The organism is Chryseobacterium sp. FR054, from assembly GCF_056844565.1.
On record NZ_JBXDSA010000007.1, the window covers coordinates 1 to 57,671 of the forward strand.

Sequence of the window (57,671 nt, forward strand, 5' to 3'; positions counted from 1 at the left end):
ACAGGTGTGGGAAAAAGGAAAAAATGGTAAAATCATCACTATAATAGCTAATGGTAGAGAACATTATATTGATTAAACCTATTACATAAAGTCTCCCGACTTTGAGCTGACAATAAAAACCATTGCACATCAAACGGCAATGGTTTTTTATATCTTTCCTTAGAAAACCGCTATATTTACAGAGATCACCCTTGCTCTCCGAAGTTTCAAACTTCGGAGTAAGATAAACAAGTAGCCAAAGTTGTAAATTATCCTGACTTTGCTCCAATAAACACAAAAACCACTGCATCAGTAGTGGTTTTTATGTATAGGTTTAGGAAAACCGCTATATTTACCAGTACAGAGATCACCTCGGAAATGCCAGGATAAGCTATGCCAGAAACAGCGAAGGCGCAATTGAAATAACGGATGTCAACAATTATTATCCTTTTGGATTGAACCATATTGAAGGAATCTCCAGAGGACAGTTGGGCAGTTATTTTAATTATAAGTACAACGGGAAAGAATTGCAGGAGACCGGGATGTATGATTACGGGGCAAGGTTCTATATGCCGGATATCGGGAGATGGGGGGTGGTAGATCCGTTGGCGGAGAAATCAAGAAGATTCTCACCTTATAATTATGCGTTTAATAATCCATTACGTTTTATTGATCCAGATGGCATGCAAGTACAAGATAAGATTAGGATATTGAATAATGGTAATATAGAAAGAACAAAAGATAATAATACTTATGACACTATTACCAATGAAGATGAATCCAAATCAATACAAATAGCCAGAATAAATGTGTCAGAATCAAATCCTACAGGAGACTCACAAATAGGAGAAGCAAGAGAAATAAGGTATCCATTATCTGGAGAGGGTAATACGTATAGTGATAGATTAACATATCTTAATATAAAAGATAAGACTGCTGCTAATCAATTTTTTGAATTTGCAGCCGAAAATACGACCGTGGAATTTGCTCAGGATGAAATTAATTTTTCTGATGGTTTTTCAGCTAATCTTATTACAACGAATCATTTACCTAATGCAAGTGTGGGGATTAATATGGCATTTCCTGATTTAAGTGTAGAAGGTCATATATTAAGTAGCGGAACATGGTCCGAAAATGTACACAGTCATAACGGTCCAGGTGAGTATGCTCCATCTGGTTATGCTGCTGTTTTTAATAAAGATAAAGTTAATTATGTAATAAATGCTAGTCAATATGGAGAAGGAGATAGTGCTGTTACACAACAACCAGGCCTCAAACGTTTTATGTATAGTCCTAGCTTAAAAAATAGAATTGGAGGAGGATATGTTCAGTATGATAATAAAAGTGCAACTTATAAAGGAAATTCGAAATGAAAAAAATACTAATTTATCTATGTTTGTTTTTATTGTTTAGTTGTAAATCTCAAAATATCGTTAAACAAAATAGAGCAGAATTTTATTTAAAAAGAACAATAGAAATATTTGAAGAAAAGAAAAGAAAGATTGATACTAAAAGTGATTTTATTCTTTTATCGTCAATGAATTTTAATGATACTATTTTAAAAGATGCTAAATATTGTCTTGGAATTTCGATTATGAGTAGTAATTTAACCAATAATCTAAAATATAAAAAAACATTTACATATAAGGATTTTACAGTTATTTCTAATGACGCTCTCAATGTTTTTAAAGCTTTATTGTTGCCTGCACCGTATAAAAACGTTAATAAAAATGATAATGAAGGAGTAATGTATAATCCCTTCAGTGTAACATTATTCTTGGATAAAAATGGAAAAATTGTGTATGTCTCTCCAGATGATTATGAAAACTATTATAAAAAATAGTTTAGCTTACTATATAAAATCTTTCAACTCTTAACTGATAAAAATAAAAACACTATATATTGGACTGCACCCAAAAGTTTAGACACTTTTTAGGGGTAGTCCAATATATAGTGTTTTTTTTACAAGTTTAGAAAAACCGTTATATTTACCAGTACAGAGATCACTTGGGAAATGCCAGGGTGAGCTATGCCAGAAACAGAGAAGGCGCAATTGAAATAACGGATGTCAACAATTATTATCCTTTTGGATTGAACCATATTGAAGGGATCTCCAGAGGATAGTTGGGCAGTTATTTTAATTATAAGTACAATGGCAAGGAGCTTCAGGAGACAGGAATGTATGATTACGGCGCCAGGTTTTATATGCCAGACTTAGGAAGATGGGGAGTACATGATCCCTTAGCAGAAAAGTACCAGCCAATGTCAACATATAATTACGGAGGAAATAATCCAATTCGCTTTATTGATCCTAATGGAATGAATTTGGACATATATGAGCTAGATAGAAATGGTAGTTTAAAATGGAAAGATACAGCAGATAGAGATGTTATTTATGCTTCTAAAAACTTTGATAGCAATGGAAAACTTAAAACTGAAAATGATGGTGGTGTAGATGTTGGAGAGGCTGGTTATATTAAAAAACATACAGAAACAGGAAATGTAGAATATTCTAATGATAGTAATCAGACATATAGCTTAATTGATTTTGGAAATGAAAATAAAGCTTTAGCAGTACATGAATATATATCTAATAATTCTGATGCAGAGTTTATAGTAGCAACAGGTTTAAAAGATGGTAGTGAAAAATCAATAATAGGAAAAAATGGGGTATTAGAGGATCCAGCTACTTCCGGATCCGTTATAATATACCCTTTCATAAATTATTTTGATAGTAATTCAATTACTCTGTTTGGACATAACCATCCTAATAATGTATATGAAATTGGTCCTAGTGGATATGATATAATTATGACAGGACGGAATGGAAACCACTTTGAAAAATCAAGATTACCTGGGAATAGTCCAAGTCAAGGAGATAAAATTAGTAGTTCTAGTTTTCCAAGAACAACAACATTATTTATTTATACTCCTAAATATCACGCTGGGCCTAAAACTGTTTATTACAATCAAGAAGAAGTTACTTCAATAAAGAATGGTTATCATAAAAAGTAATAAAAATGGAAAAATTAATAATTTTAATATCCTTTTTGATATTTTCTCAATATTCAGCACAAAATAAAGTTGAAAAATTAGGCGAAATAACTAAGGAAGCAATGAAGCTTTATATGAAAGACACTTTAAAAAGACCTTTTAAATATGGAGATTATATTGCCATAAGCATATTTTCAGATTCGACTTCTAATAAAATTGGTTTATATATAGAAACATTAGATAAAGACTTTAAACTTTATAAAAATACCATTAATTATAAGTGGTTTATATATCAAAACAAGAATATTATTGTTTTTTGTGGCTTTAATCCATCAATTAAATGCCAGGAATATTTTGAATCATTAAATTTTAAAACTGATGAAAAAAATAGTATGGAAATATCAGATCAGCAAACTTATTCTGGTAAATTGGACGAAAATACTAGACTTTGGACTATTGGGATAAATAAAGACTATAAAATTACCAACATTAGTGGTAAAATGATTGAAGCTGAAATTGCTAATCCCAAAGGATTTAAAATGTTTTTAAGTAAATTTTCTTCATTGAAATTGTATCAACTTTATGAAGGTGGGGAAATAATAAATATTAAAAAATGACAGGTATGTTAATATTACCCTGCTGTGCAAAGTCTTTGACTTTGAGCGGATAAAAAAGAAGAGAGGCTGTCCTAAAAGTTTGGACATCCTCTCTGAAATTGATTATGAAAAATATTTTCATTTATTTTTTGATGAACTTCATCGATTTAACAAAATCTTTGTTGTTGTAAGTTCTTACATAATATACTCCGTTGGCAAAATCTTTTACATCAATCTTATCGGTTTCATTTTTAATGACCGCTTTTTTTACCAGTCGTCCTTCAGCATTAAAAATTTCAACTTCATTGATAGGAACTAAAGGTGATGCAATAGAAATATACTGAGTAGTCGGGTTAGGGAAAAGATTGATAGAGTTGGCTTTTTCCACTTCATTGACTGATAAGAATGAGCAGGCATTGGAATTTAAAAGACTCGCTCTTGGGCCCATTAATGCATTTTGGGCTATGGTTTTCTGGTCATTGGTAAACATAGCCATTGAAGCATCATTCACATAATCCATATAATTCATAAACATAGCACCTACCGCTGTCGGTGTACAGATATAGTTGGAATTATTATTAGGGAAAGTAGGAGAACCTCCATAAGGTCGTTTTGTAGCAGGTGTATCAGCACAGCCGTCATCATTAATAGCTGTTCCACATGTAACCGGATAATTATTTGTTTTGCCCCAAATATGATTAAGCCCGAAATAATGGCCTATTTCATGAGTCGCTGTTCTTCCCTTGTTATAAGGAGCCGTAGCAGTTCCCGTTGTACCAAAAGCCAGATAAGTAATACATAGTCCATCATCAGCATACCCAGCAGCCTGTGGTGGATAAGCCCAACCTAATAAATCAGGGTCCGTAAAAGCGCCTACCCAGATATTCAGATACTTTGTAGTATCCCAGGCATCGTCTCCACCGGCACTTCCGTCAAAATAATCATCATCAAAATTAAAAGATGAAGCCACAGATTTTCTGATTATTCCAGATGTCGCATTACCCGATGTGTCTCTTGTGGCCAGACAGAATGCTATTTCCATATCTGAGGCTACCCCTTGAAATGCAGGCGGAACAACAGTGCTGAAGTCAGCATTGGTTTTCCTGAAATCATTATTTAAAACAGCCAGTTGTGACTGTATCTGGGCATCCGATACATTTTCTTCAGCATTCTTATATAATACGTGTACAACAACAGGAATAGTAACTACACTCTTTTTCGCAAGAGGAGCAGAATGTTTTTGAGTAAGATAACTTTCCAGATCCTTTTCTATTAATCTGGCTTCCGGATTTCTTTTATAAAAACCTTCAAGTTTTTCATAAGTTGCACACCCCCTCTGAGCATATACGTTAGCCATTAAAATACTGGCTGACAAGAGTAAAAATCGTTTCATGTAATTTTTATATATAATGAGCAAATATATACTTTTAACAGAAAAACAACAATAAAACATTAAAATAATCACATAAAAATATAAATAACCAGCGTAAGCTTTATTGATAGCGCCATAATTAATAGAATGTATTTGCTCCTGACTTTTATTCTGAAGCCGTTTCACCTTTATCACTGATCTTTTCGCTCCGCACGACAGTACCGTGTGGCAGATAAGAGTACTCCCCGCAATTTCGAAAATTGTTACCATACTTATTTATAGGCTCCGGAATTTTCTTTTATCATGGATTTTTACAGTTCCCGGAGGTATACCAGTAAAATAATGAAAGTAAAAAAACTGTCTAAAGTTTCACAACAGGCATATAAACAGAACACTGCGCTCCATCCTGAACCATTATCTTATCACCTTCAACTTTTACTTCCTGTTTATAGCTTCCATAGCCCCCTCCCATCTTAAAAGCCTGTACAACTTCAATAATAAGCTGTGATCTCCGCTGATAAAATACACCATAGAGACTTGGGCCGGTCTGTCTTTCCAGCAATTGTCCGGCTTTCGTTTCATTCTCAGCATAAAATTTGTCTACGGTGCCATTACTGTTAAATACAATATAATCTTCATAATGTTGATCATCTGAGCCTCTGCTTATTTCAAGCTTTGGGGGAATGATGTTGAATTTGCCTTTTGTCATATAAGTCCCTTCCATGATATACAGCCTGTCAAAATAGATCCCTGGAAAATTGGTAGTCCGGAAACCTTCCGCCTTTTTTAGAAGCCTATGGTTAATCCGTTCTGATGATTGACAGGAAAAAAGAGAAAAGAAGACAAGAAATACAATTACGGAATGTTTTATCATGATATTAATGATTTAAATTTCAATGCATGTTCTGCTATATCTTTTGTGTGAGAAGAAAGAAGAACCTCCTCCACGATTATATCGTTTTTATAATTTTTCCGGGAACCAAAACTTTCGGTCTGTACATACTTCAGCTTCAGAGGTCATTATTCCGTTTTTCATTATTGATACGGTAAATGCCCGCTAGCTACTATATTCAGTAAAACAGCTGTCTTTATAAAATTTCAGTCCTTTCCCATAGAGTTTATCCATACTAATATACAAATAACACTGATAATCAGCACAATCATTATAGACGGTAAGATTCATTCATCAGCCGGTAAAATTTAACCAAAGTTTAATCTAATACATAGGGACTGAAACTTGATGATTTACTATTTTTGATAAAATATACACATTCAGAATGTCAGTACACTTTAATCCACGGGATATTACATGGCTTGCCTTTAATGAAAGGGTTTTACAGGAAGCTATGGACGAAAAGGTTCCTTTACATCTAAGAATACGTTTTCTCGGAATTTTTTCCAACAATCTGGATGAGTTCTTCAGGGTACGGGTTGCCGGGCTGAAACGGGCTATGGATTTCAAGGAAAAAGTGATCGCCGAATCATTTTACCAGCCGCCATCCAAAATTCTCCAGAGAATCAATGATATTGTAATCCGTCAGCAACAGAATTTTGATAATACCTGGAAAAAAATCCAGGCTGAAATGGCTGACCATAAAGTGTATATTAAAAATGCCAGAAATCTTACAGCCAAACAAAAGGAATTTGTCAGAACTTACTTTGATGAGGTTGTAGAATCCAATGTAATCCCGATCCTTCTTCATGAAAATACCCCAATGCCTTATTTAAGAGATAAAAGTCTCTATCTTGGCGTTGCAATGAGGAAAAAAGACTGGCAGTATTCCAGTAATTATGCCATTATTGAAATTCCATCCCGTTTTGTAGGAAGGTTTGTGCTTCTGCCAACAGAAGATCCTGAAGAAAAAAACGTCATGCTTCTTGAAGATGTTATTACCTTCAATCTTCCGCATATTTTCTCCTATTTCGGTTACGATGAATTTTCGGCCAACGCATTTAAGGTAACCAAAGATGCCGAACTGGATCTGGATAATGATATCCGTACCAATTTTGCAGAAAAAATAGAAAAAGGACTGAAAAACAGAAGAAAAGGAAAACCTACCCGTTTTGTCTTTGATAAGGATATGGATAAAGCCCTGCTGGAACTCCTGATCCGTAAACTGAATCTCACAAAAAAGGACAGCATCATTCCGGGAGGAAAAATTCACAACTTCAAACATTTCATGGATTTTCCCGATGTTTTTGAAAAATATGAAAAACCGGAAGAAAGAACCTCATTTACCCATCAGGCTTTTGAACACGGTGAAAGGGTTACCGATGTTATTTTAAAACAGGATATTCTCCTTACCTTTCCGTATCATAAATACAATCCGGTCATTGATCTGCTGAGAGAAGCAGCTATGGATCCCGATGTAAAATCTATACAGATTACCGCATACCGTCTGGCCAGCAGCTCAAAAATTATCAATGCACTGATCTATGCGGCAAGAAACGGTAAAGAAGTTACTGTAATGCTGGAACTTCAGGCAAGATTTGATGAAGAATCCAACCTGGAATGGAAAGATATGCTGGAACCGGAAGGAATTACCGTCCTGGTAGGCCTTCCCAATAAAAAGGTACATGCCAAACTCTGTGTAATCAAGAAAAGAGCACACAACAAAACAATACAGTACGGATTTGTAAGCACCGGAAATTTCAACGAAAAAACAGCCAGGATCTATGGAGATCACCTGCTGCTGACCTCCGACCGTGGTATCATGGCTGATATTAACAAAGTCTTCAATGTTCTGAAAAAACCGAAAGAAGATTATCTTCCCGTTTTAAAAACCTGTAAAAATCTGCTGGTCTGCCCACAGTTTATGCGGGAAAAAATTGTACACCATATCGACCGGGAAATTGAAGAGGCCAAAGCCGGAAGACACGCCGTGATCGTCGTGAAAGCCAACTCGGTAAGCGACCGCTTTTTAATTGAAAAACTCTACGATGCCGCAAAAGCAGGCGTTGTGATCAGAATGATCGTAAGAGGAATCTACTGTGCCGTTAACCAAAAAGATTTTAAAGAAAAAATAAAGGCAATAAGCATCGTAGACGAATATCTGGAACATGCCAGAGTGATGTACTTCTATAACAAAGGAATGGAAGATATCTATATTTCCTCCGCCGACTGGATGACCCGGAACCTCGACTACCGTATAGAAGCCGCTGCAAAGATCACAGACAAAGCCTTAAAGAAAGAAGTGAAAGATATTCTGGACATTCAGTTGAGAGATAACGTAAAAGCTCGTATTTTAGACAAAAAATTGAGCAACGAGTATGTAAGGAATGATAAAAAAGAATGCCGTTCTCAAATAGAAACCTATAAATATTTAAAAGCTAAAACAAGCAAAAAATGAAGATCGCCGCGATAGACATAGGAAGTAACGCCGCAAGACTTTTGATCAATGAAGTAAAGATCAACAACAGAAAACCTGAATTTATTAAATTAAACCTCCTCAGAATTCCTCTAAGACTGGGAATGGATGTTTTCACCCTGGGAAAAATCGGAACCGAAAGAGAAAAAATGGTCATCGATTCCATGAAAATTTTCAGCGATCTGATGAAAATTTATAAAGTTGACCATTACAGGGCATGTGCCACCAGTGCAATGCGCGATGCCGCAAACGGCAACGAAATCATCAGGCAGGTTAAGGAAACTTCAGGAATCAATATAGAAATTATTTCCGGAGACGAAGAAGCTACTCTTGTCTATGAAAATCATGTGGCTGAAGGTCTCGACAAAGAATTTGCCTATCTGTATATCGACGTAGGAGGAGGTTCCACAGAACTTACCTTTTACGAAAACGGCAAAATGATTTATGAAAGATCTTTCAATATCGGTACCATCCGCCTTCTCAACAATCTGGTTACTGCTGATAACTGGAAAGAAATGAAAGAAGCGATCAAAGAAAATATTACCAGTAAAAAGCCCATTGTAGCTATCGGTTCCGGTGGAAATATCAATAAAGTTTTCTCAATGAGTAAAACCAAAGACGGAAAACCGATGTCTCTTGCCCACCTGAAAAAAACCTACAAAGAATTCAACGAGCTTTCAGTAGATGAGAGAATGACGAAATACAACCTCAGGGAAGACCGTGCCGATGTGCTTGTTCATGCATTAAGAATCTTCAACAATGTGATGTCATGGGCTGACATTAACCGGATATTTGTTCCTAAAATATCTGTCGCAGATGGTCTTATTCACAACATTTACAGCAAGCTGCACGATAAAAAATAATCTTTATTCAAAACAAGAACTATTGAAAACCAGTCTATTTGGGCTGGTTTTTACTTTTATACCAATAAAAAAACTACATAATCATCTGTTCAATCAGTATATTCTGTGGGAAATTTAGTTTGTAGTGAACCCTGTCATTTTTCACACACAAAATGTTTTTGCAGGCTCTCAGATTTTGAAGATGCCGCAGATCTTTTTAATCCATTCAATAAAAACCGCAGATTTTTAAGAACTTAGGTAAACTTCTATGTGCAGAATATTTAAGCTTAAGCATAACTTTAATGTAAAAAATTTTGAGCTGTTGTGGTTAAAAATGTTCCCACAGGTCCCTCAGAGAACACAGATTCTTTTAGGGGAATAAACCTGCTGAAAATCTTTGATTTTCTTGCGCCTTAAAAACAGCATAATTGTTTAAAACCCTTATGTCCTTTAGCATAAAACCAACAAAAAATCTGCTCAATCCGTAAAATCTGCGGGAGAAAAACATCAACAAACATCTCATATGCAGAATTTATTCAATAAAATTGTTTAAACTTAAAAATCAAAGTGTTTAAAATAAAACTTTTGTGACTTTTGACTACGTCGAACCTTCGGTTTATGGTTTAATAAAAAAGTTTAAACAGCTTTAATAATAAAAACAGCCATATTCCATGAAAAACATTTAAAACAGTATAATTTTTGATATTCTTTAAAGTAAAAACAGACTTTAAAACGTCAACATAATATCAACAGTTAAAAATGGAACCGATCAAAATAATTCTCACAGGTGCAACAGGAATGGTAGGCGAAGGGGTTTTAATGGAATGTCTTGAAAACCCGAATGTTTCTGAAATTTTAAGTGTAAGCAGAAAACCTTCCGGTAAAAAACATGCAAAACTTAAAGAATACATCATCCCGGACTTTCTGGCAATCAGTCTTCACGACGAAACCCTGAAAGGTTATGATGCCTGTTTTTTCTGTGCCGGAATAAGCAGCGTAGGAATGAATGAAGAAGATTATACCGGAATTACCTATGACACTACCCTTCACTTTGCTCAGGTTCTGCTGAACCAGAATCCTGAAATGGTTTTCAATTATGTCTCAGGAGCCGGTACCGACCGGACGGAAAGCGGAAAGATGATGTGGGCACGCGTAAAAGGCAGAACCGAAAATGCATTAAAAAAACTTGGATTCAGAAACGAATTCAACTTCCGTCCCGGATTTATGAAGCCCGTTCAGGGACAAATTAACGTAAAATGGTTTTTTAAGCCTTTTATTTGGTTTTTTCCTATTTTTTTACCGTCAAAATCATTAACTTTACACGAAGTAGGTAGAGCAATGATCAATGCCGTATACAGAGGCTATCCTACGTCAACTTTGGAAATTAGGGACATTAAAAATTTAGCAATATGAGAGAAATGTTAAAAAGAATAGTTCTGGTTATTTTTGTACTCTTGGTTCTGACAGCAGTTTCAGGATTCTTCTATATGCAGAAACATCCATTAGAGGGCAAAACACCAGCACAGAAAACTTTTAATTTCTCCGGAAAGCAAACGAAATAACCCTGCCATTGGGAAAGCAAAATAATGGTTTCATTTTTTGCAATTCAGGAAACCATTTATTAAACATTTCTTAAAATTCCCTTAAAACAACTGCAGCCGATAAAGTTCATTTTTGCATACATCTAATGTAAGTAAAAAATGATCAACAACTACCTATTAAAAGGGTCTGTTATTGCCGCATTCTTCATACAGAGCGGACTTTCCGGACAGACACTTGTCCATTACTGGAATTTTAACAGCAGTACCTCCGAAACATCCATCACAGCTCCGTCTTCCACTTTAACGGGCGGTTCGCTCACAGCCATTGCCGGAGGAACCAGCCTGATAGACTTTGCCAACGGAACCGGGCAGAACTTCAATACAGAAAACCTCAATGCCAGAAACGGAGACCCGGCCGGAAGCCATCTCAGATTCAACAATCCGATCGGAGGGGCATTACAGTTTAATCTTCCTACCACAGGATACAATAATGTTCTTGTAAAATTTACAACCAGAAGATCCGGACAGGGAGCAGGTACACAGATATGGTCTTACTCAACAGACGGAACTACTTTCATCCCGTATCAGAATATCAGCCCCCAGGATGCTAATCCGCAGCTCATTACTTTTGATTTTTCTGCGGTTTCAGGCGTATCCAACAACCCCTATTTTAAATTAAAAGTGGAATTCTCTGCCACCGGAGGCGGAACCGGAGGAAATAACCGCTTTGACAACTTTACCGTAGATGCATCTCTGGCCGGAGGTATTGACACCACGCCGCCAACGGTAACCTTTCTGCCCGTAAATAATACCAACAATGCTTCAACAGCAGTGAACCCTACCCTGTCTTTCAACGAAAATGTAAGACTGAAAGATAATTCCGCAATCAACGATTCTAATGCACAAAACCTGATTGAATTCCGCATAGGAAATGCAGCAGGTATTCCCGTTCCCTTCACAACAGCTTTCAGTAATAACATCATTACGGTCATCCCTTCATCCGGGCTTGTACCGGGGCAGACCTATTATCTGGCCCTTAAACCTGATACTGTGGAAGATTTCAGCGATAATGCCATAACAGCAGCTGCTTCCAGCACTTTTACAACTGCCGGAACCTCTGTTTCATTGGATAAAAACTTTATAAAAGTTAATGAAAATGCAGGAAATCTTGCTTTCAAAATCAATATTGCCAATCCTTCGGTATCAACTGTAAATCTTGTTGTGAAGCCGGCTCCTTTCAGTACCGCAGACAGCAATGATTTCACACTGGCCAGCCAGATCATCCATATTACACCGGGAATGACAAGCTATACCGTTAATATTCCTGTCATTGACGACACGATGGAAGAACAGCAGGCAGAATATTTTGTTGTAAGCCTTGAAAACCCTTCCGGCACTGTGATTTCAGGAGATCCCTCTGCAACGGTTTATATTGTGGATAATGATAAACCCGCTCCGGTTCCTTCCGGACAGATTCAGCTGAACTATATCGGAAGCTTTGATCCTTCCGGGAACAATAACAGCTCTACGGAAATTGTTGTTCACGATCCAGCCACACAGAGACTGTTTACCATCAGTTCCATCACAGATGTTTTTGATATTCTCGATTTCAGTACCCCGACTGCCCCTTCAGTAGTCAGAACAGTGAATATGGCTCCTTACGGCGGTATTACCAGTATCGCTGTAAAAAACGGGATCATTGCCGCTGCTTCTCCCAATACCAACCCTCAGCAGAACGGTTCTGTTGTTTTCTTCGATATCAACGGAAATTTCCTGAAACAGGTTACAGTAGGTGCACTTCCTGATATGGTAACTTTCACTCCCGATGGCACAAAAGTAATCACAGCCAATGAAGGTGAACCTAACGATGCTTACACAACAGATCCTGAAGGAACCATCAGCATCATTGACATTTCCGCCGGTATAGCCAATCTTACACAAAGCAATGTAACCACACTCAATTTTAACAGCTTTGATTCCCAGGTAGCCGCTTTAACAGCAACCGGACTGAGAAAAGTAAGAACCAACAACACACTTTCCCAGGATCTGGAACCGGAATATGTAACGGTGAGCAGCGACAGCCAGAAAGCCTGGGTGTCCCTCCAGGAAAACAATGCAATGGCTGAGGTTGATCTTATCACAAAAACCATCACCGGAATCTGGGGACTGGGCAAAAAAGATATGAGCCTGCCGGGTAACGGCTTTGATGCTTCCGATAATAACGGAGAGATCCTGATCGCCAACTGGCCTGTGAAAGCTTATTACACCCCTGATGCCATTCAGAATTACAAAGTAGGAAACACCCATTATATTGTCACCGCCAATGAAGGCGATGAAAAAGACCTTTCAGGGTATAGTGAGAGAACAACAGTAGGGGCTAATAATTATACATTGGACCCGGTACTTTACCCACAGGCATCCATATTAAAAGCTTCCCATAACTTAGGAAGATTCAGGGTATCCAGTGCTACGGGAAATACAGACGGCGATCCTGATTTTGAAGAAATGGCAGCATTGGGCGCACGTTCTTTCTCTATTTTCAATGCAGACAGCAAGCAATTGGTATATGACAGTGGCGACCAGTTCGAAAGGTATATTGCCGCCAATCATCCGTTAATCTTTAATGCAGACAACGAATCCAACAGCACCAAGAACAGAAGCCGGGCCAAAGGTCCTGAACCGGAAGGTGTAGCATTGGGAACGATCAACGGACAGACTTATGCTTTCATTACCCTGGAAAGAACCGGAGGAGTAATGGTGTATAATATCACAAATCCTGCCGGCCCGGTATTTACAGATTATAAACATTCACGAACGACCTCTGCCTACGGTGGAGACAACGGTCCTGAAGGCATCATTTATATTGCCCCGGAAAATACCACAACAGGAAAAGGGTATGTTATTATTGCCAATGAAATCAGCGGAACCCTGTCTATGTACGAAGTGGCTTCCTCTCCTACTCTGGGAACGGGAGAAATTAAAACCGAAAAAGCAACCTTCAATATATTCCCGAACCCAGTGAATAAAGGGAATACCTTATATTTCAACAGAAAACAGGATTACGAGCTGTTTGATATGTCCGGAAAAATGATCAGCAGTGAAAAAAATGCACTGAGTATAGAGACAGCTACGCTTTCTTCAGGAGTTTATCTGATAAAAACCGGGGAAGGCTATGTGAAAAGAGTTATTGTAAAGTAAGCTGAAAAACGAAAGAAGGAAGATTAAGGCAAAACCAGTTACTCCTGATTCTTCAATCAGACTGAGACAGACTTGCTTATCAGATCCCCTAAAGTCCCGGAATATCCGGGATTTTTTTATGACTACTAAATTCATTAGTTTTAGACTTTTATTATTTCCATGAAAGAACAGTTAGAAAGTATCATTCATCAGTCTTATCATAAAGAAAAGCGCAACCTTTTCACCTTTCTTACCGGGGCTGGAATTTCTTCCGGAAGCGGCATTCCCACCTACCGCGGAACCGACGGAATCTGGGTAAAGGGAACACAGTTTCATAAGCCGGAAGAATTCGGGACCCTGAGGTATTTCAGGCAAAATCCGGAAGAGGTACTTCAGTATTGCCTGTTCAGAAAAAAGATGTTTGAAAATGTAGAACCCAATGAAAGTCATTTTGAGCTTGCCGCCATAGAAAATATGCTTCAGGACAGGTTTCATCTGATTACCCAGAATATTGACAATCTTCACCGCCGTGCCGGAAGCCGGAGAATTTACGAGATTCATGGAAATAACAGGGAGATCAAATGTTCCGACGGATGTAAAAAGATTGTGAATCTTCCTGAAGAAATCAAAGGTAAAAATATTGATGAAGATCTTACAGAAAGGGATAAAGAATTGTTGACCTGCCCGGAATGCGGCCACTGGATGCGCCCCAATATCCTGTGGTTTGACGAATATTATGATGAAAAAACCAATAAAAGATTCAGTGCCCTGAAAAAAGCAAAGAACAGTGCCATCCTTTTTATCGTGGGAACTTCAGGGGCAACCAATCTCCCGATAGCCATTGCCGGAACAGCTTTGAAGTACGGAGCCTTTATTGTAGATATCAATACCGAGGACAACAATTTCACTGAACTGATCCGAAATAAGAAAAATGCAGTGATCATCAGGGAAAAATCCACTGATGCTTTAAAAGCCATCAGAGAGATCATTGAACACATCAACCCGGCAACTGTATAAAATTTAACTTTTCTTTGACATTGGTAAGATAATTTAATTCTTATATTTACCCGTACCAAATTCAAAATGAAAATGAAAAATATGAAAACATTAAGTGTTCTGGCCTTCTTGCTGATAGGCACAGGAACCGCTTTTTCTCAGTCCAGAAAAACAGAATCCTCAAAAGGAGTGGAACAGTCGGACAATAATAAAAAAATCCAGGTAGAGGGTGTAGGCCATAAACTCAACTATACGCTTAACGGCGGAACGGTAGAGGTAGCGGGAGGTGACAATACCGTAACAGTAAAAGGAAGTGCCAAAAAGATCTCCGTTTCCGGAACAGGAAATACCATATACATCGACAGGGTAGATAAAGTGGTCATGGAAGGAGGCGGTAATACCGTTTATTATAAGACCTCAGGAACAAAATCAGGAAAACCCGATGCCTCGCTTACAGGTGTAGGCAACAGAGTTTCCAGGAAATAGTTACTGAGAAAACCGAAGTACACCTTTACCCGTCACAGAAATGATGATTAAACTAACGGGGTTCCAAAGAAAAAGACAGGCTTTTTACAGGCCTGTCTTAAAAATATATCAGATATAATTTTTACTCTACATTGATTACTTTTTCAATTTCCGGAGCATGTTGTTTGATGGTATTTTCCACTCCCAGTTTCAGGGTTGAAAAATTCAGTGAACATCCGGAACAGTTACCTAAAAGTTTTACAAAAACCTGATTATCCTTCACGTCAATAAGCTCAATATCACCTCCGTCTTTATTCAAAAACGGCCTGATGCTTTCCAGAGCTTCCATTACTCTTGTTACTGTATCTTCGTGTGTTATGTTTGTTTCCATATTTTTTGATTCAATTCGGTTCTTCAGATGTCCTGAAAATAATTAATTTTTTGCTTTCGGTGAGCAACCTGCCATTGTCGTGATTTTCACGGCTTCCGTAGGAGGAAGGTTTTTATTTCTTTCTACCAGGCTTTCTACCATTTTTCTTGCTGTTTCCGTATAGATATCAGCAATTCTGGAACCTTCCTGAAGCGCGGCCGGTCTTCCTACATCTCCGGCTTCTCTGATGCTCTGGATCAGTGGAATTTCTCCCAATACGGGAATTCCAAGATCTTCTGCCAGATATTGTGCTCCCTGGTTTCCAAAGATATAATATTTATTGTCAGGAAGTTCTTCCGGTGTAAAATACGCCATATTTTCGATTAATCCAAGCACAGGAATGTTAATACTTTCCATCTGGAACATTGCAATTCCTTTTCTTACATCTGCAAGAGCCACGTGCTGAGGTGTACTTACAATTACGGCTCCGGTTACAGGTACTTCCTGAATGATGGACAGGTGAATATCTCCGGTTCCCGGCGGAAGGTCGATCAGCAAAAAGTCAAGTTCTCCCCAGGCCGCATCTCTGATCATCTGATTCAGAGCTTTGGAAGCCATCGGGCCTCTCCATACCACTGCCTGGTTGGCTCCTGAAAAATATCCGATAGAAAGCATTTTTACGCCATAGTTTTCTACGGGTTTCATCAGATTCTTTCCATTTACTTCTACAGATATAGGCTTTTCTCCCTCTGTATCAAACATGGTAGGAACAGACGGACCATAGATATCGGCATCCAATAATCCTACTTTGAAGCCCATTTTAGCTAAAGTGACTGCCATATTAGCAGAAACCGTAGATTTACCCACACCACCTTTTCCGGAAGCAATTGCAATAATATTCTGAATTCCGGGAATCTGTTTCCCTTTGATCTGGCTTTGCTGAATTTCACTCGGCTCGGGAGAAACAATTTTAAGTTTTAAATGAATTTCTTCTCCAAATTCGCTGGCAAAAGCCTGCTTCATGGCTGCTTCCAGCTTCTTCTTTTCATGCATTGCCGGTGAATGAGCCGTCATGTCGATATATACATCGTTACCCATGATCTGAAGGTTATTCACCAAATCGTCTACTTCTATCTCTTTAAGGAAATCTTGAACCTTTTCTTTCGTCAACATACTAAATATAAATTGTTCACAAATTTACGCATTTTTTTGATAATTTAGAATCAATAAAATCTATAACCCAATGTGATAAATAAGATAAGGATCCCGTGATTCCGTTATATTTTGCTATCTTCATTCTGAAAATAAAAACCTCATCACATAAAATCACAACGTATGTCTTCATCCTCCTATCCTTCCAAATATGCGGTTCATAAAGGACTTTTTACAGTCGGGAATACCCGCTTCAAATGGTATGATCTTGCCACCGATCCCACAGAAATTTCCCAACAGGACATCCGGAATGCCCAAAGATGCATTGAAAATGCCGGTGAGAATTTTCAGGATATAGAGGACCTCGGATTTGTCATCATGCATCGCTGTGGACAAAACTACCTGCTGCTCGTCTGTACCTGGAGAAATGAAAACGAGCTCTGGGAAAGCGTTTATTATGACGGATCGGGAAAATTTGAGATCTGGGACCGTAACAGAACCCATCTTCCGACTTACTGTGTCTGGGAAATGGGCATCGTCTACCATGAATCCCGGGCCTGGAAAAGATTCCTGGGAACAGAACGGAATGAAAAGAGCAGACAGGACTATTTACATGTTTTTTTTGAAGGAGAGGTATAAATTCCCTCGTATTCACAGATGATCATTAAAACACAATTTTTTAAGACAAGAAACTAGGGTCTGTTTAATGACAGATAAAAAGATCCTTTATGTTGGACAACGCGAAGCTCATAAAGGGATTTTCAGCAGTTAAATTCCATATTTACAATAAAAAAGTCTGTGCTATCTGAAGGATCTGGGGAAGCTTTTTAAACCACAAATCGAAGGTTCTACATAGTCAAAAGCGCATAGAAGTTCACATAAGTTTACTTGGGCAGACATAGGAGATTTAAAAAAATACGGTTTTTATTTAGTCATCAATAAAAAATCTGCAAAATCTGCAAAATCCGCGATAAAAAAACAAAAAAGAGTTCTTAGTAAAACCCTTTAATGCAGCCCGCAGAATTTATTCAATAGGACTTTAGTCCATCTGAATAAGCAGAAACAATCCACCGGCTTTAGCCAAAATCCAAATTTAATCTATTTTAATTTGCCCTGTATTTCTCATCAAATTTCACATTCCGGTCCGCCCCCTTCACTTTTTTATTTCCGAAAGTATAAGTGGCTGATAAAGTAAGCCTTCTTGCGTCATAATAGTTGTTATAATAATGCGTTCCCGTCGTATAATAGATTTCCCCTCTGCTCCACGACTGTCTGAAAATATCCGAAACAAACAGATTCATCTGAAGACTTTTTTCCATGAGACTTAACTTGATTCCTGAAGTGAAGTTCCCGGCAAAATCCATATACACGTTTCCTGAGTTGGAAGGCAGACGGAACCAGTAATTGAAAATGAGCTGTATCGTTTTGCTCTTATTAAGCGAGAGGTTGTTCTGAGCATTAAAATTATAGCTGGTTCCTTTCCGGGATGCAGCATCCGTAGCAAAAACCTCCGTATTCATATAAGAAAGATCTGCCGAATAGTTGGCTTCCCAGAATTTAAAGAAGGTATCAGAATAATTTAATGACACTCCCATACTGTTCTGGTTATAAAAATTGGCAAAAGTACTGATCCTGTTTTCTCCCTGAAGATTTGCAAGCTGGTCAAACTCCCCAACTGATCTCTGATAGTACGCAGATGCAGACAGTTTTCCTTTATAGATATAGGAAAGTTCAAAATTGTGATTGATCGACGGTTTCAGAAGAGGGTTCCCTGTAAAATAGGAATTCACATTAATATACCACCGATATGGGTTGATAGCACGGAATCCCGGTCTGTTGATCCTTTTTGAATAATTCAGGCTGAAGGTATTATTTTCGTTACTCTTATACGTTACATAAGCAGTAGGAAAGAATTTGCCATAGGAATTTTCAGTCTGCTGTCCGGAAGTCAGAGAATTTCCGTTGACCGTGGAATACTCATAACGGATTCCTGCTTTAGCCGACCATTTTTCGCTGAACTCTTTTTCAAAGCTGAGGTACGCGGCATAGTTTTTCTCGTTATACTGAAATATATTACTTTTCACAGGATCTGCGACGTAGTTTCCGTTGATCAGGTCCATGTAGGCAATGTCAGAATTGTTATCAAAATTGGTGAATTTTACTCCTGCTTCCGTTTTTGCAAACTTATAAGGCAATGTAAGATCAGCCTGTCCTGAGTAAATCTTATAATCTACCGTGGAAGGTGTTCTCACCACAAAACTGTTCCCGGAATTTCCCGCTGTGGTAAAATCAATCATATTTTCAGGATTGTTGGAAAAATAATTCCCGGTAATACTCAGCTTATGATCCTGCTTCCCGAATTTAAGATCATAATAGGCGCTTATGGTTTGCTGTTTCCCCGTAGAACGGTGTTCTGCGTATGTTTTCAATGTATTGGTATAGGTTCCATTCTGAAAATAATCCGAATTGTTACTGATATCCATATTGGAATGTCCAAACCCGTAATCATAGATAAGACCGATATTGGATCTGGTATTAAGCTGGTAGTCCAGGCTCAGGTTCGCTCCCAGCCCATCTCCGAAATCTCTCCGGTCATCAGAACTTTTAACACCGTCTGCCCCTTCAATCGTATAATTTTCGAAGGAATGCTTTTCATATCTGAACTGCCTTAATTTCAGCGAAGAACGGAGTTTTTCATTCTGGTAATTGATGGTGCCGCTATTGGAAGTTCCGGTATACGTCTGCTGCTGAAGGGCGGTAGTGAAGTTTCCGCTCCATCCCAGATTCTGGTTTTTCTTCAGTACAATATTGATGAGCCCGCTGTTTCCCTGTGCTTCATATTTGGCCGGAGGACTTGTAATAACTTCTATCTTCTCAATATTTTCAGACCGCAGGCTTTTAAGATAAGTAACCAGTTCGCTTCCTGATAGATTCAGCATTCTTTCATTAATCATTACTGCTACTCCGCTTTTCCCTACAATGGAGATCCCCGAATTGTCGTCTACTTTCAACAAAGGTGTTGTGGCGAGAGCTTCTGCCCCATCCATTCCCTGTGAAGCCACAGAATTCGATACATTGAAGATCAGGCGGTCCGGCTTTCTTTCTATCATTTTCTTTCTGGCTGTGAGGGTAACCCCTTCAATCTGTTTTTCCTCTTTTTTATCAATAGAAAAATTCTGCTTCATGTCACCGTTTACGGTAATATCAGATGATGACATTTGCGATCCGTCCTGTATAAGCCTGATGGTATAATTTCCATTTTCCGGCAGTTTCAGTTTATAATTTCCTTTTTCATCTGAAATAGCGGTGTGCTTCTGCTCTCCTTTTGAAGCAATGATTTCAATATATGAAACGGTATTTCCTGCCTGGGTAATTTTTCCTGTAATCTGCTGCGAAAAAGCAAAGGCCGGCAAAAGCATAACAGCCGAAAGTAGTGTTTTCTTCATGTATTCTATGAGTGATCGTTTTCAGTAAGACAATTCTTATCTGTCTTTTATTACATTCCGTTCTGCAGTTTTTTCAATATATTCGCTGACATAAAATTATGATATGAAAAAAAGTCTTGCTGCATTCTCTTTATTTATTGCACAGATCATTTATTCCCAGAATTACGCACAGTATGTTAACCCTTTCATCGGTACGGGCGGGCATGGCCACACCTTTCCCGGGGCTACGGTTCCTTTCGGCATGGTACAGCTCTCCCCGGATACCCGGATAGACGGAAGCTGGGACGGATGCAGCGGTTATCATTACTCCGATTCGGTGATTTACGGCTTTTCCCATACTCATCTCAACGGGACCGGAGTTTCTGATTATGGTGATATTATGCTGATGCCGACGATGGGAAACCCAGGTCTGAATAATAAAGACTATTCATCAAAATTTTCTCATAAAAATGAAAAAGCCACAGCAGGATTCTATTCCGTTAAACTGGATAAAAACAATATCGATGTGCGCCTTACCGCCACACAGAGAGTCGGCTATCATGAATATACCTTCAATAATGCAGGAAAAGCCAATATTATTCTGGACCTCAACCATCGTGACAAGCTTCTGGAAGGAGAGGTAAAAATCATAGACGACAGAACCATTGAAGTCTTCAGAAGAAGTGAAGCCTGGGCGGTTAATCAGTATGTTTATGCAAGAATTGAGTTTTCAAAACCCTTGAAAGTTTCAAAAAAAGAGGTGAACGGGAAGCAGGAAGACCGGCTTTTCACAGGAACAAAACTGGCGCTCGCCTTTTCTGCTGATGTGAAAAAAGGGGAAAAAATTAGTGTAAAAGTTGCTCTTTCCCCGACCGGGTATGAAGGAGCAGGAAAAAATATGCTGGCGGAGGGTCAGTCTTCAGATTTTGAAGCTGTAAAGAAACAGGCGGAAACGGGCTGGAACAGGGAACTTTCAAAAATTGAAGTTAAATCTGAAGATAAAGATAAACTGTCGGTATTCTACACCGCGATGTATCATGTTTTCACCCAGCCTAATATCAATATGGATGTGGATGGGAAATACAGGGGCAGAGACCATAAACTGTATACTGCAAAAGGGTTTGACTATTACACGGTATTTTCACTTTGGGATACCTTCAGAAGTGCACATCCGCTGATGACTTTAATCGACAGAAAAAGAACAGCAGATTTCATCAATACATTTATTAAGCAGTATGAGCAGGGCGGAAAACTTCCGGTATGGGAACTGGCTTCCAATGAAACGGAATGCATGATCGGCTATCATGCGGTTTCTGTAATTGCCGATGCTATGGCTAAGGGAATTAAAGGATTCGATTATGAAAAAGCATTCGAAGCTTCTAAAAATTCCGCCATGCAGGATATTTTCGGGCTTAATGCCTATAAACAGAACAATTATATCAGTATAGACGATGAGCATGAAAGTGTTTCCAAAACGGTAGAATATGCTTATGACGACTGGTGTATTGCCCAGATGGCTAAAATTTTAGGAAAAAAAGAAGATTACCAGTATTTCATGAAACGTTCCCAGAACTGGAAAAACCTTTACAACCCCAAAAACGGCTTTATGCAGCCCAGAAAGAACGGAAACTGGCTGGAACCGTTTGACCCTAGAGAAGTCAATAACAATTATACAGAAGGAAATTCCTGGCATTATTCCTATTCGGTACAGCAGGATATTCCGGGACTGATTGCTGCCCACGGCGGAAAAGAAAAATTTGAACGCTTCATTGATGCTATTTTTGAAGCACCGGACAAAACAACAGGCAGAGAGCAGGTTGATATTACGGGACTGATGGGGCAATATGCCCAGGGAAATGAGCCGAGCCATCATATCGCTTATTTATACAATTACGTAGATAAACCGGAAAAAACCGATGCCAAAATCCGCTATATCCTCGATCATTTTTACAAAAACACTCCCGACGGCCTGATCGGAAACGAAGACTGCGGCCAGATGAGTGCCTGGTATATTTTAAGTTCGCTGGGTATTTATTCTGTAACTCCCGGGCTTCCGGAATGGCAGACCACAACTCCCTATTTTGATGAGGTTACCATTCATCTGGAAGACGGTACGAAAAGACTTATTACAAAAAATACGGGCAAAGCGGAGCTTAAAAAGCTGGGATTTGAAAATATTCAGCCCTCGAAAGATTTTAAATATGTTCAGCAGACAGCTTCTCCTGTAATATCTTCAGACAGGATCTTTGATTTTTCAGCAAAAGTAGAGATCACTCCGCTAAGTCCGGAAGATAAAGTATATTATATGACCCTTGACGAAAGTGATGCCAACAAAAGAAAAACATTCACCGCCTACAAAGGACCTTTTACCATCAGCAAAACCACCCGGGTTCAGGCTTATGCTGAAAGAAAAGGAGAGAAAAGCTCGGTAACAACTGCTGTTTTTAACAGAAGACCTAATTACTGGGATATTTCCATCAATTCCACCCCTACTCCTCAATATGCTGCCGGCGGAAAACTGGCACTGATCGACGGTATCCGGGGAGACATCAACTGGAGAAAAGGCGAATGGCACGGGTATCAGGGACAGAACCTTGAAGCTATTATCGATATGAAATCACCCCAGCAGATCACCAGCCTGTCCTCTACCTATCTTCAGGACAGCAGATCGTGGATCCTGATGCCTGAAAAAGTAGAATATTACGCTTCTATGAACAATAAAGACTTTATTCTCCTGAAAACCATAGATAATACCATTGATCCAAAGGACGAAAAGGTACAGACCAAAGATTTTGAAACGGAGATTCTTCCAACTGAAGCGAGATACATCAAGGTAAAGGCTTATTATTTCGGGAAACTTCCGGAGTGGCACCAGGGAGCAGGCGGCGAAGCTTATATTTTTATTGATGAGATTTCGGTAAAATAATACCATTACATATAAACACATGAAAAAATCATCATTATTTCTTTTTTTATTTGTAAGCATTGTAAGAATATCCGCCTGCAGCTGCATAAGCCCGACGCTATCACAAAAATATCAGTATGCAGATGTCATAGGGGTAATGAAGATCGTAAAAGTATATGGTCAGGATAAAGAGCACAGAATGTATAAAGCTGATATTGAATTCGAAACAGTTTATAAGGGTACGGCCGTCAAAACCATCATAGTGAGCGGGAGGATCGGAAAGTCCGAATCTGCAGCATGTGAAATAGAGGTAAAACCTGAGGAAAGATATCTGATCTATTTGGACGACAAATCCGGTAATGATTATTTCGTGTCATATTGTACACCCAAAGCCAGGCTATCCAATAATGCGGCAGATGACAATACATCATATTTTGAATATCTGGATAAGGCTTTTTCTTTTTTGGAAACCCATAAATCTAAATTTAACGGTCTGCTGTTTGCGGACTCTTATGTGGAAACTCCAACCGAAAAAAAATCTGATCTATCTACAATCAGTGATTTCAACCCAAAACAGCAATTTGCGATCTATAAAATAAAAGTGAATGATTTGTCTGAAATTCAGGAAGTCACAACTGTTGTAGGTTTTGACAGTAAGGACGAAATTATCGGAACTATTCTGAAAACGAAATTTAAGGTTAATATACCACAAGTTCCATCAGGACCCGGACCGAAAGAATTTCTATTGTTTTTCTGCTACGATAAGGAAAGTATAGAAGATCCTGAAACTGAGGTACTATATTCTAATTAGAGCTAAAATAAACCCTTCTTCAGATTTTGAGAAGAAGGGTAAATTTTTTTATGTCAATTCATTCTTTCCGACCATTTCAGACCTTCGGGAAGTTCCATATCAGAAAATTCTATATGAATCACTCTTCTTCTCCTTCCATCGGTTGTCCGGTTGGAACCGTGAAGTATCAGAGGTTTCATAATCATAATCCCGCCCTTTTCCACATTACAGATTTCCTCAGTTTCAGTGCTCCAGTCGATGGTTTCCGGCCGGTAGATTCCTTTGGCGTGTGATCGGGGAATCACTTTCAGTGCTCCGTTATTTTCATCGGTATCATCCAGATGGATTCTGATGGTATATATATTTTCCAGGATCGCCGGCGGAGGCTGTACCGCAAACTGGTTCTTTTTCGTGGTCCAGGGTCCGAAGCCATGAAGTTCCAGCTTTTTATCCACCGAAATAGTCAGATCCTGATGATAGGCTACATACCAGTTTGATGTTTCAGGTTTATCAAAATAGATACTTTTTACCGTTACATAACGGTCTCCGAAAATTTCACTGATAACGGTTTTAATAGCGTCGTTAAAGACCAGATTCTTTACCTCAGGAATTTCTTTTAAAAACTGGCGTACTGCAAAAAGGTCGTCCGATTTCCTGAAATTGGAGTTGGAAGTATCTGTATTTTCAATTACTTCACTGATCTTTTTTACCTCTTCTTCAGAAAATATATTATTGATTGTGGTAAAACCTTTTTCAAGAACACATTCTTTATGCTGCTGAAGATCTGTCTTATTCATTATACTTCCTGCGGTGTATTTTCAAGCTGCCCTTCCCATTTGGAAACGGCGGAAGTAGCCAGTGCATTTCCCAATACGTTGGTCATACTTCTTCCCATATCGCAGAAGTGGTCAATTGGCAGGATAAGAGCAATTCCTTCAGGCGGAATTCCAAACATGGAGCATGTTGCCACAATAATAACCAGGGAAGCTCTCGGAACTCCGGCAATTCCTTTTGAGGTAAGCATTAATACTAAAAGCATGGTGATCTGCTGTCCCAGTTCCATTTCAATTCCATAGATCTGAGCAATGAAAATGGAGGCAAAGGTCATATACATCATACTTCCGTCCAGGTTAAACGAATATCCTAACGGCAGGATGAAAGATACCACCCGGTTATTACATCCGAATTTTTCAAGCTCTTCCACCAGTTTCGGGAAAACAGCTTCTGAACTCGTTGTAGAGAAAGCGATCAGCAGCGGGGCTTTAATTCTTTTAAGCAAATCGAAAAGACGGTTTCCGAGAATCAAATACCCTACCAGCAACAGTACGAGCCAAAGAACGGCTAATGCGAAGAAAAAGTCTCTGAGGTAGATGGCATACACCTTGAATATCTCGAAACCGTTCACCGCGACTACGGCAGCAATGGCTCCCAGTACTCCAAGTGGAGCAAACCACATGATATATCCCACCATTTTAAGAATGGCATGGGCAATGATATCAAAAAGTTTCACCACCGGCTTTGAATATTCTTCTCCCAGATTGGCAAGTGCCACTCCGAACATAATAGAGAACACTACAATCTGAAGAACTTCATTGGTAGCAAAGGCTTCAAACAAACTTTTAGGGATCATATGCTTTACAAAGTCTTCCATAGAAAAACTTTTACTGCTTTTCAGAAGATCTTCTGCAGCTGCGGCATCCTGAATCGGCAATTTGGTTACGTGTCCCGGCTCCAGCCAGTTCACCAGCACCAGCCCTATGAAAAGAGAAACCAGTGAAGCTGAGATAAACCACAGCATAGCTTTCGTTCCTACTCTTCCGATCATTTTTATATCGCTCATCTTGGCAATCCCTACCACAAGCGTAGTGAATACCAGCGGAGCAATGATCATCTGTACCAGCCTGATGAATACCGTTCCCAGCAGTTTTATATTTTTGGAAAAAGGTTCGGCACTTTCAGGATACTGTAAGTGTACCAGACCTCCGATTCCCACTCCCAGGATAAGCGCAATGATAATGCCTATAAAAAGTTTATTCTGTCCTTTCATATATATTGTTCAATTGCCACAAATATAATAGTTTTTGAATTGACATAAGATTTTGTTCTGTACGGGTTAAGTTTACATTAATTATACGATCCGTTAAAATTAAATTCCTGGTTTAGAAAATATTGCAAAAAATTAATAAAACATTTATTGAGTTTTTATTCTTTTGGTACAAATTTTATTATTACATTTGATTGTATTAACAACATTAATAAATATACAATATGAAAAAAACTATCGCAATGGCTGCATTGGCTGTAGCTGTATCTTTTGGATCAGTTTCATGTAAAAAGAAAGTCTCTGATGCTGATCTTCAGACTCAGGCTACAACAGTGGTAACTTCTAATCCCAATGCTTCTGTGGAAGTAAAAGAAGGTGTAGCCCACTTAAGCGGAACTTTCGCAGACCCACAGTCTAAAGATGCCATGATTGCCAAGTTAAAAGCCATCAACGGAATCAAGGAAGTAATGGATATGGCGACAGTAGCAGCACCTCCTGCACCGGTTGAAACAACAACTGCCGTAGATCCTGCTGTTCAGAAAAAAGTTCAGGATGCTGTTAAAGATTTCCCTTCTGTAAAAGTAGAGGTTGTAAACGGAGAACTTACCCTTACAGGAAATGTTTCCGGTCTGCAGGCCAGAAAGATCAAAGAATCTATCGATGCTTTGAAAATCGGAAAGTATAACAATAATCTAGTCGTAAAATAATTTAAGATGAGTACATTACAAGATAAATATTCAAGTGTTGTTTCAGCAGCTCAGTCTGCAGGAATTTCAAACCTTCAGGTTCAGGAGCAGGACGGTATCCTTTATGTTTCAGGAAGTGCATCCAGTACTTCTGCAAAAGATGCCGTATGGAATGCTTTAGGAGCTATTGATTCTACTTATTCCGCTTCAGATATCAATATCGACGTACAGGTTGCCGGGCTGGCTTCCGGTGCTTCTTTAACGGTAGCTACGGAAGAATCTAATCTGAATATCAGACAGGAGCCTTCAACGGAAGCTGCTGTTGTAGGTAAAGCGGCAAAAGGTTCTGCGGTAACATTAATTGAGCAGACCTCTGACGACTGGTGGAAAGTAAAGACTGCTGACGGCCAGGAAGGCTATGCTTATTCAAGATATTTAAGAGCTTAATTTAAAAAAAAGTTAAACTTTAACAAATATTTGCCAAACATCTCCGAAAGGGGATGTTTTTTTATATTTTTACGCCTTTAAAAAAAACGATTATCCATGAAGAAACTATTATCGGTGCTGATGCTGGCATGTACGGTTCTGATTTTGCATGCCCAAAGCCTGCATATTGACGGAAAAGTATCAGATCCCGAGAAAAAAGCCGTAGAAAACGCAACGGTTTATCTCCTGAAAGAAAAAGACTCATCCATCATTAATTATACGGCAACCAATAAAGAAGGTAAGTTTTCCCTGAAAACCGATGCTGTAAATGAACCTTCTTTCCTGAAAGTTGATGCAGACAAGCTTCAGTCTTACTCCAAAAAGATAGAAAAGATCAGCCAGTCTATGACTTTGGGAGATATAGAGCTGGAAAAGGGTAAGGTGACCAGCATTGACGAGGTGAAAATTACCGTTTCTCCGGTAAAGATCAAGAAAGACACGATAGAATTCAATGCCTCCGCCATCAAGGTGCGCCCTGACAGCAAAATTGAGGAACTTCTGAAACAGATTCCCGGTGTAGAGATCAGTAACGAAGGAAAGATCACCGTAAACGGGAAGGAAGTAGACCAGATCATGATCAACGGAAAGCCTTTCTTTGATAAAGACGGTAAAATTGCCCTTCAGAATCTTCCGGCAGATATTATTAAAAATATCCAGTTTACCACCACCAAATCCAAAGAAGAGGAACTGAGCGGCAAGCCGGCGAAATCGAACAATACCACCATCAACTTCAATATCGACGAGAAAAAGAATAAAGGACTGATCTCCAGACTTACGGTGGGATACGGCTCTGATAAACGGTACGAAGGCAGCGCTCTTTTAAGCTATTTCAAAAAAGATACTAAAATAAGCTTACTTGCCGCCTCCAATAACATCAATTCCCAGGGGTTTTCGAATGATGAGGTTTTCGACAGTATGGGACACGGCCGTAATTCATGGCTGATGCAGGGAGGATCTGTTTCCACCGTGGGAAATACCACCTATTATACTTCCGGTGGGAATAATAAAGGAATACAAAGATCTACAACGGTAGGATTCAATTACAGTGACAAACTTGGAAAGGATGCTGATCTGGATACATTCAGCTTAATGTATGGAGACTCTGATCTGGAAACACGCTCTAAGGTTTCAAGAACCACCCTGCTTCCCCAGTTTACGCTGAAAACCAATTCTGAAAACAGTGGTGAAAGTGAAAATAAGCAGTACAGTTTCGATACTTCGGCAAAGATTAAACTGGATTCTCTGACCAGTATTTACATTTCACCGAGATTTAACACCTCCAGAAGCTTCAGTTCCAACAATTCAAGATCATCCACTTTCCAGGACAACAGCCTTCTGAACGAAAGTAACGCCTACTCCAGTACGGAATCTCTAAATAACTCCTTCAATCCTTATATCTATTTTTCTAAAAGCTTCAGGAAAAAAGGACGTTCAGTAAATGCCAAAATGAGCAGTTCCATCTCTGAATCCAGAAGGGACAACCTTAACCGCTCCGAAACTGTATTTTACGAGAACAGCAACGCGACCACTCCTGTGAGTGACAACAGAAACCAGCTGGCCAAAAACAAAAACCAAAACAACGAATATAATTTCGGGCTGGGATATGCTGAACCGATTTCAGATTCTGCATCCGTTAATTTTGAACTGAATTACAGCTCAAAAATAACCCGTGACCTGAGAGATGTGAACGATTTTGATACTGCTACCGGACTGTATAATGACTATAACACCCTGCTTTCCAACAGCATGAGACAGAAGATCAACAAGATCACTCCTGAACTTACTTTCAGCCTCAATAAAAAGAAAGTAAATATCTGGGCTTCTCTGGACCTTGATATTTCGGATATGAATGTTAATTCTGTTTTCAACGGACAGCAGTACAGCCTTCAGAAAAGTTTTGTGCTTCCGGGGTATAATGTGAATCTTAATTACGAGATCGCTCAAAACAAGAGGTTAAGCTTCTATCATTATGCAGACTTTACCATTCCCGGCGCAGAGCAGCTGACTCCTTATGAAGATACTTCCAATCCGCTTGTAACCTATACGGGTAATCCGGACCTGAAAAATACCTGGACCAATAACAGCTACCTGTATTTCAATAATTACAATATGGTAAAAAATATGAGTTATTATCTGAATATCGGGTTTACGTACAGGGATAATGATATCATTAATTATTCCAGGTATGACAGTGCAGGGAAACAGCTTGTTACGTATGATAATATAAGCGGTAACAAGAGTCTCAATGCGGGAGCCGGCTTCAGCAAAACTTTTAAATGGAAAGAAAACAAGATAACGATTGGCCCGAGATTCAATATGCTGTACAATTTCAATAAAGGGTTTATCAACGGGCAGTTCTTTACCAGTGATTCATACAGCATCAATCCGGGACTGAACCTTACTTATGAAATTAAAGACAAGGTGACGATAAAACCGTCTTACAGACTTGGATACAATTTTTCAAAATACACCAATTACAGTATTAACCAGGTGAATACCACCACCCAGGCCCTGAAGCTGGAACTCACGAATTACCTTTTCAAAAGCAGGCTGGTTTTCGGGAATGATTTCGAATACAATACCAACTCCAATATCGCTCCCGGCTTTAAAAGGGATTTCTATTTCTGGAATACGAGTTTAGGATATTCTTTCTTCAACAAACAGTTTACGGCAAAGGTGAAAATTTACGATGTCCTGAACCAGAACCAAAGTGTGAGAAGAACGATTTCCAATGCTTATTTTGAGGACCGTGAAGACCTTATCCTGAAGCGTTATGTAATGTTCTCGATCAGTATGAAACTTAATAAATTTGCAGGAAAGAAAGCACAGGGAAAATAACCCTCTTACCATATTCATTCAACAGCCGGAAATTCTCCGGCTGTTTTTTTTTGAATGGAAATGCTGTATTATTTTAATCACAAACATCTGGAAAATTTGTGGGAAAGTATTTTAAAAACCATAACAGACACAAAAAATTTTGACATCTGAGTGATCTTTAAATTTAAATACTTTGCATATAGAAGTTCTCTTAAAATTAAAACATACGATTTTTATCGGGGTGAGAATAGATCTGCTGAATCCGCAAAATCTGCGGGAGAAAAAATACTCACAAAAATCAGTGGAATCTGTAAGAAACTTTTGTAACCATAACAGACACAAAAAATTTTGACACCTGAGTGATCTTTAAATTTAAATACTTTGCATATAGAAGTTCAATTAAGATTAAAATCTACGATTTTTATCGGGGTGAGAACAGATCTGCTGAATCCGCAAAATCTGCGGGAGAAAAAATACTCACAAAAATCAGTGGAATCTGTAAGAAACTTTTGTAACCATAACAGACACAAAAAATTTTGACACCTGAGTAATCTTTAAATTTAAATACTTTGCATATAGAAGTTCAATTAAGATTAAAATCTACGATTTTAATCGAGCATCAAATAAAAAATCCGGTTAGATTATCTTTTTTCAGGGAAGAATTATAAGAGAAGATATCAGAAACGTATTTTTATTTCTAAATTAGCCGCAAATTTTATGTATGAAGATCCATGTTTCAATTTTATTCATTTTTCTTTTCATTTTTGGGAATGCCCAGAACGGAAATCAGAAAGATACTTTTGTAAAAGATAATTTCACCAAAAAGGAATTTTATATCCCGATGCGCGACGGAACGAAGCTTTTCACCGCAATCTATGTACCGAAAGATATTTCCGGCAAAAACAGATATCCGTTTCTTATTCAGAGAACCTGTTATAGTATTGCTCCTTACGGGGAAAATGAATATAAAACCAAATTGGGTCCTAACTCCTACCTGATGAAGGACAAATACATTTTTGTGTATCAGGATGTCCGCGGAAGATATATGAGTGAGGGAACATTCACAAATATGACCCCACAGACAGATCATAAGACCAAAAAGGATGTAGATGAAAGCACAGATACCTATGACACCATCGAATGGCTCCTGAAAAATGTAAAAGACAATAACGGAAAAGCAGGACAATACGGAACGTCCTACCCCGGTTTTTATACTGCCGTAGGTACACTGGCCCGGCACCCTGCTTTGGTAGCTTCTTCTCCCCAGGCTCCGATTTCCGATTTCTGGAATGATGATTTTCTTCATAACGGAAGGTTTATGCTGGGATATTTCAAAACATTCCCTGTTTTCGGGGTACAGAAAACCAAAGCTGAAAATAAAGCCTGGTATACCGGTTCCATGATTAAAGCCACCTCTGAAGACGGCCTGAAATTTTACAGGGATATGGGAACTCTGAAGGACGGGTATGAAAAATATTATAAAGACAACTTCTTCATGACCGAGATTATGAATCACCCCAATTACGATGAATTCTGGCAGAAGAGAGGACTTCTCCAGCATTTAAAAGACATAAAACATGCGGTAATGACTGTTGGGGGCTGGTTTGATGCTGAAGATCTTGCGGGACCTTTAAATATCTATAAAACGATTGAAAAGACGAGCCCGAAAGCCAGAAATACAATTGTAATGGGACCTTTCTCTCATGGAGGCTGGTCGCAGGAACAGGGAAAACATTTCCATAACCAGACCTATTTCGGAGACAGTATTGCTACCTATTACCAGAAAAATGTGGAAACGAAATTCTTCAGCCATTACCTGAAAGGAAACACGAAAGAAGATGCAGGACTTCCGGAAGCTCTGATGTATGATACCGGCTCCAAAGAATGGAGGGAGTTTGCATCTTATCCGCCTAAAAATGCTCAGAAAGTTAATTTCTATTTAGCGGATAAAACATTAAAGACAGCAGCCGGACAGGGCTATTCAGAATATTACAGCGATCCTGATAATCCCGTTTTGAGCTCTGACAATCTGAAAGACTTCAATGGCTTTACGCCGAGAAATTATATGTCGGAAGACCAGAGATTTGCAGTGGGAAGACCTGATGTACTGACTTTCACCACAGATGTTTTAACGGAAGACATTACTTTCGGAGGAGAGATCATGGCTAAACTGAATATCGCCTCTACCTCTACCGATGCAGATTTTGCGGTAAAACTGATCGATGTTTATCCTGAAGATTTCAAACCGAAAGAAAAGAAAGACGGGGTGATCTACGGAAATTATCACCAGATGGTAAGAAGTGAAATTATGCCTGCCCGATTCAGAAATTCAAAAGAAAAAGGGGAAGCACTGGTTCCGAATCAGAAAACAGCGGTGAATTTCAGACTGCAGGATGTAATGCATACCTTTAAAAAAGGCCATAAAATCCAGATCCAGATCAGCAGCACGTGGTTCCCTCTGTTTGCACTGAATCCACAGAAGTTTCTTGAAAATCCAAATTTTGCAACAAAGGAGGATTATACAAAAGCATTCATTAAAATTTATGATGACAGTTCTATTGAAGCTGACATCCTGAAATAAAGAATCAAAAAGGTGGCTGAGGTTTTCAAAGCCACCTTTTTTATTCACGGATTCCGTTGATTATGTGGAAATGTTATTAAATTTCTGCATTAAAGGGTTTTACTAGGAACTCTTTTTTGTTTTTTTCTCGCGGATTTTGCAGATTGAGCAGATTTTTTTTATTGATGGCTAAATAAATCTTAAGTGACCTTCTATATGCAAAGTTTTTAACTTAAAAAAATCACTAAAGTGTAAATCTTTTGTGCCTTTTGACTACGTTGAACCTTCGGTTTGTGGTTAAGAAAGCTTCCCTCAGATACCACAGCTGCCTGCAGGCATTCCTTCCTGAGTTCCCTTATATCAGGCAGGAGTATTATTCTTCAATAGTTCTGAAGGTAAGATTTACTCTTGGTGTTTTTATTTTTGTGGTGGGAGGAAGTCGGTGAAGCCAGTTTTCCTGGGTTGTTCCTTTCATCACCAGCAGGCTTCCGTTTTCAAGGAATATTTCTACTTTTTCTTTTGAGGTCTTATGTTTAAAGAGAAACTTTCTCTCGGCTCCGAATGTCAGGGAAGCAATGGCACCGTGTTTTCTGAGGTCTTTCTCTCCATCGCTGTGATAGGCCATTCCTTCACTTCCGTCATGGTACAGATTCAGAAGGCAGGAATTGTAGGTTTCTCCTGATATTTCCTCACACATGCGTTTTAATTCTAACAATTCAGGAGTCCAGGGTTTTGCATATTTTGTCCGTTTGGAATAGGTATATTCGAATGCTTTTTCGCCGAACCAGGCTACTTTCCTTTTGGTTAAAATCAATTTTCCCATAATAACAGCTTCATCATGTTCCCACGGAATCCGGTGAAACAGATAATCATAAAATACATCTGACTGTTCTCCGGAAAATACCTTTCCATAATAATGAACCGTTCCGTCATGCGGAAGGATACTGAGCGGGTAATCTGATATTTCTTCGAACAGGCTCATCATAATTCAGAAAATTTAATAATGGGTAATGTATACATAATTTTTATACAGTCATTCATAATTAGCTACAAAAAATAAATAATAACGAGTACAACAACAATAGCCAGCAGCAATAGTTTTAGCAGGTCATATAATTTTAAAATTCATTGATCTTTGCTGCAATATGGAATTTTTATTCATTCCCGGAAATCCAAAGGTAAGATAAAACACAGATAAACGGCTCCTCTTTCATAAATGAATCATCGTCAGTAAGATTTAGCCAGGTCTGTTAAGAAAAAGAATGGCCTTTACGAATACACAAGTGCGCTTTCCCAGCCTACGATCAGCTGTTTCCTCTCACTTCCCCATTTGTAACCGCCGATATTTCCGGTAGACTGAATCACCCGGTGACAAGGGATAAGAAAAGCTACCGGATTGCTGCCGATGGCTGTTCCCACTGCTCTTGAAGCCTTAGGATTTCCTATTTTCCCGGCCAGACTGCCATAGGTAGACAGCTTTCCCATAGGAATAGTCAGTAAACTTTCCCAGACTTTCAGCTGAAAATCGGTGCCCTTTAAGTGTAGTTTAATGGTATTGAGCTTCGTCCAGTCTTTGTGAAAGATAGACAGTGCATTCTGCTGGAGCGCGTCCTGCTTTTCAAAAAAGGAAGCATTGGGAAATGTCTGTTTCAAATTTCCCAATGCTGTTTCTTTATCGTCTTCAAAAGCCATATAGCAAATTCCTTTTGCCGTAGAGGCGGTTATTACATTTCCAAAAGGACTTTCGGAGAAACTGTAATTGATGCTGAGGCTTTTTCCGCCGTTTTTATATTCTGCCGGAGACATTCCTTCCACTTTCACAAAAAGGTCATGAAGCCTGCTTGTGCTGGAAAATCCTGTCTCGTATGCTGTATCAAATAAACTTGCTTTTTCTTCCTTCAATAAATTTTTAGCGTGTTCAAGACTGATGAACTGCAAAAATTTTTTCGGACTTGTTCCTGCCCATTCTGTAAATATCTTCTGAAAATGAGCCGGGCTCAGATGAACTTTCTCTGCCACTTCATCCAAATTAGGCTGAAGCCTGAAATTACCCCGGATATATTCTATCGCTTTGGCAATCCTGTTATAATCGATCTGATTTTGTGTGGACATAATATTCTGTTTTTATTACCTCACAAATTTCCAAAGAATATACGGCTGAAAAAATCCGATTCCTGCGGAATTTTAGTTGTTATTATAGATATCGTTGTAAGCAAGCATTTTGTAATATAGCTTTGCTGCCAGGAAAGCCGTTGGTTTAGCCATCGGAGAATCCATTAATTCTACAATATCAAAAGCCACGACGTTACACTTTTCAAATACTTTTCTCAGCAGCTCCAATGTTGGATACCACGCCAGGCCTCCGGGTTCAGGGGTTCCCGTAGAAGGGGCAATAGAAGGATCGAAAGCATCAAGGTCTATGGTGATGTATACATTTCCCGATACTTTTTCCAGAACATCATTGATCCAGTTTTCATTGTTGGCAATCTCATGGGCAAAGAATACTCTTCCTTCCGGCAGGTACTGTGCCTCTTCCGCATCCATAGAACGGATTCCCACCTGCACCAGATTATGCTTCTGGTTGGCTTCAAAAACAGCACAGGCGTGATTGGAAGTGGAACCATGAAACTCGGGACGTAAGTCTGTATGAGCATCCAGCTGAAGAACCGTTAAATTTTCAAATTTTTCACCTACTGCACGGATAGAACCGATAGAAACAGAATGTTCTCCGCCAAAAAGGGTAAATATCTTTCCTTCATTCTTCAAAAGCTCTTTTGTCTTCTGATAAACGGCTTCTGTCATCGCTTCAGGAGTAGAATTTTCAGAAACTTCTCCGGCCAGATATACTCCCTGAAGATAAGGCTCTGTCTGTGTTTCTATATCATAAAGCTCCATATTTTCAGAAGCGTTCAGGAATAGCTCAGGCCCTTTATCGGCTCCTTTTCCCCATGTGGAGGTTCCGTCATAAGGAACGGTAACCAGCATAATCTTCGAGTTTTCTAACGTTGCGTTTTCTTCAGGAATTCCTGCGTATGTTCTCATGTTTTATTTAAAAATTTAAATGATGATAAGATTGAAATATTTACCGCAAAGATACAAAGAAAAGTGATGAGTTGAAGTTCAGAGTTCAAGGTTGGTATTCAATGTGAGGTGTTCAATGCTTAAAGTTCAATACTTTTAAGGCTGCCCCCATTATTATTACCTGTCTGTCATCTATCCGTCTATTATCTATCCGTCTATCATCTATCATCTATCATCTATTATCTATCATCTATCATCTATCATCTCTATCCGTCTCTCCCTTTCCTCCCATCAAATAAATACCTATTTTTGTAAAAAACTTCAGAATATGTCCTTAAAAGCTGTTCTTTTTGATATGGATGGGGTGATCGTAGATACAGAACCCCTGCATAGAAAAGCTTATTTCAAAACATTTGACGAACTGGAAATCGCTGTTTCCGAAGATCTTTACACTTCTTTTACAGGAGCTTCTACCAAGAGAGTCTGCGAAACGCTGATCCGGCAGTATAACTTATCTCATACCCACGAAGCCATTGCCGGCATCAAACGGGCTCATTTCAAAGATTACTTTGATAACGATGAAGAATTCGACCTGATTTCCGGGGTAAGAGAACTGATTATGCATTATCATGAGAACGGAATTAAACTTATTCTTGCTTCTTCTGCAACAATGACTACAATCAATATGGTTTTTGAGAAATTCGGGCTTGAAAAATACTTCAGCGGAAAAATAAGCGGTGCCGATCTTAAAGAATCAAAACCTCATCCCGAAGTTTTCTTATTAGCTGCTGAAATGGCTGGGGAACCTACTGAAAACTGTATGGTTATAGAAGATTCCACGAACGGAATTCTTGCGGCGCACAGGGCAAAAATCTTCTGTTCGGCATACAGAAGCCCGCATTCTAAAAATCAGGATTACACGTTGGCTGATGTTGTCGTTTCTGATTATGAAGACCTCCGGATCGATAAAATTTCAAAATATTTTTAAACAGCAAAAGCTCTCAGAGATTGAGAGCTTTTTGTTTTTATATACGTTTTGGCTGAAGCCAATGCATTATTTATATCCAAGAAGTCTTAAAACATCTTCAGGTTCCTGTTTTTCACGGAAAATTTCATACTGAAGTTCTCCGTTTTCATCTTTCTGGATCAGGACGTGTCTTGGCTGAGGCATCAGGCAGTGGTGTACCCCTCCGTACCCTCCGATGGTTTCCTGGTACGCTCCTGTATGGAAAAATCCGATATAAAGAGGTTTGGTATCACTGAAAACAGGAAGATAGATGGCATTGGTATGCTGTTCAGAGTTGTAATAATCATCAGAATCACACGTAAGCCCGCCTAAAAACACTCTTTCATAAGTATCTTCCCATCTGTTGAGCGGAAGCATGATAAAGTGTCTTGAAATGGCCCACGTATCAGGAAGTGTGGTCATGAATGAAGAATCGATCATATTCCACTTCTCTCTGTCGTTCTGGCGTTTCTGGGAGATGATTTTATAAAGGTTGGCACCACTTTCTCCAACGGTAAAGCTTCCGAATTCCGTATAAATATTCGGTTCTTCCACCCCTTCTTCTTCACAGAATTTCTTGATCTGGGAAACGATCTCTTCTACCATGTACTGATAGTCGTAATCGAAGTTCAGGGAAGTTTTGATCGGGAAACCGCCGCCGATATTCAGGGAATCCACTTCCGGAGCGATTTTCTTCAGACGTGCATACACACGGAGACATTTATACAGTTCGTTCCAGTAGTATGAAGTATCTTTGATTCCCGTATTGATGAAGAAGTGAAGCATCTTCAGTCTTGCGTTCGGATGTTCCGCAATCTTCTGGCTGTAATACGGAATAATATCTTTATATCCTATTCCCAGTCTTGAAGTATAAAATTCAAATTTCGGTTCTTCTTCCGAGGCTATTCTGATCCCGATATTGAATGTGGAATCGATGCTTTCCGTAAGTTTATCCAGCTCGCGGTAATTATCCAGGATCGGGGTAATGTTTTCAAAACCGCTGTTGATCATATCCGAAATTTTGGTCAGATAATCATCTGTTTTAAAGCCGTTACAGATCACTTCAATATCTTTATCTACTTTCCCTTTATCGTAAAGAGATTTTACGATATCCATATCGTAGGCGGAAGAGGTCTCAATAGAGATTTCATTTTTCAGGGCTTCCTCAAGAACAAAATTGAAATGACTGGACTTGGTACAGTAACAGTAGGTATAATTCTTTTTATATTCGGTTTTCTCAAAAGCTTCCTTAAACCAGCCTTTCGCTTTCTGGATATTTTGAGAAATTCTCGGCAGGTAGCTTATCTTAAGCGGAGTGCCAAATTTTTCAACGACTTCCATCAAAGGAATATCGTGAAATAACAAATTGTTCTCAGAAACATTAAATTCCTCCGTAGGAAAATATAATGTCTGATCAATAAGTTCCGAGTACTTTATTTTCATTTCTAAACAAGTGAATTAAGAAATGCAAAATTGCTAAAAAAGTTTGATTTCTGAGCGTTAAATTTATTATAATTTTCTTCAGAAATTCAGATACATCCTTTTACCTGCATTTGCCGGAATATCTTATGCTGCCATCTTCAGTATCCATATAAAATGGAATAATACGGAGATTGAAAAGCAAATAATTTCAAGACACTGTTTTTCATCAGCGAAACAAAAAACACACAAAACCCTTTATATCAGACAGTTTTAATGATTTTGAATGAAAATTATAAACCTTTTTCAACTCAAAAACGAAATATATTTATATTTCACATTATTATCAGTTAAATTATAAAAATAACACAACAAATTAATTAAATAAATGAATTTAATTCAATTTTTAGTGATTTTATTTTGCATATTCATTTTTTTTATTCGTTATTTACAATTCAAAAAAAACAAAATTTTATGAAAAAAAACCTACTTTTAGCCGCCATGTTATTTTCGGTGGGTGCTGTTGCACAAAACCGTCTTGAAGTGGTAAGTAATTTTCTGAAAACAACAGCAGTGAATCAGAAAATAATCAGCTCTCCGGTTGAATACAATGTCATCAATGATCATGAAACAATTAACGGGGCCGAGTATGTAAAAGTGCAGCAAAAAATCAATGGAATTCCTGTTTACCAGACTTTTGGAACATTTTCATTAAAAAACGGAAAGGTACAGAATTTCAACAATAATTTTGTTGCTTTCCCGAAAGGCAAAATGTTAGCATCATCTCCTGGACTACAAGCTGCCGAAGCTGTTGAAAGATTTGCACGGAAATCAGGGAAAAATTTCATTCTTATTAAAAACACCGATGATCTCGAAAAAAACACAGAACAATTAAAACAGAAAATTACAGGTAATGATGTTGCTTTCATAGAAAATTCACCCTCCTACCTTGTATATTATAACCACAACAATCAGCTGAAACTCGCCTGGCTTTTACTTACAGATATTAAGACACCAGGGGCAGCCGATGAACACGGCCATCAGATTTCTGCTTTTGAAACGGTAATCGATGCCCAAACCGGAGATTTATTATCAAAAAATTCCATCATCAATTCCTGTACATTTGAACCTGGTTTTCAGAATAAGAATGTTTACCAAAACGATCCGAAGGATTTTGAATGGATCACTAAAGAATATCAGACCGCACCTTATTCGGGGGATGGCTCTTACCGGGTAGTTCCCGCGAACTTTAACAGTCCGCTTGATCATGCCTATACCCTGCTGAGCAATGTTACAGATCCAACGGCTTCCGTTGAAGGCTGGCATAAAAAACTGAGCTATGCCACCAATCCCGCAGTGACTGATGAATATACTATTGGCAACAACTCACATGTCGGATATGATCTAAACGGAGCGTATAGTGATTTGATAGGTTCGCTGGGAGCATTCGCTCTTTTCATGAATAAATCATCTATTAAAAACGAAACAAAAGGAAATAATTACGTCTTCGATTTCCAGAATCCCGGAAATTCAACGAACTATAATCCTCTTGCATACACTGATCTTGCCAGTACCCAGATGTTTTATTCAACTAATTTTATTCATGATATACTTTATTATCATGGCTTTACACCTGCGGCAGGAAGTTTCCAGGCTAATACGGGAGAAGGCAATAATTTAATAGGATTTACGACATCAGGCTTAGGACAGACCAGATCTGTAAATAATGCAGTGATGGGATATTCTGCCTCACTGTTAAAAAATCCTACTTCACTATTCTTTACTTTCGAGACGCCCAATAATGCCGGAGTAATGAGTATTTCCCAGGGACCTATGGCCGGGCATTATCAGGGGATAATGGGAAATAACAACTTTCCATATACCACATCCAATGTTACAGGAGATCTTGTTTTATACAACGACGGAGCCGGTGGGGACCCGAATGACGGATGCGAGGCAGCTGTCAATTCTTCTGAATTTGCCAATAAGATCGTTGCAGTGAACAGAGGTACCTGTAATTTTTCTGATAAGGTAAATAAAATCAAGGATTTTAATCCTAAAGGAATTATAATTCTCAATAACCTAGCAACTGATATGTCCGGTGCTATTGATACAGGTACTCCCTCTTTAATGATACCGGTAGTCGGAGTGAACAAAGGGATCGGTGATCAGATCCGGACTGCCCTGGGAAGTAATCAGACCGTTACCTCTACTCTTCCGGGTGCAGGTTTTGCTATTACCAAAAGAAACGGCGGTTTAGACAGCCAGGTCATCCTGCATGAATACACCCATGCCGTAAGCAAGCGCCTGATGAATGATGCCCAGACCGGAGAAGAACAGATGGGAGAAGGCTGGAGCGATTATTTCGCCATTAATCTCACCCAACAGCCAAGCCAGACAGCCACTGATCAGATCAATATGGGTTCCTATGCATTCGGTGGCGGGGGTATGCGTATACTTCCCTATACTACGAATATGTCTGTAAATCCTCACACTTATGATTATCTGAAAATAATAGGTCCCGGTAGCAGTCTGATGCATCCAACAGGTTATTTGTGGGCATTGATGTTGTGGGAAATGCATTGGGCACTGGTTAACAAATACGGTTTCAATCCGGATATTAAAGGATCAACCGGAGGAAATAATATTGCACTCAATCTGGTTATCCAGGGTATGAAAACCGGAGTACCGAATCCAGGATTCGTAGATGGAAGAAACGCCATTCTGCAGGCCGATGACGCTTTATACGGAGGACAGAACAAATGTGACATCTGGAGAGCCTTCGCCAAAAGAGGATTAGGATACAGTGCCATACAGGGAACTTCAGCTTCACGTACAGACGGCACCGAAGCATTTGATATGCCTCCTGCCAATGTTCTGAACTGCCCTACACTGGCTGTGAACGAAGTTATCAAAAATGAACTGTCTATATTCCCTAATCCGGCCAAAGACGTTGTATACATCAATACCAAAGATAAATTAAGCAAAGCAGAATTTATTGATATGGCCGGACGTGTGATCTCAAGACAAAATCTTCAGCAGGAAGGAAATAAAGCACAGGTTAACACTTCTGATTTACTTAAAGGAACCTATATCCTGAAGATTTATACTGAAAAAGGTGAGATCACTAAAAAAGTGATTAAAAATTAGATCACTCAAATACTTATAAGGCGCTTATTCATCCGATTATACTGAAGCCGGGGCAGAAAATATTCTGTTCCGGCTTTTTACAGCCTGTCAATCCGTAAACTTTCTGATATATTCTTCCCTCTGAGGGTCGGAAATTCCCAGAACCACCCTTATATACTCATCTGCTGAACCGTACTTTTTATGGATCTCATCAAATGCAGCATCTAAATATCTCTTTTCTACCCAGCTCAATTTTTCCAGCACCTGAATATCCATTTTCGGATAGAGAAAGTGGAGCGTGTTCGCAAGACCCAACCTCTTCTTTACAAGCACTTCCCTGTAATTATTAGATAAAAGATATTCATTGTAAACAGTTGCCCTGTCGAATTTCAGGATGGTAAGAATCAGTGCTGTAATCAGCCCTGTTCTGTCTTTACCTGCTGTACAGTGATAGAGAACAGGATGATCCGATTCAAGAATTTCAGTAATGATCTTCTTGATTATTTCAGGATTTTCTGTGACATATTCACGGTAAAAATCTATCATTTTCTGATCTGCATCAGAACCATTTACTTTCCCTTTCAATACAAGCTTTTTAGCCTGATCCAGCTGATCTCCCTCATCTTCAAAAGCAGAATAATTCCTGTATACAATGCCTTCCGGAAGATGATCCGGTTTCTGAGCAATTTCTTTTGAGTTTCTGAGATCAATAATCTCTTTGATTCCCAGATTCCGGAGCTTATCAAATGATTTCTTTTGAAGCTGATGAAGATGACCGCTTCTGTAAAACAAACCCGGTTTTAAAGTTCTTCCGTCGGTATTTCTGATATTTCCAGTCGTTCTGAAATTAACAACTTTCTTTATTACAGATTCTTTTTCTACTCCATTAACTCCATATTCAGGTTTCTCAAAATGCTGTGATGTACAGGAGAGAGCACTGTATAATGAAATACACACGGCTGATATTCTGACAAGTTTTTTCATTATTCAATTCGGACCTGAAAATAACAGGTTTTTGATGCTTTTATTGGTTACGCTTCATACAAATTTACGGAAACAGAATTTGCCAGGCTTTGGGATGATATTATATAGGCGGATTAAAGTCTGCCTCTATTGAATAGATTTTATATACCAGACCTTTGTGTATATCTTTAATATACCTGATTTCCTGCTGTTATTGAGACTTCAGATAAGTATTGCCTACAAAAATGAGCAGATCTCCTTTTTCGTATTCAATAGAAACCTCATCCTCTATGGCAAAATTGCGGGTCAGCAGATTGGCGGTTACATTTGCATTTCCATTATTCAAAGGCCAGTTCAGCCCTCTTGTGGTGATGTTTTCTACAAACGGAAAGGGATAGAGTGAAATCAGCCTGCCTTTCACTCCTTTAATCACAAAGTTTTTCGGAATGAAATAATATTCTGAAAATTCATCATAAAATTTAATATTCATGCGGTCTTTAAAACGGTAAGCTACCGTAAGATTTCCTAAAAAATGATCCTGCTCTCCTCCGCTTCCTCCCAATACATCTACATGGGTACAACCCCGCTCCAGAATAATATCCAGTGCTTTATGAAAATCTGTTCTTTCCTGATCGGGAGTATGGATAAATTTACCTTCATAGATATTTTCATCTGATCCGATATGGGAATCAAAATCGCCGGAGATAAAATCCAGCTTATCTAAAGGGAAATTCAGATCTTTCAGATAATGAAAAGCACCGTCTGTACAGGCAATAAGATTATAATTTTCCGGATCGGGAAAAGATGCCGGAGCTTTTCCGTTGATGAACAGTAATGCTTTATCTTTCATTCGGATTCCAGTATTCCTCCGGTTCACTGTTCAGTTTGGATACATATCTGGCCAGTACGAAAAGATAATCTGAAAGACGGTTCAGGTATTTGATCAGTTCCGGACGCACCTCTTCGGATTCATTTAAAAATACAAGAGAGCGTTCTGCCCTTCTGCAGATAGTTCTTGCCGCATGTAAAAATGTTGCCGGTTTTCCTCCTCCCGGAAGAATAAAATACTGAAGAGGTTCCAGTTTTTCATCAAAGGCATCCATCCACTGCTCCAGTTCTTCAATTTCTGTTTCTGAAATCACCAATGGCAGACGGGATTTTCCGTTGGCCAACATGAGTTTATCCACCGGAGTTGCCGCTTCAGAACCTACCGTAAAGAGATCAAACTGAATTTTCTTTAACTGCTTCAATACTTCTTCATCCTCAATGTGGCTTTTAGCAATCCCGATAAAGGAATTAAGTTCGTCAATATTTCCGTAACTGTCCACTCTTGCACTGGCTTTGGATACTCTCGTTCCTCCATACAATGCAGTCTGTCCTTTATCTCCTGTTTTTGTATAAATTTTCATAGGCACTAAAATACCTATTTTTTATACAATCTGCAATGTACTTCTGATTTTAATCGTACACCGGTAAGGAAATTAAAATGCCCTCCAAACTTCAAATGTACAGGGTTCCCAATATAAAATATTTCATTCCGGAACAGTCTTTTAACTTTTAAAAGAATTTGACGGCATATAAAAGGCAGGCTGTGATAAAAGATAAGATGCAATAAATAAAATACATCATGATGTAATAAGAGAATTTCTGTTCCTTACCGGTAAAAAAGTTAATCACCACCAAAGCTATGGTAAGCAAAAATCCGGCACCCACGGAACAAATACCTAAAAGAAGGTAAACATCACTTTCATTAAATATACTAATATCAGACATAATTCAAATTGGCATCAGGAGTTTAAATGTAGAAGGCCGGAAATTGTTTTCAGTTACAGATATTTTTATCCCGAACCGAGATAATTATATTAAATGTAACCAGATCTCCTGTCATCATTATTTACTGATTTCTACGTATTGTATGACGGTCCGGTTTTTGGGATTATAGATGATCGTACTGTTGTAAGGAAACCTTTTCAGCTTGTAATATTCTATATTTTTATCGTTTTTAATGTCTTCCAGGAAGCTGGTATCAAAGGTATTTTCGGGAAGGAATTTAGAGATAAAGCTTATTTTATCAATGATGCTCTGCCCGTCAATTTTACGGGCTGTTTTATCAGATTTGCTTTCATCCGTGGAGGGTCTGCTTTCAAGAAAAGGGAGCAATACTGAGATATCTGATTTATACTTTAGAACATACCCCTCAGAACCGTTGGGAAATTTGAATTTCTTTCCGGTGTCTTCCGTTACAATTGCTTTTTCTGCCCCGGGAAATACTTCACTGAACTTTACATCCTGCGAGTTGGTTAAAGAATTGATGGATTCGTTTACCGTTTTCTTCACGGTTTCCTCTACAGCCTGCTGTGCTTTCTGCTGCACGGTTTCTGTTGTTTTCTGAACAGTCTGGTCTATTTTTTCTTCTATCTTGTTACAGGATGCCAGTAAAAACACAGGAATAACGGACAAAATATACTTCTTCATCTTTAATGATTTCTTTATGATATACTTTCCTGTTAACGCAAAAACCAGTCCGTAAATTTCAACGGAATAAAAATATTTTCAATCTAAAAAATCCTGCTGACAAACTGTTGTCATAACCCCGGCTTACCTTTGTATCAACAATAACAAACAAAAACGATACAATTATGACAACTACCGCAACAATCACAAAACAATTCATGACATCCGGACAGTTATTAGAGCACTGGCAGGGGCACAGAAACCTGACAAGAAGAGTTATTGAAGCTTTTCCTGAAAAAGAATTATTTGAATTTTCCGTAGGCGGCATGAGACCTTTTGCCAAACTGGCCGTAGAACTGATCAGCATCGGAGGACCTGCTCTGAAAGGAATCATTGAAAAAAATATGGAAGCCTATAACGAAGAAGGCTTCAACCCTAAAACCAAAGAAGACATCTTAAAGAAATGGGATGAAGAGACGGAAGTGATCAATCATTATTTCAGTCAGATCACGGAAGAGCGTTTCCAGGAAACATTCAATCTGTTCGGGCAGTATGAATTCCCGGTATATCAGAACATTCTTTATTTTGTAGACAACGAAATCCATCACCGTGGGCAGGGGTATGTTTACCTCAGAGCTTTGGGAATTGAGCCGCCGTTCTTCTGGGAAAGATTCTAGTATAGCAAAATAAAGGCGAAAAGTGAACCGGCCGGTAAAACTTTTTATTCTTCAATAATAATCATATCAAATTAAACTGCAACAAAACTCATTTTACAGTTTTTGCTACCGGTTTGCAATTTTGCCTTTTCATTTTTTATCACAATATTATTCAGCTAAATCATTATTGCCTTAACCTCAGCACAGCAGTGCTGGGGTTTTTACTGATGTTTATCTGAGATTCTTGAAATGAGATCATTTAATTTCAGCCTGAGACTTTCCGGTTCCAGAACCGTTGCATAATCGGCAAAGGTAATCAGCCAGCGGGGAAAGCCTTCCTTGATCCATTCTGTTTCAAAAGTCAGTTCCACTCCATCCTCTCTTTCCGTTTCTTCAGTTAAACCATAGTATTTTTTTGAATTGACCAGGTGCCCCATAATTTTTTTATCTACCAGCAGCTTCACTTTGGTCTTATTGCCATTTCCGCTTTTCCTGTAATCATTGATCTGGCCGTATTCCTGCAGAAATGGAATCTGGGTTTTCATAATCTGAAGAATTCTGTCTACCCGGAACTGCCTGAAATCTTTTCTCAGGGTACAGAATGCCATAATATACCAGTAATTGAATTCAAAAAATACGCCTACCGCTTCAATAGTCCTGTCTGTAACCCTGGAATCTACTGTTTTATACTCAATCATCAGCTGGGTTTTATCGGCAATGCTTTCCAGGATTGTCGGCAGGACATTTTTAACATGATCTTCCGGTCCGGCATGATGACTGAAGACATCAATCTGTTTCTCGATATTCCGGATCAGGTTTTTATCCGAATGTCTCAGTACGGAACGCACCTTTTCCATCGCTGTCTGATAATGGTTTCCCAAGCTCTGATGGGAGAATTTCTGCATCAGTTTTTCAGCGGTAATAAAGCTTAACACCTCTTCTTTGGTAAACATCACCGGCGGAAGTTTATAGCCGTCCATCAGGGAATAGCCGTTTCCGGCCTCTCCAATAATCGGAATCCCTGCATTTTCAAGGGTTTTCACATCACGGTAGATCGTTCTGATACTGACATCGAATTTTTCTGCCAGGTCCTGTGCTCTGACTGTCGGTTTCGACTGCAGTTGCGTGAGAATAGCCGTTACCCTGTCCAGTTTTTTAAGATAGTGATCGTTCATAATTGCTCAGGCAAATCTATTATTCTTTTTTGATCTTCCGAAGATAAAATCAGCAGTTTTTTAATTTTCTAATTCTCTTTAAAGGTATTGACCAGCTTATCCAGATTCAGACTTCTGGCGGATGCATCAAAAATCTCCCGGTAGGTTCCGTTAGCCAGTACCAGCTCATCATGAGTACCGCTTTCCACCACTCTTCCTTTTTTCATCACATAAATTTTATCAGAATCCAGGATCTGGGAAAGGGAGTGGGAAATAATGATCACGGTACGTCCTTCCTTAATGGCATCCAGTGAATTTTTGATCTGCTCGGTAGCAATAGCATCCAGACTGGCGGTTGGCTCATCAAGGAAAATAACCGGAGGATTCTTCAGGAATAACCGGGCAATGGCAATTCTCTGCTGCTGCCCTCCTGAAAGCTGTGTCGCATCATGCTGATAACCGTCCGGAAGATCCAGGATCTGATCATGCAGATAAGCTTTTCTCGCTGCTTCCTGAATTTCGTCAAAACCCGCATTCATATCCCCATATCTGATATTATCTTCTATACTTCCCTGGAAAATATGGTTTCTCTGAAGCACCAGGCCGAGGTCATTCCTCAGAAAGGTATTGTTATATTCATTTAAATTCACACCATCCAAAGATATTTCCCCGGAATCAGGAAGATAAAATTTACACAGAAGATTGATCACCGTTGATTTTCCGGCTCCGCTCAGTCCTACCAGTGCTGTGGTTTTTCCGTTTTCGAATTTCATGGAAACATCATGCAGGGCCTGTGTTCCGTTCGGATAGCTAAAATTCACATTCTTCAATTCGAAGGTTCCTTTGATCTGTTTTTCTACAAAAGTTCCGTTCTGCTCGGTTTCATCGTCAGCGTTCAGGATGTCAAAATAACCTTCCGCATAGATCATGGCATCGTTCATATCATCATAGATCCTGTGCAGCTGGCGGATAGGTGCCGAAACGTTGTTGAACAGCATGATATGAAGCATAATAGCTCCGATCGTCATCTGCTGATCCAGCACAAGATACACCGTCAGAAGAATAATCAGAACCACTCCAAACTGTTCGATAAAAGTTTTTAATCCGTCGTAAATAAAGTTTGTTTTCCGGGTAAACATCTGGCTTTCCATGAGCTCCATCTGAAGATCATACTGCTTTTTTCCTTCAAATTTTTCCCGGACAAAACTTTTGATGACCATGATCGAATTGATCAGGTTCAGCAGGCCGGAAGTTTTTCTTTCTCTCTGATTTCTCAGCTGCCGTCTTACTCCGCTCAGTTTTTTAGCCTGTAAAGAGCTGATGTAAAAATAGATCGGAACAATGATCGTAGAAACCATGCCCACATATACATTCTGCATATACATAATGATAAGTGCTATGATCGCGTTGGAAAAAAGCGGAAGAATGTCAATGAAAAAATTCTGTACCAGCTTTGTCAGGCTTTCAATTCCGCGGTCTATCCTGATCTGCAGTTTTCCGGACTCGTGATTTTCATCGTTAAAATAAGCCACCTTATACGTAAGAATCTTATCAATTGCCGACTGTGCCAGAACGGAACTCACATTGATCCTTATTTTTTCCCCATAAAATTTCTGTCCGAAATTGATGAAGATATTAAGGAGCTCTTTTCCGAGTAAAATAACAGAGATCACAACAAGAATATGAATTCCTTCTGACATCGGATGTGGAAGATGGGTAAGCTTTGTGACCTCATCCACTGTATATTTCAGCACAATCGGATTGACCTGTGCAGCGAGGGCTCCCAAAAAAGTAAGGAATAAGGTCCCATAGATCATTAACCGGTAAGGTCTGATAAAAGGAACAAGCTGTTTATAAATTCCGAATAAAGTAACTGTTCTGTTAAAAGGTTTTGCCATAGAATTTATTTTAACTGAAAAACGTACCGTTTCTGAAGAGAAGGTACGTTTTATTCTATTTTTCAGCAAATATTTATTTTCTTTTTGCTTTAGTTTCAGGAGATGTGTAGGCCGGTATCAGTTTTTGCATCTTTTTCCGGGCATAGTTTTTTAGCTGTAAAAGTTAAAAAAACGATATAAAACCAATATTTTGCCACCATTGCGATAAAAATAAAGAGTTATCCCTCGTAGAAATACGTTGTCAGGTAATGCAGTTCAGGTTTGCCGGCCGCTTTGGATTCTGCTTCAGCATGTTCAAGGGAATACATGGCGGTCAGTTCTTTTTTTTGGAAAACAAAGGAGTTGTTGGCATTTTTATCAACTACATCGTTGAAGATATGTTCAATCTCTGAATTGCCTAATGAAGCAAAACCGATGTCTTCGAAACCATACATTAATCTCAGGTCGTCAAACTGGCTGAAATGATTGTCTACAAACCCCTGAAGCTGGGATTTGGAATCAAAATTTCCTGCCCAGATATTGTAGACGTATTTTTTCTTTTTCGGTTTGTCCAGAATACTCTGGTATACGAAGTTTTCCCCCAGATAAGCTTCTCTTACCTGCGGATCATTGGCCAGGTCTTCAGGAAGTCCTTCTTTCAGGATCTTTCCTTCAAACATAATGTATGTTTTGTTGGTGATCGCCAGGGTTTGCTGTACGTTGTGGTCGGTAATAAGGATCCCGATATTTTTGTCCACAAGGCTTCTTACGATCTTCTGGATATCTTCTACCGCAATCGGGTCAACTCCAGCGAAAGGCTCATCAAGAAGGATAAAGTTCGGGCTTGTAGCCAGACATCTTGCGATCTCGGTACGTCTTCTTTCTCCTCCTGAAAGAAGATCTCCCCGGTTTTTACGGACGTGCTGCAATGAAAACTCTTCGATCAGCTCATCGCATTTGATCTGCTGTTCACGCTTTGAGAGCTTGGTAAGCTGTAAAACGCCCATGATATTTTCTTCCACGGACAGTTTTCTGAAAACGGAGGCTTCCTGAGCCAGATATCCGATACCCTTTTGGGCACGCCGGTACATGGCATCGGTAGTGATTTCCTGTTTATCAAGGAAAATTTTTCCTGAAGTAGGCTTTACCAGTCCTACGATCATATAAAATGAAGTGGTTTTTCCGGCTCCGTTCGGGCCCAGCAAACCAACAATTTCGCCCTGTTGAACCTGTACAGAAACGCCTTTTACCACTTTTTTAGGACCGTATTCCTTGATCAAATTTTCTCCTCGTAAAATCATAGCGCAAATATAGAAAAGTAAACGAATAAAGTAAACCTTTTTATTAACATTTAACTTGTTTCCTCGTCTGAAAAATCAGGTGATAAACATCGGAAAATTACCAGACTTTACTTAATTTTAACCCACCAAACCAAGAATTTAATTATGATGCAAAGCAACCAAGAACTTACAGACCTGCTGGCGCTGGACCTCGGCATTAATATCGTCAACAGACGCCCTTATGCCAAAGAAGTTTTCAAATGGCAGGATATGGACCTTCTTCCCCACTCTTCAGCAGATACCTTATTATGTGAAATCTTTGAATGGAACGGAAGAAACTGGCGGACAACGGGAAATAACCTCATCGGTTATCTATTTTCAGACGGAATGCTGAATACAGTGAAAGAACAGCTCATCCATACCCCAAAACATCCTGCCCTGATTCCCGATTTTGAATTCACGAAAGACAGCATGATCGAATACGGACTTTCGTTACCTTCTTTATTCAATATCGGTGTGAACGGAAATATCAGAAATGCAAAAAGTTTTTCAGTACGGGTAAACGGGGTTACCAGATCCAGAGTCACCAATATTGATTCTCCCGGAATTGAAATTCTGAAGAGCTATTCTTCATTCACTCAAAGCAAATCCAAGACCTACCGGAAAAATATTAAGTTTAATTATTTGAGTACCTCTCTTTTCTATGCCGAAAGTGTGGAAATTTACCTGGAAAAAGAATCTGCGGTTGGACTGAATGTAAGTTTTCAGACCCAGAATGTGGAAGTAGATGCTAAAATCGATACGGATACTACAAAACATTTTGTCCTGAAATATTCCGGAAACCAGGCTCCTTTTGCCGCAAAATTCACCAAAGGAAAAGATTTCAACATCATGTGATAAAATTTTATTATTTTAGACTTACCAAAAGTCTAAAAAAATTGATTATGAAAAAACTCACGAAAAAAGATCTGAAAAAGATCAACGGCGGAGACATAAGACCGCCTGATCGTAATGGAAACTGTCCTGCAGGATGGTATTTGTGCCCTACGAATATCTGTGTGGATGATGACGGAGGCAATAATCCGATTTATCCGGGCCATCCCCATTATCACGCCTGTTTCGGCTATTAAAGAACAAAACACCTCAATTTCTGAGGTGTTTCTTTTTTATAAGGGACAATATATTTATTTATTTAAAAGCATTGCCGCTTCTTTGGCAAAATAAGTAAAGATCATATCTGCTCCGGCTCTTTTGAAGCAGGTAAGGCTTTCAATGATTGTTTTATCGTTATCCAGCCAGCCGTTCTGGGCTGCCGCTTTTACCATTGCATATTCTCCACTTACGTTATAAACAGCAATCGGAAGTTCAATAGCTTCGCGCACTTTGGAAACGATATCCAGGTAAGGAAGTCCGGGTTTGATCATGATGATGTCTGCTCCTTCTTCGATATCTTTATAGACTTCATTCAATGCTTCACGGGAGTTGTGGAAATCCATCTGATATGTCTTTTTATCTTTCGGAATCTCCATATTGTCTTTCGGAGCGCTGTCCAGAGCACTTCTGAACGGTCCGTAGAATGAACTTGCATATTTCGCGGAATAGCTCAGGATTCCTACATCTGTAAATCCGCTTTCTTCCAAAGCTTCACGGATAACCTGTACTCTTCCGTCCATCATATCGCTTGGTGCCACAATGTCAGCTCCTGCTTCTGCATGTGACACAGACATTCTGGCCAATGCATCATTGGTAGCATCATTGATGATTTTTCCGTTTTCTATGATTCCGTCATGTCCGTAAATGGAATAAGGATCCAGTGCCACATCAGGCATTACGATCATTTCCGGAACGGCATCTTTAATCGCTCTGATGGTTTTCTGCATCAGTCCGTCTCTGTTCCACGCTTCTTTTCCTGTATTGTCTTTCAGATGTTCAGACACTTTCATGTACAGATTGACCGATTTTATGCCCAAAGAAAATAATTCCTTACATTCTTTCACTGTCAGATCGATGCTCCTTCTGAAAATTCCCGGCATCGACGGGATTGCTTCCTGCTGGTTTTCGCCCTCCATTACGAAGATAGGCATTACAAAATCATCCGTTGTAAGCACATTTTCTCTTACCAAACTTCTGATGGATCCGTTCACTCTAAGCCTTCTATTTCTTGAATGTATCATTTTGGAATACTTTTTGAATAAGTTTATGCAAATTTACTACAAGTTCAATAAAAAACTATTGCATGGAATTGTAGAATTTGTTATTTTTGTTTTAATACATTCGAGAAATTATAATTTTGATGAAAAAACTTTTACTTTTATTTATATTTATAGGCACTTTTGTTGGTTTTTCCACCAATTTAAAAGCTCAGTTGAGAGAGCCTGGTTCCCTGTCACAGAAGGCTGATGACGGTGTTCTGGTTGCTTATCCGAATCCTGCGAAGGATTATCTGCTGATTAAAGCTAAAGATTCTTCCCTGAAAATCAAAAGTGTCACCTTCTATTCTATTTTAGGAATGCAGGTGGCCAGTTACAGTGTCAATATGAATTCCGGAGAGATCAATATTGAGAAACTGAAACCCGGAAAATATCTGATTCGCTATATTTTAAGCGATAATACCCAAAAGGTAACTCAAATTGTAAAACAATAAATTTAAATCCTGATAATCATCAGGATTTTTTCTTTTGCATTCATTCTGTTTCAATAATTCCGTAACTTACGGAACTTTTGTAGAATAAGGAATACAAATTGGAACGGGCACAGCGTTTAATCCGGAACCGGATTAAAATATAAAGCCAGGACGAAGGGTAAATCTGAAAATGTATCAACAGACATTCTTTATCTGTATTTATCCTTGTGATATATATTTCTTCCAATTTTTGCTATTTCCTTCTTTTACAGACTCACTGTAAAAAACAATTTAATGCTAAAAGCTGAACATATCAGAAAGACCTATAATGCAGGAAAAAAAGTAGCATTGGATGATTTCAGCATCCATGTTCCGAAAGGCAGCATTTATGGTCTTCTAGGTCCGAACGGAGCCGGAAAAACTTCTTTTATCCGTATCATCAATCAGATTACCCAGGCCGATTCCGGAGATATATGGATCAACGGGGACAAACTTAATCCAGATCACATCAGAGACATCGGTTATATGCCTGAAGAAAGAGGGCTGTATAAAAATATGACGGTGGGAGACCAGCTTCTTTATTTCGGAGAACTGAAAGGAATGAGCAAAAATGATGCACTGAATGAGGCAAAAAAATGGTTTGACAAACTGCATATCGACCAATGGTGGAAAAAGAAACTTTCTGAACTCTCCAAAGGGATGGCACAAAAGATCCAGTTTGTGGTAACGGTTCTTCACAGACCTCATCTTCTGATTCTGGATGAACCTTTTTCAGGTTTTGACCCGGTAAACGCGAATCTCATCAAAGATCAGATCATTGATCTTAAAAACAACGGAACGACGATTATTCTTTCTACCCACAGAATGGAAAGTGTGGAAGAAATGTGTGACTATGTCGCGCTGATCAATAATTCTAAAAAGATTATTGACGGAAGGGTTTTTGATGTCAGAGAAAAATTCAAAAAGAATATTTTCGGGGTTACGCTTTCGGAAGTAGACGAGACCAGGTTTGATCATTTCAAGACTCAATATGAGATTTTCAATTTCTCCAATGAAAACAATCTGGTTTCTTTTGAACTGAAAAATGAAAGCGGGCAAAATGATATTCTGATGGATCTGGTACACATTGGTAAAGTAAGATCTTTTGACGAAAGAATTCCGAGTATGAATGAAGTGTTTATTAATGCTGTAAGTAACCATTCTTAATTTTATGAACAATATTTTTTTAATTACAAAAAGGGAATTTCTTACACAGGTTAAGAAAAAATCCTTCATTATACTGACACTTCTGGCTCCCCTGCTACTGGTTGCTTTCGGTGGAGTGATCGGGCTTATGTTTAAAGCGAATGAATCTCACAGTGTGATTGAGGTGGTGGATAAAAGCGGGCTGTTTAAGGACCGGCTGAAGTCTAATGACAAACTCAATTATGTATTTGTTTCTGCGGCAGACGAGAAGTCAAAGATCAATAATCTGAAAGAGAATGAATCTCTGGACGGGATCCTGATACTTCCGGAACTTGCAGGACAGGATTACGAAGGTCTTCAGAACAGCACAAGACTGGTAGTCAACAGCAAAATAGGTTTTGATACCAAACAGAAAATCGTTTCCGATATTACGGATGTTATTAAAAAGGAAAAGATAAAACAACTGGGTATTCAGGAGAAGCAACTGAATGACCTGGACAAAGGCTTTACTTTAAAGACGATTAATGTTTCTGAAAATAATAAGGAAGATTCGGATCTTGCTTTCGGGGTAAAAAGCGGATTAAGTATTCTTCTGATGTATGTAACCTTCATGTTCATTATTATTTACGGAGTAAGGGTAATGAGAAGTGTTCTTGAGGAGAAGAACAACCGTGTGGTGGAAATCATCATCTCATCGGTAAAGCCATTTGAGCTGATGATGGGAAAAATTCTTGGGGTAACGCTTGTAGCCCTGACACAGTTTGTGATCTGGATCACGATGTCCGTTATCGGAGCTTTGGTCCTTAATACAGGATTTTCTTCGATTCAGAAAAACATTCCCGGCGGCAGTGAGGAAATGGCCAGTAAACTGGATTTTGCACAGATTGCCACACAGGTTTCCCACAGTCTTCTGGAACTGAATTTTCCGCTGATCATCTTCGTATTTATTGTATTTTTCCTTCTTGGATATATTTTTTACAGCTCTATTTATGCTGCTATCGGTTCTGCCGTGGATAATGAAACGGAAACCCAGCAGTTTACTTTATTTGCGATTTTACCACTTTCCTTAGGAATGTACGGAAGTTTTTCCTTAATGAACAATCCTGACGGACCTCTTGGGTTCTGGCTGTCTATTATTCCGTTTACTTCTCCGGTAGCAATGATTGCAAGAATACCGTTTGGCGTTCCGGCCTGGCAGATTGCCCTGTCTATCGTGTTATTGCTGGGAACAACAGTTTTCATGATCTTTTTAGCCGGAAAAATTTACCGTGTGGGGATTCTGATGTATGGTAATAAAGCTACGCTGAAGGAGATCTGGAAGTGGATCAAGGGATAAAGATCAGTCTCGAAAGAATATTTTGGATTTAAGGCAAAGATTTCTATGTATAGGCCGTGTTGATTTCAGGAAGCAAAGGATAGCATCAACTTCGTTGATTCGATGAAGCGGATGGATAAGCATACTGCTTTATTTCCTTTTTGATTTTCATATTTTTGTCTTTTAAAAAACTTCAGAATAATAAAAAAGATGAATTAACCAAACTTCTTATATCGAAATAAAAACTCCCGGAAAAGTCCGGGAGTTTTTTTATGATGAATAATAATTATTCTATTTGAAGATATAGCTTAAGCTTATGCCCAGAACCTGTTCAGATTTCTTTTTGCTGGTACCTCCTTTTTCTTTGGCAAGGTCAGGATAGGTATCTGAAAGACCTAAGTCGTATTTCAGGGTCAGTTCAAGCTGTCTCTTGTAGCTGTAACCGATTCCCAATCCCAGAGCGAAATTGAAGCTTGACGCTTTTCCGCTTACTGCCGGGTAAAGAGGATCTGTTACATCCGGATCATAGTAAGGTCTGCTTACCGGTGCATTTTTAACGTTCTGGTTTAAGAGAAAGTTAAATCTTGGACCAATCATTCCGAAGAATTCCGATTCAGCTTCTGAAAAGTATCCTTTGAAATAGACCGGTACGCTCAGGTAATTGTTGGCGTATACCGCATCATAACCGTCTTTTCCTTTAGCATCTTTATCTTTTCCGGTTTCTCCTGCACCATAGTACGTTACTTCCGGCTGTAAAAAGAACTGGTTGGCCTTTCCGATCGGGATGAGAGCCAAAGCTCCGCCCTGAAATGTATATCTGGCACCGGAAGGGTTATGGGCATTCCTTACACGGGAATAATTACCTCCGGCAGTGACCCCGAATCTTGTGCTTCCAAAATCGATCTGGGCAAAAGAAAGGGTAGAAACAGCCAATGCTGAGGCTAATAAAAGTTTTTTCATATTGTATTGGTTTTGTAGCTTATTATCCAAGGATTTTTGCAACAGTGGCACCGATGTCAGCAGGAGAATCTACAACGTTGATTCCGTTTTCTCTCATGATTTCCATTTTAGCCTGAGCTGTATCTTCAGCACCGCCTACGATAGCACCGGCGTGTCCCATTGTTCTTCCTTTAGGAGCAGTCTGTCCTGCGATAAATCCTACAACCGGTTTGTTAGATCCGCTTGCTTTGTACCATCTTGCCGCTTCTGCTTCAAGACCACCACCGATTTCACCAATCATTACGACTGCTTCAGTTTCAGGGTCGTTGATGAATAGTTCAAGAGCTTCTCTGGTTGTAGTTCCGATGATCGGGTCACCACCGATACCGATAGCAGTAGAGATCCCGTATCCGGCTCTTACTACCTGATCAGCTGCTTCATAGGTAAGGGTACCTGATTTTGAAACGATACCTACTTTACCTTTTTTGAAAACGAATCCCGGCATGATACCAATTTTAGCTTCTTCAGAAGTAATGATTCCCGGACAGTTCGGACCGATTAATCTGCAGTCTCTGTCAGCGATATAAGATTTTACTTTTACCATATCTGCTACGGGGATACCTTCAGTAATACATACGATTACTTTGATACCTGCTTCAGCAGCTTCCATAATTGCATCGGCAGCAAATGCAGGCGGTACGAAAATGATACTTACGTTGGCACCTGCTTTTTCAACAGCATCAGCTACTGTATTGAATACCGGCTTTCCTAAGTGCTCGCTTCCTCCTTTTCCCGGAGTAACACCACCTACAACGTTTGTTCCGTATTCAATCATCTGACCAGCGTGGAAAGTACCTTCGTTCCCTGTAAATCCTTGTACAATTACTTTAGAATCTTTGTTTACTAAAATTGACATTTTATTGTTGTTTTAATTTATTTAAATATTTTATTAATGCTCACAAATTTACTTAAATTTCTTTGATTTTGGATAAAACCTTCGGAATTGTTTATTTGAGATTTCTCAGTTTTACTTCTTTTTTGAGGTAGCCTTTAAAATCTTCTGCGAACATCCCGATATAGGTTCCTTTTTTAAGGTCCCGGTTTACTCCGGTCTTGCCTAGCAGGACGGATCCGCTTTCGATGGTATTGCCGGAAGCAATGCCCACCTGACCCCAAAGTGTAACCTCATCACCGATGATACAGCAGCCGGCCACTCCTGCCTGTGAAGCGATAAGACATCTTTTTCCGATCACGGTATCATGCCCTATCTGAATCTGGTTATCCAGAACCGATCCTTCACCTATAATTGTGGAATCCGTAACTCCGCGGTCGATGGTACATCCATTTCCGATTTCCACATTGTTTTCAATAATCACATTTCCTACGGAGATCAGACGGTCGAAATTACCATTCAGTTTTCTGTAATAGAAGGCATCTCCTCCCAATACGGTATTGGACTGAATGATTACGTTGTCGCCGATTACGGTTCTGTCTCCTATAACCACATTCGGGAATATAAGTACGTTTTTACCGATCTTTACATTATTTCCGATGACTGCTGAGGGGTGGATCTTTGTTCCCTCCCCTATTTCGGCATCATGAAGCTGCTCTGTAAAGTTGTATATCCGGGTAAAGTGGGTGTTGATCTTATTAAAGTCTCTGAAAGGATCATCCGACACCAAAAGAGCCTTTCCTTCCGGGCATTCCACTTCTTTATCGATCAGAATGATGGTAGCGGCCGAATTCAGGGCTTTATCGTAATATTTAGGATGGTTCACAAAAACAATGTCTCCCGGTTTTACTCTGTGAATTTCGTTGGTTCCTAAAACTTCAAAGTCTTCCGGCCCAATGAATTTTGAACCTATTAAATCTGCGATAGTTTTAAGTTTCTGTGGAGAATGGAATCTCATAAAAGAATAGATTTTATTATTTGAACCGGATTTTATCCGGTTCTTTTATAAATCGTCCCTTCGGGACTCTTCAAGTTTTCTTATAAAGCAAAATTCGGAATGCAAGTGCAAACCGAATCTTGTAAATTTTATTATTTAACTCTTTCCAGATAAGAACCGTCTTCTGTGCTTACCT

The 57,671-nt window shown here is 39.0% G+C and carries 48 protein-coding genes and 1 pseudogene (1 of these 49 running past the window's edge); 26 read left to right on the plus strand and 23 right to left on the minus strand.

What is annotated here, in order from left to right:
- The first annotated feature begins 401 nt into the window (after window positions 1-401).
- The 4 genes from AC106S_RS22160 (at window position 402) to AC106S_RS22175 (ending at window position 3,590) form a co-directional block, all read left to right on the plus strand.
- Entirely contained in the window at window positions 402-1,352 is a 951-nt protein-coding gene (locus AC106S_RS22160) for an RHS repeat-associated core domain-containing protein (protein ID WP_482442187.1), read from the plus strand.
- Entirely contained in the window at window positions 1,349-1,822 is a 474-nt protein-coding gene (locus tag AC106S_RS22165; RefSeq protein WP_482442012.1) for a hypothetical protein, read from the plus strand. The genes AC106S_RS22160 and AC106S_RS22165 overlap by 4 nt, the downstream gene beginning before the upstream one ends.
- Before the next feature lie 281 nt (window positions 1,823-2,103).
- Window positions 2,104-2,994, plus strand: a complete 891-nt coding sequence (locus AC106S_RS22170) for an RHS repeat-associated core domain-containing protein (protein ID WP_482442013.1) — start codon at window positions 2,104-2,106, stop codon at window positions 2,992-2,994.
- A gap of 5 nt (window positions 2,995-2,999) precedes the next feature.
- Window positions 3,000-3,590 carry a hypothetical protein gene (locus AC106S_RS22175; RefSeq protein ID WP_482442014.1) on the plus strand — a complete coding sequence of 197 codons (591 nt, stop codon included), beginning with the start codon at window positions 3,000-3,002 and terminating at the stop codon, window positions 3,588-3,590.
- A 121-nt stretch (window positions 3,591-3,711) separates the two neighbouring features.
- Here the strand turns inward: AC106S_RS22175 and AC106S_RS22180 are convergent, their stop codons facing one another.
- Complete coding sequence (locus AC106S_RS22180; protein WP_482442015.1) at window positions 3,712-4,962, minus strand: zinc-dependent metalloprotease; 1,251 nt, start codon at window positions 4,960-4,962, stop codon at window positions 3,712-3,714.
- 340 nt (window positions 4,963-5,302) lie between these two features.
- Window positions 5,303-5,650, minus strand: coding sequence for a hypothetical protein (locus AC106S_RS22185; RefSeq protein ID WP_482442017.1), 348 nt, complete (start codon window positions 5,648-5,650; stop codon window positions 5,303-5,305).
- Window positions 5,651-6,218: 568 nt separating this feature from the next.
- On the opposite strand from AC106S_RS22185, the gene ppk1 reads away from it, so the two are divergent.
- The 7 genes from ppk1 (at window position 6,219) to AC106S_RS22220 (ending at window position 15,351) form a co-directional block, all read left to right on the plus strand.
- Complete coding sequence (gene ppk1 / locus AC106S_RS22190) at window positions 6,219-8,291, plus strand: polyphosphate kinase 1 (RefSeq protein ID WP_482442018.1); 2,073 nt, start codon at window positions 6,219-6,221, stop codon at window positions 8,289-8,291.
- Window positions 8,288-9,172, plus strand: coding sequence for a Ppx/GppA phosphatase family protein (locus AC106S_RS22195; RefSeq protein WP_482442020.1), 885 nt, complete (start codon window positions 8,288-8,290; stop codon window positions 9,170-9,172). The genes ppk1 and AC106S_RS22195 overlap by 4 nt, the downstream gene beginning before the upstream one ends.
- Before the next feature lie 738 nt (window positions 9,173-9,910).
- Window positions 9,911-10,564 carry an NAD-dependent epimerase/dehydratase family protein gene (locus AC106S_RS22200; RefSeq protein ID WP_482442021.1) on the plus strand — a complete coding sequence of 218 codons (654 nt, stop codon included), beginning with the start codon at window positions 9,911-9,913 and terminating at the stop codon, window positions 10,562-10,564.
- The gene (locus tag AC106S_RS22205; protein WP_157845080.1) at window positions 10,561-10,713 is read left to right on the plus strand and encodes a hypothetical protein; all 153 of its coding nucleotides are present in this window, start codon (window positions 10,561-10,563) and stop codon (window positions 10,711-10,713) included. Before AC106S_RS22200 ends, AC106S_RS22205 begins: the two co-directional genes overlap by 4 nt.
- Window positions 10,714-10,851: 138 nt before the next feature.
- Window positions 10,852-13,890 (plus strand): choice-of-anchor I family protein, encoded by a 3,039-nt coding sequence (locus tag AC106S_RS22210; RefSeq protein WP_482442023.1) that lies wholly within the window; start codon window positions 10,852-10,854, stop codon window positions 13,888-13,890.
- Window positions 13,891-14,049: 159 nt separating this feature from the next.
- The gene (locus tag AC106S_RS22215) at window positions 14,050-14,886 is read left to right on the plus strand and encodes an SIR2 family NAD-dependent protein deacylase (RefSeq protein WP_482442024.1); all 837 of its coding nucleotides are present in this window, start codon (window positions 14,050-14,052) and stop codon (window positions 14,884-14,886) included.
- 81 nt (window positions 14,887-14,967) lie between these two features.
- Complete coding sequence (locus tag AC106S_RS22220) at window positions 14,968-15,351, plus strand: DUF3060 domain-containing protein (protein ID WP_482442026.1); 384 nt, start codon at window positions 14,968-14,970, stop codon at window positions 15,349-15,351.
- A gap of 121 nt (window positions 15,352-15,472) precedes the next feature.
- On the opposite strand, the gene AC106S_RS22225 is transcribed toward AC106S_RS22220, so the two are convergent.
- Window positions 15,473-15,721, minus strand: coding sequence for a NifU family protein (locus AC106S_RS22225; RefSeq protein ID WP_002977212.1), 249 nt, complete (start codon window positions 15,719-15,721; stop codon window positions 15,473-15,475).
- 42 nt (window positions 15,722-15,763) lie between these two features.
- On the minus strand, window positions 15,764-16,873 hold the full coding sequence (locus tag AC106S_RS22230) for an Mrp/NBP35 family ATP-binding protein (RefSeq protein ID WP_482442027.1): 1,110 nt from the start codon (window positions 16,871-16,873) through the stop codon (window positions 15,764-15,766).
- A 162-nt stretch (window positions 16,874-17,035) separates the two neighbouring features.
- Between AC106S_RS22230 and AC106S_RS22235 the strand changes: the two genes are divergently transcribed.
- A complete protein-coding gene (locus tag AC106S_RS22235) occupies window positions 17,036-17,491 on the plus strand; it encodes a hypothetical protein (RefSeq protein WP_482442028.1) in 456 nt (151 codons plus the stop codon).
- A 464-nt stretch (window positions 17,492-17,955) separates the two neighbouring features.
- Here the strand turns inward: AC106S_RS22235 and AC106S_RS22240 are convergent, their stop codons facing one another.
- Window positions 17,956-20,298, minus strand: a complete 2,343-nt coding sequence (locus tag AC106S_RS22240; protein WP_482442030.1) for a TonB-dependent receptor domain-containing protein — start codon at window positions 20,296-20,298, stop codon at window positions 17,956-17,958.
- A 103-nt stretch (window positions 20,299-20,401) separates the two neighbouring features.
- Between AC106S_RS22240 and AC106S_RS22245 the strand changes: the two genes are divergently transcribed.
- Window positions 20,402-23,203, plus strand: coding sequence for a GH92 family glycosyl hydrolase (locus tag AC106S_RS22245; protein ID WP_482442032.1), 2,802 nt, complete (start codon window positions 20,402-20,404; stop codon window positions 23,201-23,203).
- Between the two features lie 19 nt (window positions 23,204-23,222).
- Complete coding sequence (locus tag AC106S_RS22250) at window positions 23,223-23,993, plus strand: hypothetical protein (RefSeq protein ID WP_482442034.1); 771 nt, start codon at window positions 23,223-23,225, stop codon at window positions 23,991-23,993.
- 53 nt (window positions 23,994-24,046) lie between these two features.
- Here the strand turns inward: AC106S_RS22250 and AC106S_RS22255 are convergent, their stop codons facing one another.
- A complete protein-coding gene (locus AC106S_RS22255; RefSeq protein ID WP_482442035.1) occupies window positions 24,047-24,769 on the minus strand; it encodes a phytanoyl-CoA dioxygenase family protein in 723 nt (240 codons plus the stop codon).
- Window positions 24,769-26,019, minus strand: coding sequence for a dicarboxylate/amino acid:cation symporter (locus AC106S_RS22260; protein ID WP_482442036.1), 1,251 nt, complete (start codon window positions 26,017-26,019; stop codon window positions 24,769-24,771). Before AC106S_RS22260 ends, AC106S_RS22255 begins: the two co-directional genes overlap by 1 nt.
- Window positions 26,020-26,240: 221 nt before the next feature.
- Between AC106S_RS22260 and AC106S_RS22265 the strand changes: the two genes are divergently transcribed.
- The 4 genes from AC106S_RS22265 (at window position 26,241) to AC106S_RS22280 (ending at window position 32,586) form a co-directional block, all read left to right on the plus strand.
- Complete coding sequence (locus AC106S_RS22265; RefSeq protein ID WP_482442038.1) at window positions 26,241-26,723, plus strand: BON domain-containing protein; 483 nt, start codon at window positions 26,241-26,243, stop codon at window positions 26,721-26,723.
- A gap of 6 nt (window positions 26,724-26,729) precedes the next feature.
- Entirely contained in the window at window positions 26,730-27,149 is a 420-nt protein-coding gene (locus AC106S_RS22270) for an SH3 domain-containing protein (RefSeq protein ID WP_482442039.1), read from the plus strand.
- A 96-nt stretch (window positions 27,150-27,245) separates the two neighbouring features.
- Window positions 27,246-30,026, plus strand: coding sequence for an outer membrane beta-barrel protein (locus AC106S_RS22275; protein ID WP_482442040.1), 2,781 nt, complete (start codon window positions 27,246-27,248; stop codon window positions 30,024-30,026).
- 700 nt (window positions 30,027-30,726) lie between these two features.
- Window positions 30,727-32,586, plus strand: coding sequence for a CocE/NonD family hydrolase (locus AC106S_RS22280; protein WP_482442041.1), 1,860 nt, complete (start codon window positions 30,727-30,729; stop codon window positions 32,584-32,586).
- A 352-nt stretch (window positions 32,587-32,938) separates the two neighbouring features.
- Here the strand turns inward: AC106S_RS22280 and AC106S_RS22285 are convergent, their stop codons facing one another.
- The 3 genes from AC106S_RS22285 to speB form a co-directional block, all read right to left on the minus strand.
- A complete protein-coding gene (locus AC106S_RS22285; RefSeq protein ID WP_482442189.1) occupies window positions 32,939-33,547 on the minus strand; it encodes an alpha-ketoglutarate-dependent dioxygenase AlkB family protein in 609 nt (202 codons plus the stop codon).
- Between the two features lie 287 nt (window positions 33,548-33,834).
- Window positions 33,835-34,677 carry a bifunctional helix-turn-helix domain-containing protein/methylated-DNA--[protein]-cysteine S-methyltransferase gene (locus tag AC106S_RS22290; protein ID WP_482442042.1) on the minus strand — a complete coding sequence of 281 codons (843 nt, stop codon included), beginning with the start codon at window positions 34,675-34,677 and terminating at the stop codon, window positions 33,835-33,837.
- A 72-nt stretch (window positions 34,678-34,749) separates the two neighbouring features.
- On the minus strand, window positions 34,750-35,607 hold the full coding sequence (speB, locus tag AC106S_RS22295) for an agmatinase (RefSeq protein WP_482442043.1): 858 nt from the start codon (window positions 35,605-35,607) through the stop codon (window positions 34,750-34,752).
- Between the two features lie 307 nt (window positions 35,608-35,914).
- Here speB and AC106S_RS22300 point away from each other — a divergent pair, with 307 nt between their 5' ends.
- On the plus strand, window positions 35,915-36,574 hold the full coding sequence (locus tag AC106S_RS22300; protein ID WP_482442044.1) for an HAD family hydrolase: 660 nt from the start codon (window positions 35,915-35,917) through the stop codon (window positions 36,572-36,574).
- A gap of 66 nt (window positions 36,575-36,640) precedes the next feature.
- Here the strand turns inward: AC106S_RS22300 and AC106S_RS22305 are convergent, their stop codons facing one another.
- Window positions 36,641-38,035: a type III PLP-dependent enzyme domain-containing protein gene (locus AC106S_RS22305; protein WP_482442046.1), complete on the minus strand. Its 1,395-nt coding sequence runs from the start codon at window positions 38,033-38,035 to the stop codon at window positions 36,641-36,643.
- Between the two features lie 450 nt (window positions 38,036-38,485).
- Here AC106S_RS22305 and AC106S_RS22310 point away from each other — a divergent pair, with 450 nt between their 5' ends.
- Window positions 38,486-41,161: a M36 family metallopeptidase gene (locus AC106S_RS22310; RefSeq protein WP_482442047.1), complete on the plus strand. Its 2,676-nt coding sequence runs from the start codon at window positions 38,486-38,488 to the stop codon at window positions 41,159-41,161.
- Between the two features lie 87 nt (window positions 41,162-41,248).
- Here AC106S_RS22310 and AC106S_RS22315 read toward each other — a convergent pair whose 3' ends face one another.
- From AC106S_RS22315 to AC106S_RS22330, 4 genes are all read right to left on the minus strand, one after another.
- Entirely contained in the window at window positions 41,249-42,124 is an 876-nt protein-coding gene (locus AC106S_RS22315) for a tyrosine-protein phosphatase (protein ID WP_482442049.1), read from the minus strand.
- Between the two features lie 190 nt (window positions 42,125-42,314).
- On the minus strand, window positions 42,315-42,953 hold the full coding sequence (locus tag AC106S_RS22320; RefSeq protein ID WP_482442051.1) for a thiamine diphosphokinase: 639 nt from the start codon (window positions 42,951-42,953) through the stop codon (window positions 42,315-42,317).
- Entirely contained in the window at window positions 42,943-43,512 is a 570-nt protein-coding gene (locus AC106S_RS22325; RefSeq protein WP_482442052.1) for a cob(I)yrinic acid a,c-diamide adenosyltransferase, read from the minus strand. The genes AC106S_RS22320 and AC106S_RS22325 overlap by 11 nt, the downstream gene beginning before the upstream one ends.
- Before the next feature lie 481 nt (window positions 43,513-43,993).
- Window positions 43,994-44,578: a hypothetical protein gene (locus AC106S_RS22330; RefSeq protein WP_482442053.1), complete on the minus strand. Its 585-nt coding sequence runs from the start codon at window positions 44,576-44,578 to the stop codon at window positions 43,994-43,996.
- A gap of 164 nt (window positions 44,579-44,742) precedes the next feature.
- On the opposite strand from AC106S_RS22330, the gene AC106S_RS22335 reads away from it, so the two are divergent.
- On the plus strand, window positions 44,743-45,234 hold the full coding sequence (locus tag AC106S_RS22335) for a DinB family protein (RefSeq protein ID WP_482442054.1): 492 nt from the start codon (window positions 44,743-44,745) through the stop codon (window positions 45,232-45,234).
- Between the two features lie 200 nt (window positions 45,235-45,434).
- Here the strand turns inward: AC106S_RS22335 and AC106S_RS22340 are convergent, their stop codons facing one another.
- From AC106S_RS22340 to lptB, 3 genes and pseudogenes are all read right to left on the minus strand, one after another.
- Window positions 45,435-46,388 carry a helix-turn-helix transcriptional regulator gene (locus AC106S_RS22340; RefSeq protein ID WP_482442055.1) on the minus strand — a complete coding sequence of 318 codons (954 nt, stop codon included), beginning with the start codon at window positions 46,386-46,388 and terminating at the stop codon, window positions 45,435-45,437.
- Between the two features lie 68 nt (window positions 46,389-46,456).
- Window positions 46,457-48,184 (minus strand): ABC transporter ATP-binding protein, encoded by a 1,728-nt coding sequence (locus AC106S_RS22345; protein ID WP_482442191.1) that lies wholly within the window; start codon window positions 48,182-48,184, stop codon window positions 46,457-46,459.
- A 635-nt stretch (window positions 48,185-48,819) separates the two neighbouring features.
- Window positions 48,820-49,545 (minus strand): annotated as a pseudogene (gene lptB / locus AC106S_RS22350) (LPS export ABC transporter ATP-binding protein); the annotation flags it as partial.
- Between the two features lie 144 nt (window positions 49,546-49,689).
- Between lptB and AC106S_RS22355 the strand changes: the two are divergent.
- On the plus strand, window positions 49,690-50,421 hold the full coding sequence (locus AC106S_RS22355; RefSeq protein WP_482442056.1) for a hypothetical protein: 732 nt from the start codon (window positions 49,690-49,692) through the stop codon (window positions 50,419-50,421).
- Window positions 50,422-50,468: 47 nt separating this feature from the next.
- Entirely contained in the window at window positions 50,469-50,654 is a 186-nt protein-coding gene (locus AC106S_RS22360; protein ID WP_482442058.1) for a bacteriocin, read from the plus strand.
- A gap of 54 nt (window positions 50,655-50,708) precedes the next feature.
- Here the strand turns inward: AC106S_RS22360 and hemB are convergent, their stop codons facing one another.
- Window positions 50,709-51,698 (minus strand): porphobilinogen synthase, encoded by a 990-nt coding sequence (gene hemB / locus AC106S_RS22365; protein WP_482442060.1) that lies wholly within the window; start codon window positions 51,696-51,698, stop codon window positions 50,709-50,711.
- A 119-nt stretch (window positions 51,699-51,817) separates the two neighbouring features.
- Here hemB and AC106S_RS22370 point away from each other — a divergent pair, with 119 nt between their 5' ends.
- The 3 genes from AC106S_RS22370 (at window position 51,818) to AC106S_RS22380 (ending at window position 54,668) form a co-directional block, all read left to right on the plus strand.
- On the plus strand, window positions 51,818-52,168 hold the full coding sequence (locus tag AC106S_RS22370) for a T9SS type A sorting domain-containing protein (RefSeq protein WP_062701858.1): 351 nt from the start codon (window positions 51,818-51,820) through the stop codon (window positions 52,166-52,168).
- Window positions 52,169-52,441: 273 nt separating this feature from the next.
- Complete coding sequence (locus tag AC106S_RS22375; protein ID WP_482442062.1) at window positions 52,442-53,353, plus strand: ABC transporter ATP-binding protein; 912 nt, start codon at window positions 52,442-52,444, stop codon at window positions 53,351-53,353.
- A 4-nt stretch (window positions 53,354-53,357) separates the two neighbouring features.
- Window positions 53,358-54,668: an ABC transporter permease gene (locus tag AC106S_RS22380; protein ID WP_482442063.1), complete on the plus strand. Its 1,311-nt coding sequence runs from the start codon at window positions 53,358-53,360 to the stop codon at window positions 54,666-54,668.
- Between the two features lie 270 nt (window positions 54,669-54,938).
- Here the strand turns inward: AC106S_RS22380 and AC106S_RS22385 are convergent, their stop codons facing one another.
- The 4 genes from AC106S_RS22385 to efp form a co-directional block, all read right to left on the minus strand.
- Window positions 54,939-55,607 (minus strand): porin family protein, encoded by a 669-nt coding sequence (locus AC106S_RS22385; protein WP_482442065.1) that lies wholly within the window; start codon window positions 55,605-55,607, stop codon window positions 54,939-54,941.
- 22 nt (window positions 55,608-55,629) lie between these two features.
- Window positions 55,630-56,502: a succinate--CoA ligase subunit alpha gene (gene sucD / locus AC106S_RS22390; protein ID WP_047378735.1), complete on the minus strand. Its 873-nt coding sequence runs from the start codon at window positions 56,500-56,502 to the stop codon at window positions 55,630-55,632.
- A gap of 91 nt (window positions 56,503-56,593) precedes the next feature.
- Window positions 56,594-57,496: a UDP-3-O-(3-hydroxymyristoyl)glucosamine N-acyltransferase gene (locus tag AC106S_RS22395; protein ID WP_482442067.1), complete on the minus strand. Its 903-nt coding sequence runs from the start codon at window positions 57,494-57,496 to the stop codon at window positions 56,594-56,596.
- Between the two features lie 131 nt (window positions 57,497-57,627).
- A protein-coding gene (efp, locus tag AC106S_RS22400) for an elongation factor P (RefSeq protein WP_482442068.1) crosses the window boundary here: on the minus strand, window positions 57,628-57,671 show its end. Its footprint extends 520 nt past the window's final position; the window shows 44 of its 564 coding nt (coding positions 521-564); its start codon lies off the right edge, out of view — the gene reads right to left on this strand; its stop codon occupies window positions 57,628-57,630.

What these genes read in the sequence shown, in the direction of transcription:
- AC106S_RS22165 (WP_482442012.1), top strand. Translation starts at nt 1,349, where the DNA reads ATGAAAAAAATACTAATTTATCTATGTTTGTTTTTATTGTTTAGTTGT.
- AC106S_RS22175 (WP_482442014.1), top strand. Translation starts at nt 3,000, where the DNA reads ATGGAAAAATTAATAATTTTAATATCCTTTTTGATATTTTCTCAATAT.
- AC106S_RS22180 (WP_482442015.1), bottom strand. Translation starts at nt 4,962, where the DNA reads ATGAAACGATTTTTACTCTTGTCAGCCAGTATTTTAATGGCTAACGTA.
- AC106S_RS22185 (WP_482442017.1), bottom strand. Translation starts at nt 5,650, where the DNA reads ATGACAAAAGGCAAATTCAACATCATTCCCCCAAAGCTTGAAATAAGC.
- ppk1 (WP_482442018.1), top strand. Translation starts at nt 6,219, where the DNA reads ATGTCAGTACACTTTAATCCACGGGATATTACATGGCTTGCCTTTAAT.
- AC106S_RS22195 (WP_482442020.1), top strand. Translation starts at nt 8,288, where the DNA reads ATGAAGATCGCCGCGATAGACATAGGAAGTAACGCCGCAAGACTTTTG.
- AC106S_RS22200 (WP_482442021.1), top strand. Translation starts at nt 9,911, where the DNA reads ATGGAACCGATCAAAATAATTCTCACAGGTGCAACAGGAATGGTAGGC.
- AC106S_RS22205 (WP_157845080.1), top strand. Translation starts at nt 10,561, where the DNA reads ATGAGAGAAATGTTAAAAAGAATAGTTCTGGTTATTTTTGTACTCTTG.
- AC106S_RS22210 (WP_482442023.1), top strand. Translation starts at nt 10,852, where the DNA reads ATGATCAACAACTACCTATTAAAAGGGTCTGTTATTGCCGCATTCTTC.
- AC106S_RS22215 (WP_482442024.1), top strand. Translation starts at nt 14,050, where the DNA reads ATGAAAGAACAGTTAGAAAGTATCATTCATCAGTCTTATCATAAAGAA.
- AC106S_RS22220 (WP_482442026.1), top strand. Translation starts at nt 14,968, where the DNA reads ATGAAAACATTAAGTGTTCTGGCCTTCTTGCTGATAGGCACAGGAACC.
- AC106S_RS22225 (WP_002977212.1), bottom strand. Translation starts at nt 15,721, where the DNA reads ATGGAAACAAACATAACACACGAAGATACAGTAACAAGAGTAATGGAA.
- AC106S_RS22230 (WP_482442027.1), bottom strand. Translation starts at nt 16,873, where the DNA reads ATGTTGACGAAAGAAAAGGTTCAAGATTTCCTTAAAGAGATAGAAGTA.
- AC106S_RS22235 (WP_482442028.1), top strand. Translation starts at nt 17,036, where the DNA reads ATGTCTTCATCCTCCTATCCTTCCAAATATGCGGTTCATAAAGGACTT.
- AC106S_RS22240 (WP_482442030.1), bottom strand. Translation starts at nt 20,298, where the DNA reads ATGAAGAAAACACTACTTTCGGCTGTTATGCTTTTGCCGGCCTTTGCT.
- AC106S_RS22245 (WP_482442032.1), top strand. Translation starts at nt 20,402, where the DNA reads ATGAAAAAAAGTCTTGCTGCATTCTCTTTATTTATTGCACAGATCATT.
- AC106S_RS22250 (WP_482442034.1), top strand. Translation starts at nt 23,223, where the DNA reads ATGAAAAAATCATCATTATTTCTTTTTTTATTTGTAAGCATTGTAAGA.
- AC106S_RS22255 (WP_482442035.1), bottom strand. Translation starts at nt 24,769, where the DNA reads ATGAATAAGACAGATCTTCAGCAGCATAAAGAATGTGTTCTTGAAAAA.
- AC106S_RS22260 (WP_482442036.1), bottom strand. Translation starts at nt 26,019, where the DNA reads ATGAAAGGACAGAATAAACTTTTTATAGGCATTATCATTGCGCTTATC.
- AC106S_RS22265 (WP_482442038.1), top strand. Translation starts at nt 26,241, where the DNA reads ATGAAAAAAACTATCGCAATGGCTGCATTGGCTGTAGCTGTATCTTTT.
- AC106S_RS22270 (WP_482442039.1), top strand. Translation starts at nt 26,730, where the DNA reads ATGAGTACATTACAAGATAAATATTCAAGTGTTGTTTCAGCAGCTCAG.
- AC106S_RS22275 (WP_482442040.1), top strand. Translation starts at nt 27,246, where the DNA reads ATGAAGAAACTATTATCGGTGCTGATGCTGGCATGTACGGTTCTGATT.
- AC106S_RS22280 (WP_482442041.1), top strand. Translation starts at nt 30,727, where the DNA reads ATGAAGATCCATGTTTCAATTTTATTCATTTTTCTTTTCATTTTTGGG.
- AC106S_RS22285 (WP_482442189.1), bottom strand. Translation starts at nt 33,547, where the DNA reads ATGAGCCTGTTCGAAGAAATATCAGATTACCCGCTCAGTATCCTTCCG.
- AC106S_RS22290 (WP_482442042.1), bottom strand. Translation starts at nt 34,677, where the DNA reads ATGTCCACACAAAATCAGATCGATTATAACAGGATTGCCAAAGCGATA.
- speB (WP_482442043.1), bottom strand. Translation starts at nt 35,607, where the DNA reads ATGAGAACATACGCAGGAATTCCTGAAGAAAACGCAACGTTAGAAAAC.
- AC106S_RS22300 (WP_482442044.1), top strand. Translation starts at nt 35,915, where the DNA reads ATGTCCTTAAAAGCTGTTCTTTTTGATATGGATGGGGTGATCGTAGAT.
- AC106S_RS22305 (WP_482442046.1), bottom strand. Translation starts at nt 38,035, where the DNA reads ATGAAAATAAAGTACTCGGAACTTATTGATCAGACATTATATTTTCCT.
- AC106S_RS22310 (WP_482442047.1), top strand. Translation starts at nt 38,486, where the DNA reads ATGAAAAAAAACCTACTTTTAGCCGCCATGTTATTTTCGGTGGGTGCT.
- AC106S_RS22315 (WP_482442049.1), bottom strand. Translation starts at nt 42,124, where the DNA reads ATGAAAAAACTTGTCAGAATATCAGCCGTGTGTATTTCATTATACAGT.
- AC106S_RS22320 (WP_482442051.1), bottom strand. Translation starts at nt 42,953, where the DNA reads ATGAAAGATAAAGCATTACTGTTCATCAACGGAAAAGCTCCGGCATCT.
- AC106S_RS22325 (WP_482442052.1), bottom strand. Translation starts at nt 43,512, where the DNA reads ATGAAAATTTATACAAAAACAGGAGATAAAGGACAGACTGCATTGTAT.
- AC106S_RS22330 (WP_482442053.1), bottom strand. Translation starts at nt 44,578, where the DNA reads ATGAAGAAGTATATTTTGTCCGTTATTCCTGTGTTTTTACTGGCATCC.
- AC106S_RS22335 (WP_482442054.1), top strand. Translation starts at nt 44,743, where the DNA reads ATGACAACTACCGCAACAATCACAAAACAATTCATGACATCCGGACAG.
- AC106S_RS22340 (WP_482442055.1), bottom strand. Translation starts at nt 46,388, where the DNA reads ATGAACGATCACTATCTTAAAAAACTGGACAGGGTAACGGCTATTCTC.
- AC106S_RS22345 (WP_482442191.1), bottom strand. Translation starts at nt 48,184, where the DNA reads ATGATCTATGGGACCTTATTCCTTACTTTTTTGGGAGCCCTCGCTGCA.
- AC106S_RS22355 (WP_482442056.1), top strand. Translation starts at nt 49,690, where the DNA reads ATGATGCAAAGCAACCAAGAACTTACAGACCTGCTGGCGCTGGACCTC.
- AC106S_RS22360 (WP_482442058.1), top strand. Translation starts at nt 50,469, where the DNA reads ATGAAAAAACTCACGAAAAAAGATCTGAAAAAGATCAACGGCGGAGAC.
- hemB (WP_482442060.1), bottom strand. Translation starts at nt 51,698, where the DNA reads ATGATACATTCAAGAAATAGAAGGCTTAGAGTGAACGGATCCATCAGA.
- AC106S_RS22370 (WP_062701858.1), top strand. Translation starts at nt 51,818, where the DNA reads ATGAAAAAACTTTTACTTTTATTTATATTTATAGGCACTTTTGTTGGT.
- AC106S_RS22375 (WP_482442062.1), top strand. Translation starts at nt 52,442, where the DNA reads ATGCTAAAAGCTGAACATATCAGAAAGACCTATAATGCAGGAAAAAAA.
- AC106S_RS22380 (WP_482442063.1), top strand. Translation starts at nt 53,358, where the DNA reads ATGAACAATATTTTTTTAATTACAAAAAGGGAATTTCTTACACAGGTT.
- AC106S_RS22385 (WP_482442065.1), bottom strand. Translation starts at nt 55,607, where the DNA reads ATGAAAAAACTTTTATTAGCCTCAGCATTGGCTGTTTCTACCCTTTCT.
- sucD (WP_047378735.1), bottom strand. Translation starts at nt 56,502, where the DNA reads ATGTCAATTTTAGTAAACAAAGATTCTAAAGTAATTGTACAAGGATTT.
- AC106S_RS22395 (WP_482442067.1), bottom strand. Translation starts at nt 57,496, where the DNA reads ATGAGATTCCATTCTCCACAGAAACTTAAAACTATCGCAGATTTAATA.